Origin of the sequence: Pseudomonas sp. SR18, from assembly GCF_023701505.1 — a bacterium.
In the GTDB taxonomy this organism is placed as follows: Bacteria; Pseudomonadota; Gammaproteobacteria; order Pseudomonadales; family Pseudomonadaceae; genus Aquipseudomonas; species Aquipseudomonas cyclaminis.
Window position 1 is genome coordinate 114,464 of sequence record NZ_JAMQAU010000017.1, and the last position, 41,582, is coordinate 156,045.

Sequence of the window (41,582 nt, forward strand, 5' to 3'; positions counted from 1 at the left end):
GGCATGGATGCGATCAATCAATTCGTACTCGGCATTGCTTTGCAGGTAGAGCAGATGGTGGCCGGCAACACGAGCCCGCTGCTCCAGATCGAGGTTGATCTGATCCAGGGTCACAGCCCCGTAGACGCCCGGTTCGCGGGTGCCAAGCAGGTTCAGGTTGGGTCCGTGAAGAACCAGTAAGGTCGCCATCGGCTGTTCCTTGTTATTGATGGGAGTACGGCAGAACCCGGCGACTATGCCGCAAAGCCTTTGTGACTGTCCAGTTCTATGCAGTAGGCAGCACGATTAGCGAGGATTGCGCAAAATTTGTGACTGGGGCCTTAGATCTGGTCATCGAGATCAAGTGTGGGAGGGGGCCTGCCCCCCGATAGCGGTGCATCAGCCAACACATGCAGTGGCTGACACTCTGCAATCGGGGGCAAGCCCCCTCCCACATTTGATCTTCATAGGGCGCGGGATTGGGTCATACGCGAAAGGCTTGGACTGCGGTGTTGAGCTGCCCACCCAGCACCAGCAGATGCTCTCCCTGGCTACGCCCTTGCCCGATGCGCAGCAAATTATCCTCACCCAATTGATGAATCCGCTCGCTGTTATCGCGAATCTCACTCACCGCGCCACTCTGCTGCGCGGTCACGTCGGCAATCCGCACAGCCGTGTCGGAAATGGTCTGGATCGCCCCGACGATTTCATCCAGCGCTCCATCCGCCGCCTGGGCTTGCTGGGCGGTGGCTTCGGCGTGTTCGACCTGGGCGCGCATGCCTTCCACTGACTGGTGGGCTGCGTTTTGCAGGCCGCTGATCAAGCCCTGGATCTCTGCGGTGGCGCCAGCGGTGCGTTGGGCCAGGGTGCGTACTTCGTCGGCGACCACCGCAAATCCACGTCCGGCCTCGCCGGCGCGGGCGGCTTCGATGGCGGCGTTGAGGGCCAGCAGGTTGGTCTGGTCGGCAATCGAGCGAATCACCGTGAGCACGCCGCCGATGGTGGCGGACTCTTCAGCAAGTTTCTCGATCATCTGTGCGTTTTGCTGCACTTCGCCGACCAATGCATGCAAACCGGTCAGGCTCAGGCCGATCACCCGCTGGCCTTGTTCCACCGCCTGGCCCGCGCTGCGGCTGGCGCTGGCGGCCTGGCTGGCATCGCCGGCCACTTGCTGGATGGTGGCTTCGAGTTCGCCCAGGGAATCGCGGATTTGCGCGGTGTCCCCGGCCTGGCGTTCGGCGCCGTCGTGCAGGCCGCTGCTCAGTTCGGCGAGGGCGCGGCTGCTGCCGGCCACTTCTTCGGCATTGCCGCGAATGGTGCCCACCAAGTCCACCAGGTAGGCGCGCAAACGGTTGAGGGAGGCTTCGATGTCGTGCAGTTCGCGGTTGGTCTTGCCCAGTGCGATCGGTTGGCTGAAGTTGCCTTCGGCCCAGATCGACAAGGCCGGGGCCAGATTGGTCAGCACCCTTGCCAGGCGGCGTTGCAGGGTGTCGATCAGCAGCGCAATCAGCAGGATCAGGCCGATCATCACCCCTTGCATCAGGCGGACTTCGCTTTGGATAAGGCCATGTTGCGCACGCACCACAGGCTCAAGACCGGCGATGGCCTGTTGTACGGCGTTGATCTTCAGGTGGGTGCTGGCGGCCAGGTCGCTGCGTTGCTGGATCTGTTCACGGGTGCGCTTGAGTTCGGCGGGGTAACGGGTCAGCAGGCTGTTGAGTTCGCGCTTGAGGTCGACACCGGTGTCCTGGGCTTCGGTTTTTTCGCTGTTTTCCAGGCCCATCAGGGCGGAAAAGTCATCGGTACTGGATTCGGTGCTGGCTTTGACGCCGAGCAACGGCAGTTGTCCCAGCGCGTCGGCCTGGGCGCGGATATTGGCGACTTCGCGCTCCACATCATTGGCCAGTTCCGCACGCCCGCTGCTCACCAGCTTGTCGCGGGCCAGGGACAACTTGCCCAGGTGTTGGGACGCGGTCAGTAGCGGTTGAAGGTAGCGCGCACCGTCAGGGGAATTGACGCCCATGGCGTACTGGCTCAACTGGTCCAGGTTGGCGCCCAATTCGCGCTCGGCTTGCAGCAGCAAGGCCTGTGGGTCGCCGGCCAGTTTGCCGGCGGCCAGCAGGTCGGTCTTGCTGAAGGTGTCCAGGGCAGCCAGGCTGGGGCGCAGGTTCTGCGCCAGGTCAGCGGGCAGCTCATCCAGCTGTTGCAGCAGGTTTTCCAGGCTTTGACTGGCGCTGCTCAGGCGCAGGGCATCGCCGCTGGCCAGGTAATCGTCGATATTGCGCGCCGCCTGGTTCTGGAAGGTCTGGGACAGCCCCAGGTAGCGCTCCATCAGCAGATAGGGCCGTTCCAGCGCCCGTTGCGACCACCACAGCGTCGCCCCAAGTGCCAGGCACACGGCCACCAGAAGAAGGGTGTTGAGATTGGTCAGCAGCTTCAGGCGCATGCGTGGTTTCAACCGACAGCAAAAGGTAAGTGCCTGAAGTTATTGCGTTTTCATTACAGCGTTATGACGGAATCAGTGGATTCTGGTGAAAAGGTGGCACTTTGCTTTGACGTCCGGGCAGCTTGCACGCGATTGCGCCCGGCATGCTTGGCACGATACAGCGCCTCGTCGGCCTGGGCCGCCATCATCAGGCTGTCGGAGCCGTCGCACAGTTCCACCAGCCCGGCGCTGAACGTGCACCACAAATCCTGAGGCTGTGCCGGGTAATGGATTTCGGCAAAGCGTCCGCGGATTTCATCCAGCACCTTGCAGGCCGACTCCAGGTCGGTGTCGGGCATCACGATGGCGAACTCTTCACCGCCGTAGCGTCCGATAAAGTCGGTCTTGCGCAAGCGCTGCTTGAGGAACAGCGCCAGGCTCTTGATCACGCGGTCGCCCATGGGGTGGCCATGGCTGTCATTGACCCGCTTGAAGTGGTCGATATCAAGCATGGCAAAGCTCAACGGCTTGTTCTCGCGGCGTGCGCGGAAGCTGCAGTCTTCTAGCAATTGCAGGATATGGGTGTGGTTGTACAACCCGGTCAGGCTGTCGCGCACCATCCGTGCCTTGAGGTGGCGGGCGCGGGCGGCGCGGTTGCGCACGGTGGTGATCAGGTGCCGCGGCTTGATCGGCTTGGTGAGGAAGTCGTCGCCGCCTTCGCTCATCGCATCCAATTGCTTGTCCAGGTCGTCCTCGGCCGACAGGTAAATGATCGGCACGCTCACATAACGGTCGTTATGGCGGATCACCTTGGCCAGTTCGGTGCCGGTACAGGCGGGCATGTACATGTCGAGGATGATCAGGTCCGGCTGGAAGTCAGCCAGCTCGGCCATGGCCTGGATCGGCTCAATCAAGGTGCGGGTGACGATCCCGGCGCTGTTGAGCAGCCGCTCGGTGTGCAGCGCCTGGGCCCGCGAGTCGTCGATGATCAGCACTTTATAAGGCTCGTACTGGGCGACGCAGGTCAGCACTTCGATTTTTTCCAGCAGGCTGGAGGCTTCCAGTGTGCCGGTCAGAAACTCCTGGCCACCGGCGCGCACGGCAGCCAGTCGGGTCGGTGTGTCGGTTTCGTGCAGGCTGAAAAACAACAGCGGCAGCTTTTGCTCCAGGCCTTCCTGTGCTTCGGCGGCGAGCTTGAGGCCCAGGCCTGCGCCGCAGAAATCCACGTCCATCACGATTGCAGACGGCAGGCGCTCGCTCATTGAGGCGCGAAACGCCGCCACGCTGTCCAGTGACTGGGCGCTCAGGCCAAAGAATTCCAGCTGCTTGGCCAGGCGCTCGGCGCGGTCGTGATCGGCGAGCATCACGTAGATCGGCTTGCGCATCGGTGGCAGGAAGGTCTGTTCCAGCTGGTCGCCCTGACGCAGGCCGGTGCGCGACAGGCGCTGCATCAAGCGGTTGAGTTCGGTGATCAACTGGCTGCTGAGGCGGCCACGGTTTTCATCCACCGCTTGGAGTGATTCACCGATGTTGCGCGCCAACTGGCCGTGTTCGGGTTGTTCAAAACGCTCGGCAAAGCGCAGCAGGCGCAGGTTGGCCTCGCTGAGCTCGGAGAGGTCGGCGCCAGACCATTCGCTGCGTTGCAGGCGCTGCCAGATCTCAAGAATTTGACGTGCCTGATGAATTACCCGCTGGGCAAAGTGCTGCTTGAGACGCTCACGGCTGGGGTCTTCTGGCTCGGTCATATCCTGACTACTAGTAAGGGTGCATGCTGAGGTCGAACTGATGGCTCTATGCTAGCACCTCTTTTCAGTGGGATGAGTGTCATATGTCAATTAACTGCATGTCGGTGCGATTCAGTTAATGACCTGACGGTCGCGCAGCGTAAAAAGCGTCCATCCTTTATAGTCCAGCGCCACTCCTGCGCCAGTTTGGTGAAAACCCCCGCACCGGCGGGCACGATGGGGTAGGGTTGTGGTCGGAGTGTTTGAACGCACGCCGTCAATTGAAGTGCATGAACTCAAGTGATTGAAAGGATATCGCCATGCTGGACTGGAAAAACCGTGCAGGCAGTGCCAAAGGCCCCGCCCCTGAGCCCAAGTCGGCCAACCGCAGCTATTTTCGTACCCTGCTGATGAGCCGGGCGCTGCTTAGCGTGCTGGGTCTGTACCTGTTGGTCACCGGTGCCCTGGGTTGGTACTGGAGCGAAGAGCCGGCGCTGTTCCCGGTCCAGCAGAACGCGCAAATTGCTGCCGAGAAAGAAGGCAAGCAGATGGTGGTGGGCTACACCACCGTCGAAACCCTCAAGACCGTGGTCGGCACCTTGCTGAACAAACCCGGCGGCTACATCTCCAACGACCGTTTCCCGCCCGGCTTGTGGATGGACAACATGCCGAGCTGGGAGTACGGCGTGCTGGTGCAGGTGCGCGACCTGACCCGTGCCCTGCGTAAAGACTTCGCCCGGTCCCAGTCGCAATCGGCCGAAGACGCTGACTTGGCCAAGGCCGAGCCGCGTTTCAACTTCGATAACAAGAGCTGGGTGCTGCCATCGAGCGAGTCGGAGTACCAGGAAGGCATCAACTCCCTGAGCCGCTATGAAGCGCGCCTGTCCGACCCTAACCAGCGCGGCGCGCTGTTTTATGCGCGTGCCGACAACCTGAACAACTGGCTGGGTGATGTGGCTACCCGCCTGGGTTCGTTGTCGCAACGCCTGTCGGCCAGTGTTGGCCGGGTCAAATTGAACACCGCACTCAAAACCGAAGCCCTGGCGCCAGGTGAGGTGCCGCAGGTCGACGAAGAGGTGGTGGAAACCCCATGGATGCAGATCGACAACGTGTTCTACGAAGCCCGTGGCCAGGCGTGGGCACTGTCCCATCTGCTGCGCGCCATCGAAGTCGACTTCGCCGACGTACTGGCCAAGAAGAACGCCACGGTCAGCGTGCGTCAGATCATCCGTGAGTTGGAAGCCTCGCAGGAGCCCGTGTGGAGCCCGATGATCCTCAACGGCAGCGGCTTTGGCGTACTGGCGAACCACTCGCTGGTGATGGCCAACTACATCTCGCGGGCCAACGCAGCGGTGATCGATTTGCGTCAGCTGCTTAACCAGGGTTGATGATGGACGCCACTCAACAGGAGGCCGCGCACCGTGCGGCTTCCGATGCTGAACTGATCTGCTGGGTCGACGCGCAGGACAATCTGCTCGGCACCCTCGTCAGGTCCGACCTTCGCCAGCGTGGCTTGATCGGCCGCTGCACATTTATCTTTCTGTTCAACTCCGCCGGTGAGCTGTGTGTGCACCGGCGTACCCTGAGCAAAGCCATGTACCCTGGGTTCTGGGACACGGCGGCGGGCGGCATGGTGGCGGCCGGGGAGAGTTATGCAGACTCCGCAGCGCGTGAGCTGGAGGAAGAACTTGGCGTGGGCGGGGTGGAATTGGTCGAGCATGACCATTTCTACTTCGAGGACGGTGACAGCCGTTTGTGGTGCAGATCCTATTCCGCTGTCTGGGATGGGCCCCTGCGTTTACAGCCTGAAGAAGTCATGGAAGCGCGCTTTTTGCCCATCGAGATTGTCCTGCAGGAGGCCGAACAAAAGCCCTACTGCCCGGACGCCCAAGAGGGCCTGCGCCGCTATCTGGCCTCGCGTCGCTAAAGTTGCATAAATTGGCGCTATTTGGCCCTTAGCAAGTTGGCTTTTTGCCGTTACACTGCGCGACTTTTCACCCGAGCCGCCTTGGCTGTTCGGTAGCGCTGCCCCTGCCTGAGTGGGGCTTCGCGGTCGGTCGTGCATGAGCGCGCCGATCAGTCTTCATCCTCCCAAGAGGATTGCCGGTGGCCAAAAAAGCCGCATCCTTCGCCGCCCTTGGTGGCCTGGTATTTTCCACCGATGCAGGTCGACACTGCCCGGACTGTCGTCAGCCCGTGGATTCGTGTACCTGCAAACAGACCCTGATCCCTGAAGGCGACGGTATTGCCCGCGTGCGACGCGAGAGCAAGGGCCGTGGCGGCAAGACGGTGACGACTATCACCGGCGTGCCCCTGGCTGAAGATGCGCTCAAGGAACTGGCCACCGCGCTGAAAAAGCGTTGTGGCACCGGTGGCGCGTTGAAAGACGGCGTCATCGAGATCCAGGGCGATCACGTCGAACTGCTGTTGGCCGAGCTGATCAAGCTCGGTTACAAGGCCAAGAAGTCCGGCGGCTGACAGCCTCTTCCCAACCTGTGTCTAAACTCTGTCCTGCGAGTGAGGTCTACCTTTCTTACAGGCAAATCGTCATTTTCATTCTTTAGACTGCGCCAGCCTCCCTGAGAGGTGGCGCCTTCGCCTTCATTTATAGGGGACTTCGATGTCCGTACGACGCACACGCAAAGACGATGGCAGCCAATGGACAGTTGCGGACAGCCGCAGTGTTTACGGGATCCGCCATTGGGGGGCCGGGTATTTCGCGATCAATGACGCCGGTCGCGTTGAAGTCCGTCCGAACGGCCCGAACAGCACGCCTGTCGACCTTTACGAGCAAGTCGACCAGTTGCGCAAAAGCGGCCTGTCGTTGCCGTTGCTGGTGCGCTTCCCTGACATTCTGCAAGACCGTGTACGCCAACTGACCGGTGCCTTCGACGCCAACATCGAGCGCCTGGAATATCAGAGCAAGTACACCGCGCTGTACCCGATCAAGGTGAACCAGCAGGAAGCGGTGATCGAGAACATCATCGCCACCCAGAACGTCTCCATTGGCCTCGAAGCGGGCTCCAAGCCTGAGCTGCTGGCCGTGCTGGCCCTGGCGCCGAAGGGCGGCACCATCGTCTGCAACGGTTACAAGGACCGTGAGTTCATCCGCCTCGCGCTGATGGGCCAGAAGCTCGGCCACAACGTGTTTATCGTGATCGAGAAAGAATCCGAAGTCGGCCTGGTGATCGAAGAGGCTGCCAGCCTCAAGGTCAAGCCACAGGTCGGCCTGCGTGTGCGGTTGTCGTCCCTGGCGTCGAGCAAGTGGGCGGACACCGGTGGCGAGAAGTCCAAGTTCGGTTTGTCGGCGGCGCAACTGTTGTCCGTGGTCGAGCGCTTCCGCGCCGCAGGCCTGGACCAGGGCATCCGGTTGCTGCACTTCCACATGGGTTCGCAGATCGCCAACCTGGCCGATTACCAGCACGGGTTCAAGGAAGCCATTCGTTACTACGGCGAACTGCGCAACCTCGGCCTGCCGGTGGATCACATCGACGTCGGCGGTGGCCTGGGCGTGGACTACGACGGTACGCACTCGCGTAACGCCAGCTCCATCAACTACGACATGGACGACTACGCCGGTGTGGTCGTGGGCATGCTCAAGGAATTCTGCGACGCGCAAAGCCTGCCGCACCCGAATATCTTCTCCGAAAGCGGCCGTTCCCTGACCGCCCACCACGCCATGCTGGTGGTGCAAGTCACTGACGTCGAGAAACACAACGACGAAATCCCGACCATCGAAAACAAGGAAAGCCTGCCGGAAACCGTGCAGTGGCTGGTGGACCTGCTGGGCCCGACCGACATCGAGATGGTCACCGAAACCTACTGGCGCGCCACTCACTACATGAGCGACGTGGCCACCCAGTACGCCGATGGCAAGCTGACCCTGGCCGAAAAAGCCCTGGCTGAACAGTGCTACTTCGCCGTGTGCCGCCGCCTGCACAACTCGTTGAAAGCCCGCCAGCGCTCGCACCGCCAGGTGCTGGACGAACTCAACGACAAGCTGGCCGACAAGTACATCTGCAACTTCTCGGTGTTCCAGAGCCTGCCGGACACCTGGGCCATCGGCCAAGTATTGCCGATCCTGCCGTTGCACCGCCTCGACGAAGAGCCGCTGCGCCGCGCCGTGCTGCAAGACCTGACCTGCGACTCCGACGGCAAGATCAAGCAGTACGTCGACGAGCAGAGCATCGAGACCAGCCTGCCGGTGCACGGTTTGAACGAAGGTGAAGACTACCTGTTGGGTATCTTCCTGGTCGGCGCCTACCAGGAAATCCTCGGCGACATGCACAACCTGTTCGGTGACACCGACTCGGTGAACATCTACCAGCGCGAAGACGGCTCGGTGTACAGCGCCGGCATCGAGACCCACGACACCATCGAAGACATGCTGCGCTACGTGCACTTGTCGCCGGAGGAGTTGATGACGCATTACCGTGACAAGTGCGCGAGCGCGAAGATCTCTGCGTCGGAACGCACCCAGTTCCTGGACGCCTTGCGCCTGGGCCTGACGCGGTCTTCGTACCTGTCCTCGTAAGCTGAGCTGACACAAGTCCAACTGTGGGAGGGGCGGTGCGATGGCCCCTCCCACAGTGGGAACGCTGCCATTCCTGAGGTTGTGTGGGGGCTGAACGATGTCGAGCAAATGGCTGCAAGTGTTCACCCTGGCAATGGCTGCTTTCATGGCAGCCTGCTCGCCGATCAAAGTGCTCAATGCACTGACACCCTGCGACACCTTCACCAAAACTTCCGCCATCGCCTACGGCGACAATCCCCGCCAGAAGCTTGATATCTACCGCCCGCTTCCTGCCATTTCAAACGCCCCCGTGGTGGTGTTTTTCTACGGCGGCAGCTGGAACAACGGCAGCAAGGACGACTACGCTTTCGTCGGCGAAGCCCTGGCTTCACGTGGCGTGGTGGTGGTGATCGCAGACTACCGGCTCTACCCGCAAGTGCGTTACCCCGCCTTTCTCCAGGACGGCGCAAAAGCGGTGGCCTGGACTTATCACCATGGCGCTGAATACGGCGCCGATCCCAAGCAGCTTTACGTGATGGGCCATAGCTCCGGCGCTTATAACGCCTCGATGCTGGCGCTGGATGGGCGTTGGCTCAATGCAGTGGGCTTGGCACCATCGATCTTCAAAGGCTGGATCGGCCTGGCCGGGCCTTATGACTTCTTGCCGATTGAAAACCCAGACGTGAAGCCGGTGTTCTTCTTTCCGGACTCGCCGCCGGAATCGCAGCCGATCAACCACGTCAGTCGTGACGCGCCGCCAAGCCTGTTGATTGCCTCGACCGATGACACGCTCGTCAACCCCACCCGCAACACGGGAGGGTTAGCGAAAAAACTGCGGGAAGCGGGTGCGCCGGTCGAGGTGTTGTATTTCACCCGAACCGGCCATGCGACATTGGTGGCGTCTATCGCCAAGCCTTTGCGCTGGTTGGCGCCGGTGCTGGATAGGGTGACTGGGTTTATCGAGTCCACCTCCGGCCAATAAACCTAGCTGCTTTTGGCTTGGTCAATGGAATTCAGTGCATTGAGCGTACGGACAGTTGCCAGGGTTATATCTGGATGACCTGGTTAATTTTACCCGTGCCGTTAATGGGTATTGTTGTGATGTTCTGGCAGTGGTCAGTCAGCACCGGTACCGAACCAGTGGCCACGCTGCTTGAGCCGCCAAGCGATGACCCCCAGGGTCAGGCTGCGCAGTGCCATGAACAGCAGGAAAGTGATCCAAAGGCCGTGATTGCCCAAGCCCTGCAGCGCCCATGCGAAGGGCAGTGCCAGCAACACCGTCAGCACCATCCCATTGCGCATCTCCCGCGCTCGCGTTGCGCCGATAAACAGCCCATCCAACAGATAGCTCCACACCGCAATCAACGGCAGTACCGCCAGGTAAGGCAAGTAGATGTCGGCGGTGTCGCGCACGCTGGGGATGTCGGTTTGCATGGCGATAAACAGGTGTCCGGCCAGGCTGAACAGCAGCGCAAAGCCGACGCTGGCAATCAGTGACCAACCACCTGCGACCACCAATGAACGGCGCAGGGACTGGCGATCACGGGCGCCGATGGCGTGGCCGCACAGGGCTTCCACCGCGTGGGCTAAACCGTCCAGGGCGTGGGCGGTCAACAGTAGCCCGTTGAGCAATAGCGCGTTGGCCGCCACGGTGGCATCGCCCAGGCGCGCGCCTTGTACCGTGATCATGAAAAACACCGATTGCAGCGCCAGGCTGCGGATAAAAATGTCGCGGTTCACCGCCAGCAATGGGCGCCAGCTTTGCCACACTTTCAGCGCGGCCCAGGCGATATGGCCGGGGTAGGCGCGCAGGGCTTTTTGCGTGAGCGCCAGACCTAGCAGGGCGCCGGTCCATTCGGCGATCACGGAGGCGCGGGCGGAGCCGACCACACCCCACTCCAAACCGAGCACGAACCACAGGTTGAGCGCGATGTTCACCAGGTTGGTGGTCAACAGAATTGCCAGCGGCGCGCGGGCGTTTTGCGTGCCGAGGAACCAGCCAACCAGCGCATAAGTGGCCAGGGCGGCAGGCAGGCCGAACAGGCGGGCGTGGAAAAAGTCACGAGTCAGTTGATTGAGCTCGGGTGACGGCTGCATCCACTCCAGCGCCAGGTGGCTCAAGGGAATGCCTACCGTGCCCAGCAACATCGCCAGCCCCAGCGCCAGCAACAGACCTTGCAGCAGGATTTGTCGCAGCGCCGCACCATCGTTGCGGCCAGCGGCCTGGGCGGCGAAACCGGTGGACCCCATGCGCAGGAAACCCATGGCCCAGGCAAGAAAGGTATACAGGCTGGCCCCGACGGCCACGGCACCCAACTGATGAGCATGGGGCAGATGGCCGATGACCATGCTGTCGACCAAGGCCACCAGCGGCACGGAGATATTGGACAGGATCATCGGCGCGGCCAGGGCCCAGACGCGGCGATGTGTGGGCCGGTGGCGCCAGTCGGTGAGTAAGGTGGGCATGGAGGCTCCTCTGGGGAGCAGCAGTGTAACTGGCCCTCCGTCGCACCGCAGGACCAATGTGGGAGGGGGCTTGCCCCCGATAGCTGTGTGTCTGTCAACTCATGCATCAACTGACCCACCGTCATCGGGGGCAAGCCCCCTCCCACATTTTATTCTTTATAGGCTGTGGGAATTGGCTTGGCTTGAAGCAGATCCAGAACCAACCCACCCTCCGTCGGTCAATGTGACCAGCGCCACATCGGCTTTGCCGGCGCTGATATATAGTTCACCCCTCGGTTCCCTCTCACTACGAGTGCCCCATGCTTAACAAAGGATTGTTCCTGGCTTGCGCGCTGGCCCTGCTGAGCGCCTGCGATTCTTCCGATAAACCTGCTGCGCCGTCCGCGCCCCCAGTGGCGGCTGCGCCGAAACCGGCCAAGGCGGCGGTGGATGTGCCAGCGCTGAAGCAGCGTTATGCCGGGCGTGAGTTGAGCGTGGTGGACGTGTCCGAGGTGCAGTTGGACGGGGCCAGTACCTTGTCGGTGAGTTTCTCCATTCCCCTGGACCCCGACCAGAAGTTCGCCGATAGGCTCCACCTGGTGGACAGCAAATCGGGCAAGGTCGACGGCGCCTGGGAACTGTCCGATAACCTGATGGAGCTGCGCCTGCGCCACCTTGAGCCCCAGCGCAAACTGGTGCTGACAGTCGACGCCGGGGTGAAGGCGGTCAACGACAACACGCTCGCCGCCGAGTACATCGCCCGCCTGGAAACCCGTGACCTGCAAGCCACCGTCGGCTTCGCCAGCCGTGGCACCTTGCTGCCGACGCGCCTCGCCGAGGGCCTGCCGGTGATCGCGCTGAACGTTGACAAGATCGACGTCGAATTCTTCCGCATCAAGCCCGAATCCCTGCCGTCGTTCCTGGCGCAGTGGGGGCGCAATACCAGCCTGCAAAGCTATGAATCCCGTGAACTGCTGCCGCTGGCCGATCTGGTCTACGGCGGCCGTTTTGATCTCAATCCGGCGCGCAATACCCGTGAAACCCTGCTGCTGCCCATTGCCGGCCTCAAGCAATTGCAGCAGCCGGGCGTATACCTGGCAGTGATGCGCGCTTCGGGCACCTACAACTATTCGCAACCGGCCACGCTGTTTACCCTGAGTGATATCGGCCTGTCGGTGCATCGCTACGCCAATCGCCTGGATGTGTTTACCCAGGCACTGGAAGGCGGCAAAGCGCTGGATGGCGTCGACCTGGAAGTGCTGGATGCCGATGGTCGCGTGCTGGGCCAGGGCAAGACCGAGAAGGGTGGCCACGCCGAGTTGCCGTTGCCGAAAAAGGCCCAGGTTTTGCTTGCCAAGCAAGGCGAACAGACCAGCCTGCTGCGCCTCGACAGCGCTGCGCTGGACCTGGCGGAGTTCGACATCGGCGGCCAACCCTCGCACCCGTTGCAGTTCTTTGTATTCGGCCCGCGCGACCTGTATCGCCCCGGCGAAACCGTGCTGCTCAACGCCCTGCTGCGCGACAAGGACGGCAACGCCGTCAAGCCGCAGCCGGTGAGTGTCGAGGTGCGCCGTCCGGATGAACAAGTCAGCCGCAAATTTGTCTGGGATGCCGACGCATCCGGCCTCTATCAATACCAACTGCAACTGGCCGCAGAGGCGCCGACCGGGCGTTGGCAGCTGGTGTTCGACCTCGGCGACGGCAAACCGCAGTTGTATGAGTTCCTCGTCGAAGACTTCCTGCCCGAGCGCCTGGCGCTGGAACTCAAGGGCAGCGACACAGCATTGAGCCCGGCGGATAACCCCGTCATCCAGGTCAACGGCCGTTACCTGTACGGCGCGCCAGCTTCCGGCAATCGGGTCAGTGGGCAAGTCTATGTGCGGCCGCTGCGCGAAGCGGTCAAGGCGCTGCCGGGCTATCAGTTCGGTTCCGTCACCGAAGAAGAACTGAGCCAGGATTTTGAACTGGACGAAAGTGTCCTTGATGCCAAGGGCCAGGAAAAACTGACCCTGGAAAGCAAATGGGCCGAGGCCAAATCACCGCTGCAACTGATCGTGCAGGCCAGCCTGCAAGAGTCGGGCGGCCGGCCGATCACCCGTCGCCTGGTGCAACCCATCTGGCCGGCCGAGCAATTGCCGGGCCTGCGCGGGCTGTTTGACGGCACCGAAACCAACGGCGATGGCCCGGCGGAATTCGAAGTGCTGCTGGCCAACCAGGACGGGCAGAAACTCGCCGCGCAAAACCTCAAGGTGCGCCTGGTGCGCGAGCGCCGCGACTATTACTGGAACTACTCCGATAACGACGGCTGGAGTTACCACTACAACGAGAAATTCCTCAACCTTGATGAGCAGACGCTGAACATCAAGGCCGGCGACACCGCCAAGGTCAGTTTCCAAGTGGAGTGGGGCCCGTACCGTGTCGAGGTTGAAGACCCGCAGACCGGTCTGGTCAGCAGCCTGCGTTTCTGGGCCGGTTACCAGGCCCAGGACAACACCGAAGGCGGCGCCGTGCGGCCCGATCAGGTCAAGCTGGCGCTGGATAAACCGGCGTATGGCGACGGTGACACCGCCAATATCACCGTGACGCCGCCCGCTGCCGGTAAAGGCTACCTGCTGGTGGAATCCGCCGAAGGGCCGCTGTGGTGGCAGGAAATCGAGGTGCCGGCCGAGGGCAAAAGCTTCGCCGTGAAACTCGACCCTAAATGGTCGCGCCATGACCTGTATGTGAGTGCCCTGGTGATTCGCCCTGGCGAACGCAAGGCCAATATCACCCCCAAACGCGCCGTGGGCCTGCTGCACCTGCCGTTGGATCGCACCCAGCGCAAGCTCGGCGTGACCCTCACCGCCCCGGAAAAAATGCGCCCCAAACAACCACTGACGGTGAAAGTCACCGCCAAAAACGCCGACGGCAGCGTGCCCAAACAGGTGCATGTGCTGGTGGCGGCGGTGGACGTGGGCATCCTCAACATCACCGAGTACCCGACGCCCGACCCGTACGCCAGCCTGTTCGGCCGCAAGGCGTATGGCGTGGACCAGTTCGACATCTACGGCCAGTTGATCGAAGCCGGGCAGGGCCGTCTGGCCAGCCTGGCCTTCGGTGGCGACGCGGCATTGGCCAAGGGTGGCAAGCGCCCGGACACCAGCGTGACCATCGTCGCCCTGCAAAGCGCGCCTGTGACCTTGAACGACAAGGGCGAGGGCGAAGTCAGCGTCAACATCCCCGACTTCAATGGCGAACTGCGCCTGATGGCCCAGGCCTGGAGCGATGACCGCTATGGCATGGCCGAAGCCAAGACGGTGATTGCCGCGCCGCTGATCGCCGAGCTGTCGGCGCCGCGCTTCCTCGCCGGCGGTGACCAGACGACACTGGCCCTGGACCTGTCCAATCTGTCGGGCAAGGCGCAGAAACTCGATGTGCAACTGAGCGCCGAGGGGCAGTTGGAATTGGTCAACACTGCCGCGCAAACCGTTGAGCTCAAACAAGGCCAGCGCACCACCCTGCGTATCCCGGTGAAAGCCTGGGGCGGGTTGGGCCAGGGCAAGGTGAAGGTGACAGTCAACGGGCTGGATCTGCCGGGTGAAAACCTGCCGCCGTTCAGCCGCGAGTGGACCTTGGGCGTGCGTCCGGCTTATCCGGCGCTGCTCAAGCATTACCGCGCAGTGCTTAAGAATGAACCCTGGAGCTTGCCCGCCGGCAGCCTGGAGCAATTCGATGCCTCCGGGCGTGAGGCGCTGTTGAGCCTGTCGAGCCGGCCGCCGCTGAACCTCGGCGCGCAGATCTCGGCGCTCAAGGCGTACCCGTATGGGTGCCTGGAGCAAACCGCCAGCGGCCTGTACCCGTCGCTGTACGCTGACGATGCGTTGCTCAAGCGTCTGAGCATCAAGGGCGAGCCGGATGCCGAGCGCAAGCGCAAGATCGAGTTGGGCATCGAACGCCTGCTGGGCATGCAGCGCTACAACGGCAGCTTTGGTTTGTGGGGCGCCGACGGCGAAGAAGAATATTGGCTGACGGCCTACGTCACCGACTTCCTGCTGCGCGCCCGCGACCAGGGTTTTGCCGTGCCGCCTGAAGCCTTGAAAAAGGCCAGCGAGCGCCTGCTGCGGTATGTGCAGGAGCGCAACCTGATCGAAGTCGACTACAGCGACAACGCCGAACACACGCGCTTTGCCGTGCAAGCCTACGCCGGCATGGTGCTGGCGCGCAGTCAGCAGGCGCCACTGGGCGCGCTGCGCAGCATTTTCGAGCGACGCAGCGATGCGCGTTCCGGGTTGCCGCTGGTGCAGTTGGCCATCGCCTTGCACAAGATGGGCGACCAGCCGCGTGCGGACCAGGCGTTGCAGGCAGGCTTGGCAGCGCAACGCAGCGCCAAGGAATGGCTGGCCGACTACGGCAGCCCGCTGCGGGACCAGGCGATGATCCTGGCGTTGCTGGAAGAGAATGACTTGGCCAAGGGCAAGCGCGAAGAGCGTTTGTTTACCCTGTCGGACCAATTGGCGGCCAGCCCGTACCTGTCGACCCAGGAGCGCAATTCGCTGTTCCTGGCCGGGCGCCTGGGGTTCGCCCAGCCCGAGTCGGCCTGGAAGGTCCTGCTCAACGGCAGCGGCGGTGAGCATGAGCTGAACAATCAACAGTCGACGCTGGACCTGGAAGGCAAGCTGCTTTCAGGCGATCTGAGCCTGAGCAATCAGGGCGACACGCCGGTGTACCAGCAACTGACGATCTCGGGTTACCCGCAAGTGCCGCCGGCACCGGGTGGCGACAACCTGAGCATCCGCCGTGAATACCTGGGTATGAACGGCCAGCCGCTGAACCTGCGCAGCCTCAATAGCGGCGACCTGGTGCTGGTGCACCTGGCGGTCAGCGCCAAGCAGCGCGTGCCGGATGCGTTGGTGGTCGACCTCCTGCCCGCTGGCCTGGAGCTGGAAAACCAGAACCTGGCGCAAAGTGCTGCCAGCCTGGAAAACGCCAGCAGCCAAGTGAAGGAGTGGCGCGAGTCGATGCAGAACGCGGCGCTCAAGCATCAGGAGTTCCGCGATGACCGCTATGTGGCGGCGATCAACCTGGACGGCGATGGCACCACGCACCTGCTGTACCTGGCGCGTGCGGTGACGCCGGGCACCTACCGTGTGCCGCCGCCGCAGGTGGAGTCGATGTATCGGCCGAACTGGCAGGCCGTGGGGGAGACCCCGGCGGACCTGGTCATCAAGGGCCGCTGAAGAACCCTTGTGGGAGCGGGCTTGCTCGCTCCCGCAGGGGATTAGTGCACGACCCAGCTGAGCAGCCACAGCCCCAGCAGCAACCAGATAATCCCCATGATGATCGACGTCCGCATAAATGCGCGGACTGCCGAGTAGAGCAACATAAGGCCGACGATCAGGGTGATGATGCTGATAATCGACGTGTCCATGCCCAACGTACGGGACAACCCTTCGACAAAGTTTGCGCCGGCATGGGTCAGCACACCGAACAAGCCGCTGAGGCCGTCGACGATAAACCGGATGATGGAGCCGAGCGCCTGGCCCAACCACTCGAAAAAGCTTTCTACCTGCATGTGCGTGTCCTGATAAGAGGTGGGCGTGTCTGTGCCTTTGGTTGTTAATGCGACAGGCTAGTTCCCTACCAGCATAGAGGTTTGCCCGTTTGAAATTGCGTTTAGTTGCCCGCTGGACCCTGGCGACCCTCCTGTTGGTGATTGCCCTGCTGTGGCTGGCCGACCGTATCTGGCCGCTGCCCCTGCCCAAGGATGACCTGGCGCGGGTGGTGCTGGCCGAGGATGGCACGCCGTTGTGGCGGTTTGCCGATGCTAATGGGGTATGGCGCTACCCGGTGCAAACCAGCGAGGTCTCGCCGTATTACCTGGACGCCGTGCTCACCTACGAAGACCGCTGGTTCTACCAGCATCCAGGCGTAAACCCGCTGGCGTTGGCGCGCGCGACCTGGCAGAACCTGACCGGCGCTCGGGTGGTGTCGGGTGGCAGCACCTTGTCGATGCAGGTCGCCCGTTTGCTCGACCCGCATTCACGCACCTTTCACGGTAAATTGCGCCAGCTGTGGCGCACTGCGCAGTTGGAATGGCACCTGTCCAAGGAACAAATCCTCAACCTCTACCTGAACCGCGCCCCGTTTGGCGGCACGTTGCAGGGCGTGGCCGCGGCCAGTTGGGCCTATCTGGGCAAATCCCCGGCGCAATTGACCCATGCCGAAGCGGCCTTGCTTGCCGTATTGCCCCAGGCGCCCAGCCGCTTGCGTCCGGACCGCCATCCGCAGCGCGCCCAGCAGGCTCGGGACAAGGTCTTGCGGCGCCTCGCCGAGTTTAAGGTATGGCCGCAATCGGCGGTCGACGAAGCCCTTGAAGAACCGCTGCTACTTGCCCCACGCCTGGAACCGAGCCTGGCCCCCTTGCTCGCCCGCCGCCTGAACCGCCCCGACAGCCCGCCGCTGATCCGCACCACCGTTGACGCCACCCTGCAACGCCGTCTCGAAGACCTGTTGCTGGGCTGGCGCGCACGGTTGCCGGAGCACACCTCGGCCGCGATCCTGGTGGTGGAAGAGGAAACCATGGCCGTGCGGGCGTATCTGGGCTCGGTGGACATCAACGACGCCAGGCGCTTTGGCCATGTGGACATGATCAGCGCGTTGCGCTCGCCAGGCTCGACCTTGAAACCCTTCCTGTATGGCCTGGCCCTGGATGAGGGGCTGATTCACTCCGAGTCGCTGCTGCAGGACGTGCCCCGGCGGTATGGTGATTACCGGCCGGGCAATTTCTCCATGGGGTTTACCGGCGCGGTGCCGGCGAGTACTGCGTTGTCCAGCTCCCTGAACCTGCCGGCGGTGCAGTTGCTGGAAGCTTACGGGCCCAAGCGATTTGCCGCCGAGATGCGCATCGGCGGCGTGCCGCTGGCATTGCCTGCGTTGGCCGAGCCGAACCTGGCGCTGATCCTCGGCGGCGCGGGCAGCCGTCTGGAAGATTTGGTGGGTGGTTACAGTGCCTTCGCCCGGGCCGGTAAAAGCGCTTCCATCCGATTACAGCCTGACGATACGTTGAGAGAACGGCCAATGCTGTCGCCGGGTTCTGCCTGGATTGTGCGGCGCATCCTCAGTGGGCAAGCGCGGCCGGATCGCGACCCGCGTGCCGAGCTGGTGCAGCGCCCGGTGCTTGCCTGGAAAACCGGCACCAGCTACGGCTTTCGCGATGCCTGGGCGATTGGCGTGGGGCCGCGCTACCTGATCGGCGTGTGGATCGGCCGACCGGACGGCACGCCCGTGCCGGGCCAGTTCGGCTTGGCGTCGGCGGCGCCTCTGATGTTGCAGGTGCATGACGTGTTGACCAACCGCGACAGCCAGCGCGGCATCAGTGCGCCGGTTTTACCGGTGCCAGCCACTGTCGGCGTGGCGGCGATCTGTTGGCCCCTGGGCCAGCCGATGAGCCGCAGCGATCCGAATTGTCGGCGCCAACGCTTCGCCTGGACCCTGGACAACACCACGCCGCCGACCTTGCAGGCGTTGGACCAACCACTGAGTGTGGGCTTGATGGAAAGTATCTGGGTCAACGCCAAGGGCCTGCGGGTTGACGCCCATTGCCCCGGTGCCGTCGCCCGCCATATCGCCCTCTGGCCCGCGCCTTTGGAACCGTGGCTGCCAAGGGCCGAACGCCGCGAAGCACGCATCCCGGCCGCCGATCCGGATTGCCCGCCACCGGCGCTGGCCGCGTCTTCGCCGCTGTCCATTGTCGGCGTGCGTGAAGGCGACCAACTGCGCCTGCCCGCCGCCAGCCAACAAACCCTGCGCCTGAAAATCTCGGCCCTGGGCGGCAGTGGTCGGCGCTGGTGGTTCCTCAATGGCGCGCCGTTGGGGGACAGTGCCAATCAGGACTTTATCAATGCCAGTTTCGAGCGGTTGGGGCGCTATCAGCTCAGTGTCCTCGATGAGGCCGGTCAAACTGCACGGCTTGAATTCAGCGTGGTGGATTAGGGCCTCATCGGGGCATAGGTATCGACACAACTTCCAGTGGATGCTGAATCTATGGCAAATGGGCTGTTGTGGTGAGCGGGCTTGTCCCGCGCTGGGCTGCGAAGCAGCCCCAATAACAAACACCGCGTAGCATCAGCAAGAACCCGATCACCACAGTGTTATGTGTAAGCCTTTGAGAGTTGTGTAGATACCCATGCTCATCGGGGGCAAGCCCCTCCCACACAAGTGATTCACTTGCCTTGAAGGCTCATCCCCCGGAAGCTATACCCTTCAGGAGCCCCCTATGAACCTCGAACATCTCACCGAACGCCTGCATCGCATCCGCGATACCAACGACTGGAAGCAGTTCCACAGCCCGAAAAACCTGGCCATGGCCGCCAGCGTGGAAATGGCCGAGCTGGTGGAAATCTTTCAATGGCTGACCGAACACCAATCCCGCCAGTTGCCCGCCGACAAACTCGCCCACGCCGGGCAGGAAGTCGGCGATATCGTGCTGTACCTGTTGCTGCTGTGCAGTGAGCTGGGCCTGGACATGAACGAAGTGGTGCGCGCCAAACTGGCTGACAGCGAACGGCGGTTTGCCCATGAGTGACCGTCATTTCGACCAGTTGGCCACGCGCTTTGCCGAGAAAATCTACGGTGGTGCCAAAGGCGCGATTCGCCTGGCTGTGCTTCAGGCCGACTTGATTGAAGCCCTGCCGGCACGCCCCTTGCGCGTGCTGGATATCGGCGCGGGGCTGGGGCATATGTCGCTGTGGCTGGCCGAGCGCGGCCACCAGGTGACCCTGGCCGAACCCGCCGAGCCGATGCTTGAAGGTGCGCGCCAGCGCTTCGCCGAGGCCGGGCAGACGGCGACCTTTATCCATGCGCCCTGGCAAGACCTGCTCGGCCAGCTCACCGAACCTTACGACCTGGTGCTGTGCCACGCGGTGCTGGAATGGCTGGCCGAACCCCATGCAATCCTGCCGGTGCTGCACCGACTGACGGTGCCGGGTGGCTGGCTGTCCCTGGCGTTCTACAACCGTGATGCGCTGATTTATCGCAACCTGCTCAAAGGCCACTTCCGCAAAATGCGCAAGAACGACATGGCCGGCGAAAAGCAGAGCCTGACCCCGCAACAGCCCCTCGACCCGCGCGAATTGGCGGCGCAACTCGACGGGCTATGGCAGGTCGAAAGCCAAAGTGGCGTGCGCGTTTTCCACGACTATATGCCGGTGGAATTCCAGGCCCGCGTGAACTTACAGGACCTTGTTGAGATGGAACTCGCTCACCGTCGTCACCCAAGCTTTGCCGGACTTGGGCGTTATTTGCACTGGATCTGCCGTCCGGTTTAAGCGGCCCAGTCTGCGGAGGTCGAAATGCGTCGTCTCTGTTTGATCCTGTTATCCCTCGGGCTGGGCGCGTGTTCCAGCCCCAACCCTTATGTGGCGGCGTCTGCGCCTCTGCCACCGGCGCCGGCCCAGGCGGCCACCACCTTTGATGCCAGTGCGTATCCTGCGCCGGTGCGCGACTACGGCGCCTACCGTAATTGGGCGTGGCGCAACGGCCAACTGCCGGCGGGCTCGGCCTGGGCGGATTCGGCGCAAATTGCCGAAGCCGTCAGCGGCGCGCTCGACCAACGCGGCCTGCGGCCCTTGCACGACAACCGCGCGCCCGACGTGCTGGTCAGTGCGGACGTGCGCCTGGAGAAGCGTCTCAAGCAAGTCCAGGATGACTACGGTTACGGCTACGGCGGCTACAACCGCTACGGCAATGGCTACGGGATGTACAACTCGGCGCCGATCGTGCGCACTTACGAGGTGACGGTAGCCGTGGTGCGGGTCAATCTGTTTGACGCCCGCAGCGGTCAGCCCGTGTGGAGCACCAGCGCCGAAACTGCCAGCCAGGGCAGCCTCGGCGAACGCGCCGATGCCTTGCGCCAGGCCGTGCAAAAGGCCATGAGCGCCTACCCGCCCCGTTAACCGCTATTCTCATTTCAAGCGCTGTTCGCTTTTTGGAGAAAAACCATGTTTCGTCGCATCGCTACGCTCGCTTTTGTCGTGCTGCTGGGCGGTTGCCAGACCAGCCAGGTCAACCACGACTATGACGCCAGCCGAGACTTCGGCGCCTACCGCAACTGGGCCTGGAAAGACCCGGCCCTGCAATACCGCCCTGATGATCCACGGATCAAGAGCGACCTCACCGAACAACGCATCCGCCAAGCCGTGGGCGAGCAACTCGACCAACGCGGCCTGCGCCCCGCCGCAGCCGGTACCAAGGCCGACCTCACCGTACAGGCCTACCTCATCGTCGAAGACCGCCAGCAGCAAGTCACCACCAACTACGGCGGCGCCTGGGGCGGCCCGTGGAACGGCTACTGGGGCGCGCCGATGTACAACGAAACGCGCAACATCACCTACAAAGTCGCGACCCTCCAGATCGACTTGCTCGATGGCAAGGACGGCAAACTGGTGTGGCGCGGCAGTGATGAACAGCTGATGAGCAGCACGCCCAACCCACAGGACCGTGATAACGCGATCCGCACGACGGTGACGCACATCCTTTCCAGCTACCCGCCGCACTGACCTGGCCCGCCACTGGATCAACCCGAACAGCAATTTATGGCCACTGGCCAACGCACTTCCCAAGCCTTGTCTACACTCCACAGCACCTACGGAGAGTAAGCGCTAAGGAGTGCCTTGATGTCTCCCCGACCTGGTTTCAGACAGCGTGGTGCGATTGGCTTGATGGCAGCGGGGACCCTGGCCGTGGCTATGGTCTTCATGCTGCTGGCAGTGGACAGCGGTCGCCTGTACCTGGAAAAGCGCAAATTGCAGTCCATCGCCGACAGCGCCGCCCTGGAAGCGGCGGGGCGTAGCGGCGTGTGCACGCCAACCTCCACCGCCAATGACTTCGCCATACAGAACGCCACCCGCAATGGCTTCACCGTGGTCGCCGGCGACACCACCCGTGGCTTGGCCGTGACCTGCGGCTCACTGGCAACCAACGCGAGCAATATCCGCGTCTACACCGCCGATGCCAGCAAGAACGACGCAATCCGCGTGGTGGCGACTAACAGCGTGATGACCAGCATCGCCGGCGGTATCTGGAACATGTTCAGCGGCACGCCGATATCCACGCAAACGGTGCTGACCGCCACCGCCGTGGCTGCGTTTGCACCGCCGGTCGCACAACTGACGATTCGCAGCAGCCTGGCAACGGTCGATTCCACCAAATCCCCGCTGCTCAACCTGGCGCTCGGCAATCTGCTCGGCGGCAGCCTGTCGATCACGGCAGCCGGCTGGAACGGATTGTTGCAGACCAACGTCAATCTGCTCGGTTTCCTTGACCAACTGGCGGTGCAATTGAACGTGACCGCTGGCGACTACGATGCATTGCTCAACACCGCCGTGTCCGCCAGCCAACTGATCGATGCCACCGTGAAGGTACTGCAAAAAAATGGCGCGGTGGCCACGGCGGTGATCAACGATGTGATCTCAGTGAAGGCCATCGCCCCCACTACCCAACTGTTGAAAGTCGGCGACTTGTTGAAAGTCGCCACCGGGACGCCCGCCGCCGCGCTGAACACCAATGTGCAGCTGTTTCAACTGTTGGAAGCGGTGGCGCAGTTGTCCAGCAGCAAAAGTGCGGTGAGCGCGGCGACCCAGGTGAGTATTCCGCTGGTGGGCAATGTGTCGATCCAGACCAAGGTGATTGAGGCGCCGCAGCTGTCGGCCATAGGCAACCCCGCGCTGGCCAAGGCCGGGCTGTTGAAAAGCCCGCCAACTGATCAGATTTTCGTGCGCACCGCGCAAGTGCGGACCCTGGTGGTGGTGCAGGCGCCGATCCTCAAAGTGGTCTCAGGTGTCTCGTCCATCTTGGCGGGCTTGACGACCCCGGTATCGAAAGTGGTCGGCGGCCTGCTCAACCTGAACCTGCCCGATGTGGTGGGCGGTATCTTGTGTGTCGTCGGCTGCAATGTGGCGGATGTGGACATCACGCAAACGTTGTCGATTTACATCGAAGCGGCCAGCGCCGAGAGCCACGTCACCGACTACAGTTGCGCCACGCCGGCGACCAAGTCGCTGACTGTGCAGGCCACCACGTCCCTTGCCACCTTGGGTGTCGGTTATGTGGACCCGGTGTCGGCGTTTTCGTCGTCGGCGGCGGTGACTGTGCAACCGATCCGGCTGATCGATTTTGGCCAGAAATACTGCCTGCTGACCTTGATCTGCGGGCCGCGTACTGCTGGTGTCGGCGGCGGCTTGAACCTGCGCGCCCTGACCACGGTGGCGGCGCAGACCAACCCCATGGTGTTTCTGCCGGTGGCGGAGATGAACGCGACACCCACCTATAAAAACGCGCCCGGCACCGCCAACATCGTCGACAGCCTCGGCACCACCTTGAGCGGCTTGCAGGTCACTTACGTGCCGCCCACCGGCAGTTCGCCGAACAACCCCACCGCCACAGTGACGACGGCACTGGCGTCAATCGTCAGCAGCGTGGTTGGACTGATCCAAACCGTGCTTGCGCCGATCCTCGATCCCATCGTCAACACGCTGCTGGCGGCGCTGGGCATTAATCTGGGCAACGCCGAAGTCGGCGCCAACCTCACTTGCCACATGGGCCGCGCCTATCTGGTGATCTGAAGAATGGGCAACTCCACGCAAAACCGCGCACCGTCGGCGCCATTGCTGACGCTCAGGCGTCCGCCCATGTTCTCGACGATCCCGTAGCTCACCGAGAGCCCCAGCCCGGTGCCCACGCCAATCGGCTTGGTGGTGAAGAACGGCTCGAAAATCCGCTCCATCAGGCGCGGGTCAATACCACCGGCGTTGTCTTCTACCCAGATGCGCACATGACGACTGTCATGCTCGCTATGCAGCGCAATCCATGGCTGCAGCTGCGGATTTTTCTCACGCTGGCCGAGCAGCGCATCGCGGGCGTTGACCACCAGGTTGATCAGCACTTGTTCGAGCTGATCGACGTAGCCGTTGACCTGCACGACAAAGTCCGCCGGTATCACCCGTAGATCGAGGCCTTTGCCCTTCACCCCTTCGCTGAGCAACGACAACGCGCCTTCGACCGCCTGTGCAGGATCAAACGGTTGCTGCTCGATTTCCGAGCGGCGGCCGAACACGCGCATATGGTCAACCACCCGCGCCGCACGCTGCACCTGGGCGTCGATGCGCTGGAGTTTTTCGGTGAGGTAGTCGACCGGCGCGTCGCCGCTGCTCAGGCGTTTGAGCACGTTGACGATGGCCATGCGCATGACGTTCAACGGTTGATTGATCTCGTGGGCCAGCCCGGTGGCCATTTCGCCGAGGGTGGCCATTTTCGCGCTTTGGGTCAGTTGTTGCTGGGAGCGGCGTACTTCGGTGTTATCGCGGCCCACGGCCTGGACTTCCACCAGTGTGCCGTTCGCGTCGAAGACTCCACGGTCAGACCACACCCACCAGGCGTGCTCGCGGCCGGGCAGTTCCAGGCTGATTTCGGCGGTGCTCACCGGGAACTCCGGCGTCAGTTGGCGGATGCGTTGCACAAAGGCCTGGCGCTGTTCGTCCGACAGCCAATGGCCCAGGTTCACCCCCGGCAGTTGCGCCGGCGGGCATTCCAGGTAGTTGGCCAGCGGCGTGTTGCCGAAGGTCAGGGTCAGGTCCGGAAGGTAGCGGCAGATCATCGCCGGTGAGTCTTCCACCAGGATGCGGTAGCGCTCTTCGCTTTGCTTGACGTGCTCGGCGGCGAGGGTCGCTTCGGTCACGTCCAGCCACAGGCCGACGGCTTCTACCGGCAGACCGAGGTCATCGCGCAGCAACTTGGCTTCATCGAGCAGCCAGTGGTAGTGGTCCCGTTTGTCGCGTACGCGGTAGCGGCTGCGCACGGTGCCTTCGCGCAGCAACTGGCGGGTGCGTTCGAAATAGACATCGCGGTCGTCGGGGTGGATCAACGACAGCAGGTTGTCGTGATTGCAGTCGTCGAGGGTCCAGCCCAGCAGCGGCAGCAGGCTGTCGCTGAAGAACGCCGGGTGCAGCGCGCCGCTGACATAACGCTGTACATAGATGACGGCAGGAGCGCTGGCGATCAGGTTGTCCAGGCGTGCGTGGGCGGCGGCGGCTTGCAGTTGCTGGTTCTTGATATCGCTGATGTCGAGCATCACGCCGATCCAGCGCTGGCTGTCGCCCAGCCCCAGCACCTGGCCCTGCACGCGGTACCACAGCGGGTGGCCTTCGGCGTCGCTGCGTTGCAGGCGCACGCTGGCGAGCAGCGGTTTGCCCAGGACTTGCAGATCGTGCAGGCGGCTGTCGAACTCCTGGCGGTCGGCGGGGTGGATCAATTCGAGCCAGGCTGCCTGTGGCTGGCGCCTGGCGCCGTCTTCCTGGCCGAGGCTGCGTAACAACTGCGGGGCGAGCTGGATTTCGCGGGTGGTCGGCAGCAACTCCCACCAGCCGGTGCCGAGCAGGCCTTGCAAGGCTTCTACGCGCTCCAGCTGTTGATGGTAACGCTGCTCGCGCAAACGGCTCAGCAGCGGCGCGGCGAGGGCGGCGCACAGGTGCAGCCATTCGGTGTTGCTGATCTGCGCCTGCCCCTCATAAAAGCCGCACAGCAGCCACGCGGCAACGCCCTGACCATCGCGGTAGGGCACCAGAAAACCGTCGGCATCACCGAACACGCTGTGCAGCCGGGGGTTGTCGCTGCGGCCATTGGGCAGGCTCAAGGGGACGTTGCCATTGACGCTGTCGAGGCTGGTGCCCAGGGGCTGGTCGGCCTGCCACAAGGTCGGTGCGTCGTGGCCGGCGTATTGGCTGTAGATCCGCCAACCCTGGGTTTCATCATCCAGCAGCGCCAACGCGACACAGGGAATGTGCCAGTGCTGCGACAGGCTGCGCAGTTGTTCGTTGAGCACTTCCGGCAAGCGGCTCAGGCTGCACACGCGCAGCTGCTCGCTCATGCGGCTGGCGAGCTGATGGTTCTCCTCGCGATCGCCGGCCTGTTGGTGCTCGGCGAGCAAGTCGCTGACGTCCATCAGGTGCAGGTTCCAGCCGTCGCCGTCGGGCTCGATCCAGCCGCGCAGATGCAGGATTTTGCCGGCGCTTGCCTGGAAATCCAGGTCCAGGCTCTGGTATTGCCAGTCTGCTGGGTTGCCCTCGACGCTGAGGACACTGGCCGCGCACAGCAGCTCACGCAGCAGTGGCTTGTGCTCGCTGGCGGCGGGTGCGGCGAGTTGCGAGCGCAGGGTGCCGCCGATGTGCAGGACATGGCCCAGCTGATCCAGGTGCACGTGCAGCCCGGTTGCGGGCATGGCCGTTATTTCGCGGGCCAGGGCGTCGGTGCGGCCCAACAGGCGCCCGAAGAGGTTGTCCCCCGCCGTCAAAGTTGCAGACTCGAACGCGCGTAGAGGCTGGCCGGCAGACTGGGGACGGTGCCCACGCCGGGTATCACCAGCGCCGGGAACACGGAGTACAGATTAGTGGTGGGGTAGCTGATCGCCACGGTCAGGGTGGTGCCGACGTAGGTTGAACTGATGTAGCTGCTCTGAAAGTTGAAACTGGCGGGGATCCAGCTCAATTGGCTGACGACCGTGTCTTTGGCGCGTTGGGTGACCTGTGTGCCATACGCGGTGCCGGCAGCCACTGGATCGACCGCCATAGCCTGGCGCACCGCTTCGGCTGCCGCCTGATTGAAAGATTGCATCAACAGCAGCGGCAGGCTGTAGCTGATCAATCCATAGAACACCGCAAAAAAGATCCCGAAAACCAAGGCGAACTCAATCGCCGCGGCACCTTTTTGCGTTCTGGGGAGGCTGGTTCTCATGACTGCGTCTACCCTGACGGCTACTACTTGATATCAGCATAGAATCATTCAGCAAAAAGGGATGTTTTTTACGTGATCCATGGCGCGGTGTTGCTACTTTGGCTGAGTGTCTGTGCCGTGCAGGATTTTCGTCAGCGGCATATCGCCAACGGGCTGACCCTCGGCGCGGCGCTGCTGGCCCTGCTGTATGTGGTGTGGACGGGCTGCACCTGGCTGGGTGCGCCAGCAGGCGAGGGCGCGTGGGCGCTGGTGTTGGCCTTGCTGCTGACCTTGCCGGGGTACGCGCTGGGCCGCTTCGGCGCGGGGGACGTAAAGCTGCTCGCGGCGCTGGGATTGGCCACCACGGTGAATCATTTGCTGTGGTCGCTGATTCTTGCGGCGGCGCTGCTCGCGGCCTCGTCGCTTGTGCATCAAGGGCTTGGCGCGCGCCATGAAACAGCGACGAGGCGCACGTCAAGAAAGCAGCCTTTCGCACCGTTTGTATTGACAGGTTTTGCCCTGTATTGGTTTTGGATCCACTAGTCGCACAAGGCCTCTATCGCTATGTACATAGTCGGAAAGTAGGGCTAGGTTTATTGAGCAGATGATTCACATTCTGCGTCGAAAGGGATAGGTCAATCATTTGGCTTGCCAGGCATGGAGTAACGTGTGAACAAGCTCACTTCGGCTGTAAAAGTGCTCGTGGTCGACGATCAACCACTGATCGTCGAGGAGCTTTGTGAATTTATCGAAAATAGCGGCTATCGCTGCGTCCCTTGCGAATCCAGCCGCCATGCCTTGCAGCGCTTCACCGAAGACACGGAGATTGGCCTGGTGTTGTGCGACTTGCACATGCCGGACATGGATGGGATCGAACTGGTCCAGGCCATGCAGAACATCGCGGGCAAGCATCGTGCGTTCGAGGCGATCATGCTCACCGGGCGTGCCGATAAACAGGACGTGATCAAGGCCCTGCGCGCCGGCATCTCGGACTACTACCAGAAGCCGATCGACCTCGAAGAACTGCTCGAAGGCCTGCAGCGCCAGGAAGCCGCATTGGAGGAGCGTCAGAAGGAATTGCACCTGGGGCAACTGAACCTGAAGCTGCAATACCTTTCCGAATCCATCAACGATCTGTATCAGGATCTCGACAAGGTGCGTCGCAGCCCGAGCGTGGCGGACGCGGCCGAGTCGGTCGGCGAGGAGCCTGCGCCGGTGGAAATCCCGGCCATGTTCGATCAGCTCTCACCGCGTCAGCTCGACGTTGCCCGTCTGGTGGGCAAGGGGCAGACCAACTACCAGATCGCCTGCGAACTCGGCATCACCGAAAACACCGTCAAGCTGTATGTGTCGCAGGTGTTGCGCCTGACCCATATGCACAACCGCACCCAACTGGCGCTGGCGCTGTCGCCGAGTAACTCGGTCATGCGTCAGCGGGTCACGGCGCACTGACGCTCATCACTTCATTTACTGTCGCCACCGCCGGACGAGCTGGATTTCGACTCGAAGTATTCCGGGATCGGATGCTTGTTGCTGTCCAGCCAGCGTTGCAGGGCCTGTTCGCGTTCCGCCGGCGTGGTGGTTTGCGGGGTGGGCGACGCGGCGAGACCATTGACCTGCAGCGCCAGCCAATTTTCCGTTTCAGCCTGCTGTGGGGACGAAGGCCCCGGCTCGATGGCCGCCGCGGCCAGCGGCAGCAGGCTCAGGCACATCAGTAAATGGGCTTTCATACTCGACTCCTTACTTGATCGTCACGGGCAGGGCATCGGCGACGGCCGCGACTTTGCGTGCAGGGCTGCGCTTGAGTTTGGCCGCGCGCGCCTGGGCTTCGGTGACTTGCGCGGGGCTCAGGCCCAGTTGGCTGACCACTTTGGCCGCTTGTCCCCAGTCGTCCTGATAAATCAGCAACGTCACCAGGTTGACGGCGGCCAACGGGTCGCTCTGCTTGAGCTCGATGGCCGTCAAGAATTCAAAGCGCGCTTCTTCCAGGCGCGATTGGTTGAGGTAGACCACACCCAGGTCATTGCGGATCTTCTCGTCGGTGGGCGCCAGCCGCGCAGCATTTTGCAGATGGACCAGCGCCTGGGCGTTGTCGCCCCGCGCCACCGCCAATTGCCCCAGCCCGTGTTCACCCTCGGCGGCCATGCAGGTGCCGATCAGGCTGCGGTACAACGGCTCGGCCTCGCTGCGTCCCAGCAAGCGATAGGCGCGGGCCTTGCGCTGGCGCACCTGGGGCAGCGTATCGGGCAGGCTTTGCAGGTTGGCCAGGCTGGCGTGGAGCTTGTCTTCGTTGGCCATGTCGTCGGCCAGGTTCAGCGCCAGGTCCTGTTCCGAACTGGGCTTGGCGCAACTGCCGGGCGACGTGAATGAGGCCCAGGGCGTCTGCCCGTTGCTGGCGCAACCGCCGAGCAGCAGCAGGGCCATGGCGGCAATCAGTGGTTTCATCGGGTGCTCCTTAAAAATGGACCAGGGCTCGGGCGATGCCGATAAAGGCCGGGCCGCCGAGGACAATCAACAATGCCGGAAACAGAAACACCATCATCACCACCGACATCTTCGCCGACATCTTCGAGATGAATTCCTGCAGATTGGTCAGGCGCCGGTCGTCGAGCAATTGCTTGAGCGCCAGCAGGGACTTCATTGCGCCGCCGCCCTGGGTGATCAACTGCTGGAGGATGACGCAGGTGTCGGTGAACTCGTCGACTTCCAGCAAGTGCGCGGTCTTGCCCAGCTCCTCGCCCAGTTCCAGGCCGGAATCGACCCGCGCCAGGATCAGGCGCAATTCGTGGGTAAGGTCGGGCAGCAAGCGTTGCGCCTCGCTGCCCAGTACGCGCAACGATTGTTCAATCGCCATGCCCGACTCGAACAGGATGCGCAGCAGCGGGATAAACGTGGAGATTTCCCTGGCGATGCGCTGCTGGCGGTATCTGGCGGCGGTGGCCAGCACGCGCTTGGGCAGCAGGTAGCCGACGCCCAGGGCCAGCAGCGGGGCGATCCACACGGGTTCCACCTCGGGGAACAGCAGTTCCTGGCCAAGCAGGGTCAAGGCCATCAGTACAAACGGCACGCCGATCTGCAGTGCGGCAAACAGCGAGCGTTGGCTGGATTTGCGCCAGCCTACGCGGTTGAGCAGGGTCTGCGTTTCGCTGTCCAGGCTCACCGAGCCCTGGGCCAGCGAGCTTGCGCCCAGTAGCCGGATGAGCGAGCCGAGCCTGGCTTCGCTGGTGATGCGCCCCTGCAGGCGTTCCGTCACCCGGCGCTCGCGGCGCCGATGCTCCAGCACCTGACCGCCCACCAGGACCAGCGCCGCGAGAAACAACAGGGCACCCACCAGAAGCACCATCTCAGACACTCCTCAACATGCGCCACATGGCGAACGTGCCCGTCAGGTCCATCGCGGTGGCAGCCAGCAACATGTGGCGCCCGGTGTCGTCATTCCACATGGTCATCAGGTAGCCGGGGTTGACCAGGATGAAGTAAGCCACCATCAAGATCGGCAGCCCACCCAGCACATAGGCGGTCATGCGGGTTTCGCCGGTCATGGCCTTGAGTTGACGCGAGGCCTGTTCGCGCTCGCGGATCATCCTGATCAGGTTTTCCAGCAGTTCGCTGGCATTGCCGCCGTAGCGGTGGTTGACCTTGAGGCCCAGGGCGAACAGGCGAAACTCGTCCTGTTCGTAGAACTCGGCGAAGTCGCTGACCGAGTCGGGCAGGCTGACGCCCATGCGCACGTTACGCTGTACGCGGCCCATGGCCTCCTTGAGTGGGTTTTCGACACCTTCGATGCCGCCCAACACCGCGTCGGCCAGGGTTCTGCCGGATTTGAGGCTGCGCACGCTGTGGTCGAGCAACTGCGGGAGTTGCTCGACCATGCGCTGGACGCGGCGCTGGTAACGCCAACCGATGTAAAGGCGCAGCACCAACGGCGGGCCGACGATCATCGTGAACAGGCCCCAGCCGTCGCCCAGCAGGTAGCCGAAGAGGGCGCCGATCACCCACGCACTCAACCACAGGCCCAGGCGGTCGGTGGGCTTACCCAGCCCTGCACGCAGGAACATGCGCTCAAGACCGCTCCAGGACGTGCTCGCTTCGGCGGTCTCGGGCTGCCCGTCGCCCAGGCGTTCCAGCACGCGGTCGGTCTGGGCCTTGCGCAGGCTGTTGTCGAACAGCCACAGCGACAGGCCGATCAGCAGCAGGCAAATAAGCAGCAGCAAGGGTCCGGTCATTCAGCGCCCCCTATAGCGGCAAGGCCGATTCGCGGCGCAGTTTGTCGCCTGCGGGGTGGATGGCTTCGCGCAGGAAACCGAAGCCGGTGCGCCGGTCCAGGCGGAACAGGGTATTGGTGACATACACGTCATCGCGCACGCCGACCACTTCCACCACTTCGCTCACACAGCGGCGGCCATCGGGCATGCGCGTGAGTTGGATGATGACGTCCAGTGCGGCGCAGATCATCTGGCGCAGGGTTTTTTCCGCGACCACGCGACCGGTCAACCCCACCAGGGTTTCCAGGCGCAGCAACGCATCCTGCGCATTGTTGGCGTGCACGGTGCTCATGGAACCGTCGTGACCGGTGTTCATCGCGGTCATCACATCGAGCACTTCGACGCCGCGGATTTCGCCGAGGATGATGCGGTCCGGGCGCATCCGCAGGGCGTTGCGGATCAGGTCGCTGGACCGCACTTCGCCATGGCCTTCGGCATTCGGCGGGCGGGTTTCGAGGCGCACGACGTGGGGGTGCCCCAGTTGCAGTTCGGCAACGTCTTCGATGGTCACCAGCCGTTCACGGGGGTTGATCAACTGGCTGAGGATATTGAGCAGGGTGGTCTTGCCGGTGCCTGTGCCGCCGCTGATCAGAATATTGCAGCGCTTGCCGACGGCCTCCTGGAAGAACTCGAAGATGCTCTGGTCGATGGTCTGCATGGCTACCAGGTCGCTGCTCTTGAGCATGTCCTTGCGAAATTTGCGGATCGACAGACACGGCCCGTCCAGGGCTATCGGCGGGATGATCGCATTGACCCGGCTGCCATCGGGCAGACGCGCATCCACCATCGGCGACGACTCGTCGAGGCGTCGGCCCAGTGGCGCAAGGATGCGCTGCATCACGCGCTCGACGTGATGGTCGTCGATAAAACGCAGGTCACTCTGGTGCAGCAGGCCTTCGCGTTCGATAAATACCCGATGCGGCCCGTTGACCAGAATCTCGGTCACTGACGGGTCGCGCAGCAGCACTTCCAGCGGGCCGAAACCTGTGAGTTCGTCGACGATCTCTTCGGCCAGCCGCTCCATTTCATAGCGCGAGATTGCCAGGCGCATGCGCGTGATGTATTCGGAGACTTTGTCGATGACAAATTGCGCGAGGGATTGGCGCGTGCCTTCGAGCAGGTTCCTGCCCGACTCTTCAATGGCGTCGATGATGTAGCGATGCAGCACCAGCTTCAAGCCGTCGTTATCGCTTTTGCCATTGGCGTTGCGGGCGGGCCCGCCGAAGAGTTTTTCGCCGCTCATCGTCCAGCCCCCAGGATGCGTTCAAACCAGCGCATTGACGGTTTTTCCAGGCCTTCGGAGCGTTTCGCCAGACGCTCGCCCAAGGTGCGCACGGCTTGGGTCAAGGGTTCGCGGGGCGCCAGGACAAACAGGGTCTGGCCCTGGTTTTTCACGTTCAGGCGCAGTTCGGCGCTCAAGGGCAGGACGGCGATGCACTGCAGGCCGAAGCTTTTTTCCAGCGCTTCGGTGTCGGGCGCGCATGACTTGATGTAGCGATCGATCACCAGCTTGGCGTGATCGAGCTTCATGCCTTTGTCGCGCCAGCGGTTGAGGACTGCCAGGTTGCGGCGACAGTCCAGGACGTTCTGGTCGGTGCACCACAGCAGCTTGTCGCAGTGGCTGACAAAGGTGCGCAGCGCTTCGCTGTCCGGTTGCCCGGTGATGTTGACGACGATGTGCTGGAAATGCTGGCGCAGTGCACTGAGCAACATGAACAGTTCGGCCGCGCTGGTGAGCTTGAGCGGTTCGTCGCCGGTGGCGTACGCGAGGATACGCAGGCCGTCCTTGGCCGTGGTGAATGCGCTGTTGATCAACGTGGTATCAAGGCGGCGCAAATGGCGCAGCGCATCGCCGAAATTGAAGGTGCTTTCCAGGCCCAGCAGCGCCAGGCTGTCGCTGCGCGGCAGGCCGAGGTCCAGCACCAGCGTCTGTTGCCCGCTTTTCTGCACCACCATGGCCAGGTGCGTCGCCAGCATCGCGCCGTCGGCATTGCTCTGGGTGCCATACAGCACGGTCAGCCCGCCCAGTTGCGCATTCGACGTGACGGGCGGCAGGCGCTTGCTCAGGCGCCGCACCAGGCCGGCGACTTCGCTGGAGCGTGAGCCGTAGGCAACAAAATCCCGCGCGCCAGCGCGCATGGCGTTCAGCACTAACTGGTTGTCCATGCCGTCGCCAAGGGCGACCACCGCGAGCATCGGCTTGGCCTCCAGCGCACCTTCGATCAATGCGCTCTGGGCCACCACGTTTTCCCGGTCGAGGCCCACGAACACCAGGTTGGCGAAGGTCACGTCCACCAGGGCGAGCAATTCATCCAGCGAGCCACTGCCGGCACTGACCACCTGGCCCAGTGGCGCAAGGGCGCCCTGCAGCCATTCAAGGTCGGTGTCGTTGCGGGTGATTGCCAGAAACGTCTGGCTCAGGCTATCGCTCATTGGGACAGTCCGCTGCGACGGTCGAAGTTGCCGTTTTCGAGGAAAAACATGCGGTACCAGTTCGGGTCGTAGCTGCGCAGTTTTTCGCCGGGCAAAGAGGGCAAGCGAGCGTTGGCCGCCAGCGGTTGGACAAGGTGCGGCGTGACGATCATCAGCAGTTCTTTTTCTTCACGGTTGATGTTGGAGTCGCGAAAAAACGCACCGAGGATCGGGATGTCACCCAGGCCTGGAAACTTGCTGATGGTCGAACGGTTATTGCTGCTGATCAGGCCGCTGATCACGAAGCTTTCACCATCGGCCAGGGACACGCTGGTGTCGGTGCGGCGCACGGTCAGGGCCGGCACCTGGATGCCCTGGATCACCACCGCGTTGCTGTAGTCCAGTTCGCTGACTTCCGGCGCCACCTTGAGGGTGATGCGGTTGCGGTCGATCACGGTGGGAGTCAGGGTGAGGCGGATGCCGAACTCCTTGTACTCGATGGAAATGGTGTCACTGCCTGCGCTGGGCACCGGCACCGGGACTTCGCCGCCCGCGAGGAAGGTCGCGCTCTGGCCGCTCATGGCCACCAGGCTCGGGCGCGCGAGGGTGTAGGCAAAACCGCTGCGTTCCAGGGCGTTGATCATGGCTTTGACGCGGCCGCCGCCAAAGCCGACGTTGAAACTGTCGGTGCTCACCGGCAGTTTGAACACGCCTTCGGAGGGCGACAGCAAGTTCGGGCTGCCGAGGAAAAAGTTGGTGCCCATGCCGAGAAACTTGGTGCTGGCTTCCTTGAGCTTGGTGCGGCTGACTTCGACAAAGCGGATATCGGTCTGTACCTGGCTGGGCAGTGACGGGTCCTCCGACGGCGACAGCGACAGGCTGGTCAGCGCCGACGTAGCCTTGCCCTTGACGAACACCATGCTCTGGCGCGGCGCGCTGGCGCAGGCGGTCCACACCAGCAGGCTGGTGGCGCCCGCGCCGACACCGGTGAGCAGAAAATTGCGGTCACCGTGGACCCGCACATCGGCGATCTTCGGGTCGCCAATCGCCAGGCGCGTAATCGCCACCGGCGACTGCAGTTCCTGTTGCAGCCCTTCGCCCACCTCGACCACGGCAGGCAACTGGCCCAGGGCGCTGCAGTTGCCCGGCGCCGCCACTGCGAGGCCGACCGACAGGCTCGACAGCATCAGGGCGCAGGCGATGTGCGTGAACAGCGGGGCATAGCGATGGCTCATTCAAGGCATCCTTGCTCAATCACGGGTTTTGCGGCGCCGCTTGGGCGCCGCGAATCACTTCAATGCCACGTCGTACGCTTGGCCCTCCGCTGGTGACGGCGACGGCGACGCGTTTGGGCGGCGCGCTCATGGCCAGTTGGGTGAATTGGTAGAGGTCGCGGTTGGCGCTTTGCAGTTTTTGCGCCGCATCGCTGTCGCCGGCCCAATAGCGGCTGAGCAGTTGCTCGTCGGCGCTGCGTACGGCCAGGCGCAACGTACCGGCTTGCGTGGCGAGCATCAGGCGGCTCAATAGAGGCTCCGGCACGGCGAGCACGACGCTGCGTGCAGCGGCCCGGCGTTGCGCGGCCTGGATACGTTCTTCGGCCGTGACCGGCGGCGGCATGGCGGGTTGGCCATCGTTGGTCAGACCCAATTGGTCGCCGACGCTGAGCAAGCGCATCGCCGGGACCACGATCTGCGCCGACGGCTCGGCGTTGCCCGGCTCCTGGCGCAGAAACAGCAGCACGTCCACGTAATCGCCGGGGCTCAGTTGGCCACCGGCACCCACCACTTCATCGACCGCAACCGCCAGTGCGCGCTCGTCGGGGCGAATCATGCGGGCCAGCGGGCCGCCCGTACTGAAGCTTTCCTGATTAAGCCAAGTGCCCGCGCTCAGGGGGCGCTGCGGGGTGCGGCCGATCGCCTGGTCAAGTTGGGTCAGGCTGCCGGCAGGCACCGTGCGCAGCTTTTCCACGGCCAGGTCGGTTTCGGTCAGCGCTACGAAAGGCGGCACATCGCGCGCCAGCACCACGACCGGGAGGCGGGTCTGGTCTTCGGCGGCAGCGGCGGGTTTTTCAGCAGAAATGACAGGTTCGGCGACGGGGGCGGGTTGGCGGCTCAGCACCAGCCCCCAATACCCCGCGATCAACGCCCCGACCAACAGCACGCCAGCCAGGATCATGCTGATACGACTGTTCATGACGGCTCTCCCTTTCCGGTTGCACTACAGTCCCGCCAATCCAAACGAGTTAATTCGCAACCTGGCTGTGATGAACATCTAACGATTTGGCTATTTGAAGGTAGCTCAGCTAGGACGAAATGCCATTACCTGACAAAAAATTTACCGGAACTAAAGATCCGCCTCCTTGAACGCTTGGTTTTATGACGCCAACTTTGCGACTAATACTTTGTGATTAACTCGTTATTACAGTTGTGAGCCCAGGGTTTGTTGACAATGCTCTAGTGGCACGCCGCATAGATCGTGCTAGAGCCGTACCGGCAATCAGTGGCGCTTTAGGGAGAAGTCATATGTTCCTTGACCTGATAGTGAAGCTTTACGTGCAGACGCAACTGTTCTTCAAACGCAGCGAGGGTGCCTCAGGTATTGAATACGCCATTATTGTGGCGCTGGTTGCCCTTGTCATTGTCGGTGCAGGGACCGGATTGGGCACCAAGATAAGTACCATCTTCACCAACATGTCGACCAAAATGCCGACAGGGACTTGATGCCAGGTTGTGCCAGTCATTCGATCTTTTCCCTCGCAGGTACGGCCATGAGCGCATCTTCTTCACGCCAGCAAATCTTATTGGTGGACGATGAAGAGGACGCCCTGATCGAGCTCGCCGAATCTCTCGAAAACGAGGGATTCGTCTGCTTTACCGCCACCTCCGTCACCTTCGCCTTGCAAGAATTGACACTTCATCCGGATATTGCCCTGGTCATCACCGACCTGCGCATGCCCGAAGAAAGCGGGATCTCCTTGATCAAGCGCCTGCGCGAACACACCTCACGCTCGCACCTGCCGGTGATTGTGATGTCGGGTCATGCCGAGATGGATGATATGAGTGACATGTTGCGCCTGCAGGTGCTCGACCTGTTTCGCAAGCCGATCTACCTGGTGCGGTTGATCGATACGTTGGATAACCTGTTTCCGCTCAAAAAGCATTCATCCTCGTGAGCACTGTGCACCTCGTCAGAGTTGATAACTGAAGCTCAAGGAATACCGCGGCTTGCGGTTGAGGCTGTCGAGAGCCTCGTCCGAGATCGGCGGTTTTTATGCGATTGGCCGCCATTTACCCAGCATATGTTCAATGTCTGCGGCGCCTTTCAGCAGTAATTCGCCGCTGGAACCGGAGGCGCTGCTGTGCAATATCACTTCGCTGGGCAGGCGCACCGGCTTCTTGAACACTACGTCGATTTCCACATTGGCAGCGGGCAGGTGCTCACCGAGGGCCGCAAGTGTGCGCGCCTTGTTCCAGAGTCCATGGGCGATGGCCTGGGGGAAGCCAAACAATTTGGCAGTCGGCGCACTCAGGTGGATCGGGTTGTAGTCGCCGGAGACCCTCGCGTAACGACGGCCGATATTGGTGGGGGCTTTCCAGCGGGTCAGTTCGCTGATCTGCGCAGGAGTGGGCTGGGTGTCATCGGCTGCTTCGCCTTCGAGTTTTACGCCTCGGCAGAGCATCCGGCTCTCGGCTTCCCACAGCACGCCTAGAGCATCTTCGACAGTGGTCACCACCTCAAAGGTTGCGCCCTTGGCGTGAGGTTGCAGGTTTTGCGTGTGCACAGCGATGGACAGCTCGTTTACGCCGCCCAGCGGTCGATGGATGCGAATGCGATTGCTCAGGTGGATCAACCCCAGCAACGGGAAGGGAAATGCCTTGTCCGTGAGCAGCTGCATCTGCAATCCAAACGCCAGGATGTGCGGATAGGTCGCCGGCAGGATCGGGCTGTCGGCAAAGCCGCAGACCTTGCGATACGCCGCCACTTCCCCGGGGCTGACGCTGACCCGACAGCGCAGGCCCTGCTCAGGCAGCGTGCTGCCGGTAATCTTGCGCTTGAGCGCCGCCCGCCAATACAACGGCGGCAGAAACGGAGTATTGCCTAAGGTCTGCCATTCCATATTTACGCTCCCAATAGACTTTGCCCGCACACCCGCAATGCTTGCCCGCTGACCGCGCCGGAGCCCGGCTGGCCGAGCCAGGCCACGGCTTCGGCGACGTCCTGGGGCAAACCGCCTTGGCCCAGGGAACTCATGCGGCGCCCGGCTTCACGCAGGGCAAACGGGATATGCGCGGTCATCTGGGTTTCGATAAACCCTGGCGCCACGGCGTTGATGCTGATCCCGCGCTCCTTGAGCAACGGCGCCCATGCCTGCACCAGTCCGATCAAACCCGCCTTGCTCGCGGCGTAGTTGGTTTGCCCACGGTTGCCGGCGATGCCACTGATAGAGGCCAGCACCACCACGCGGGCGTTGTCGTGTAGGCGACCGCTGTCGAGCAGCGCCTGGGTCAGCACTTGTGGCGCATTGAGGTTGACCGCCAGCACCGCGTCCCAATATTCCGGGGTCATGTTGGCCAGGGTTTTGTCACGGGTGATGCCCGCGTTGTGCACCAGGATGTCGAGGCCATCGGGCAAGTGTTCGATCAACTGGCCGGCGGCGTCTTCGGCGCAGATATCCAGCACCACGGTGCGCGCACCCAGGCGCGCGGCGAGGGCTTCGAGGTCGGATTTTGCTTGCGGCACATCCAGCAGGATGACTTCGGCACCGTCGCGGGCCAGGGTTTCGGCGATGGACGCGCCGATGCCGCGCGCCGCGCCAGTGACCAGCGCTTTGCGTCCGGCCAGTGGGCGGGTCCAATCCTCGACGGGGGTGGCGCAAGCCTGCAGGCGGATCACCTGGCCAGAGATGTAGGCGCTTTTCGGCGAGAGGAAGAAACGCAGCGCGCCTTCCAACTGGTCCTCGGCACCCTCGCCGACGTACAGCAGTTGCAACACGCCGCCGTTGCGCAGTTCCTTGGCCAGTGAACGGCTGAAGCCTTCCAGGGCGCGTTGGGCGCTGGCGGCAAACGGTTCGCTGAGATTTTCCGGAGCGCGGCCGAGGATCACCAGGTGAGCGCTGTTGGCGAGGTTTTTCATCAGCGGCTGGAAGAACTCGCGCAGTTGCTTGAGCTGGTCGGTGTGTTGCAACTCGCTGGCATCGAACACCACGGCCTTGAGCTTGGGGCCGTGTCCGGGAATCCAGGTGGATGACTCGGCGCCGTAGGTGTAAGTCGCGTCAGTGAGTTTGTGGGCAAATGCCTGCACCTTGCTCGCCAGGGCACCACCGCCCAGCAGCAGTGCACCGTCTACCGGGCGCAGGCGTCCGGCTTGCCAGCGTTCCAGGCGTACCGGTGACGGCAGGCCAAGGGCGGCGACCAGACGATGGCCGAGGCTTGAGTTGGCGAAGTCGATATAACGGTCAGACATGGAACGCTCTCCGAAGGCTGGGGTTCAAAGGGTTGACCATCCCAGGGTAGCAGTCGTTCGACTAGGCTCAGTGATCAAGCCCATAACAGACAGAGGGAGCTTTCCATGACTCAATTGCGCCGTGTAGCGATCATTGGTGGTAACCGCATTCCGTTCGCCCGTTCCAATGGCCCGTACGCTACCGCGAGCAACCAGGCGATGCTGACCGCCGCGCTGGAAGGCTTGATCGAACGCTACAACCTGCACGGCCTGCGCATGGGCGAAGTGGCCGCGGGTGCGGTGCTCAAGCATTCGCGGGACTTCAACCTGACCCGCGAATGCGTGCTGGGCTCGCGCCTGTCGCCGCAAACCCCGGCCTATGACATCCAACAGGCCTGCGGCACCGGGCTGGAGGCGGCATTGCTGGTGGCCAACAAGATTGCCCTGGGCCAGATCGAATGCGGCATCGCCGGCGGGGTCGACACGACGTCCGACGCGCCGATTGGGGTGAATGAAGGGCTGCGCAAGCTCCTGCTGCAAGCCAACCGCAGCAAATCCATGGCGGATAAATTAAAAGTCCTGTTACAACTTCGTCCCCATCACCTTAAGCCCGAACTGCCGCGCAATGGCGAGCCGCGCACCGGTTTGTCCATGGGCCAGCACTGTGAGTTGATGGCGCAGACCTGGCAGATCCCCCGCGCCGAGCAGGACCAGCTTGCACTGCAGAGCCATCAGAAAATGGCGGCCGCCTATGCCGAAGGCTGGCACAACGATCTGCTCACCCCGTTTCTGGGCCTGACCCGCGACAACAACCTTCGCCCCGACCTGACGCCGGAAAAACTCGCCGCCCTCAAGCCGGCCTTCGAACGCAGCGAAAAGGGCACGCTCACCGCCGGCAACTCCACGCCGCTCACCGATGGTGCATCCCTGGTGCTGCTGGGCAGTGAGGCGTGGGCGAAAGAGCGGGGCTTGCCGATCCTGGCGTACCTGCGCGACGGCGAAGCGGCGGCGGTGGATTTCGTCAACGGCGCCGAAGGCCTGTTGATGGCGCCGGTGTACGCGGTGCCGCGTCTGCTGGCGAGGAATGGTCTGACGTTGCAGGACTTCGATTACTACGAGATTCATGAAGCTTTCGCAGCTCAGGTGTTGTGTACGCTCAAGGCCTGGGAAGATGCGGACTACTGCAAGACCCGCCTCGGGCTGGACGCACCGCTGGGTGCCATCGACCGCAGCCGGCTCAATGTGAAGGGCAGTTCCCTGGCCGCCGGCCACCCGTTTGCCGCCACCGGTGGGCGCATCGTTGCCAACCTGGCTAAATTGTTGGATGCAGCAGGCAAGGGCCGTGGGCTGATTTCGATCTGCGCCGCGGGCGGTCAAGGCGTGACGGCGATCATTGAGCGTTGAAACTGGCATATTGGATGCATTCTTAAGCAATCAACGGTCGGTAGCCCCTCCCACCGGCGAGCCGATTGCCGTATAACGAGTGCCATACGCGTATTTGGTAATAAAGGACCCACAATAAAAGCTGATGAAGACTCCTAAACGCATTGAACCCCTGATCGAAGACGGTCTGGTCGACGAAGTGCTGCGCCCTCTCATGAGTGGTAAAGAAGCAGCTGTTTATGTGGTGCGCTGCGGCAACGAATTGCGTTGCGCCAAGGTTTACAAGGAGGCGAATAAACGAAGCTTTCGTCAGGCCTCCGAATACCAGGAAGGCCGTAAGGTCCGTAACAGCCGTCAGGCCCGGGCCATGGCCAAGGGCTCCAAGTTCGGTAAGAAAGAAACCGAGGATGCCTGGCAGAACGCCGAAGTGGCGGCGTTGTTCCGCCTGGCCGGCGCGGGCGTTCGCGTGCCCAAGCCCTACGACTTCCTTGAAGGCGTGCTGTTGATGGAACTGGTGGCCGACGAATACGGCGATGCGGCGCCGCGTCTGAACGACGTGACACTGGAGCCGGATCAGGCGCGCGAATACCACGCCTTCCTGATTTCCCAGATCGTGCTGATGCTGTGTACCGGCCTGGTGCACGGTGACCTTTCCGAGTTCAACGTACTGCTGACGCCTACCGGCCCGGTGATCATCGACCTGCCCCAGGCGGTCGATGCGGCGGGCAACAACCATGCGTTCAACATGCTGGAGCGCGACGTGGGCAACATGGCTTCCTACTTCGGACGCTTTGCCCCGGAGTTGAAGAAGACCAAGTACGCCAAGGAAATGTGGGCGCTGTACGAAGCCGGCACCTTGCACCCGGCCAGCGTCTTGACCGGTGAGTTCGACGAGCCGGAAGAGTTGGCGGATGTGGGCGGCGTGATCCGCGAGATTGAAGCGGCGCGGCTGGATGAAGAGCGCAAGCAGGCGATTCGAGCGGCAGACGATGCGCCATCTAGCAAAGTGCCGGACGAGCCACCGCCGCCGCCCTGGATGCAGTGATCTCAGGGTAGATGAGGTTAAAAATGTGGGAGGAGGCTTGCCTCCGATAGCCATAGGTATCTACACAACTTCCCGTGGATACTGAATCTATGGCAACTGGGCTGTTGTGGTGAGCGGGCTTGTCCCGCGCTGGGCTGCGAAGCAGCCCCATCAAAGCCACCGCGTTTTTTCAGAAAAACCAAGTTGCCTGGTTTTGGGGCTGCTGCGC

The 41,582-nt window shown here is 62.6% G+C and carries 34 protein-coding genes and 1 pseudogene (1 of these 35 cut by a window edge); 18 read left to right on the top strand and 17 right to left on the bottom strand.

The annotated features are described in order from the left end of the window. The 3 genes and pseudogenes from aroQ to NDJ82_RS22475 form a co-directional block, all read right to left on the bottom strand. Positions 1 to 189: the beginning of a type II 3-dehydroquinate dehydratase gene (gene aroQ, locus NDJ82_RS22465; RefSeq protein ID WP_099583600.1), read on the bottom strand. 267 nt of this gene lie to the left of the window's left edge; the window shows 189 of its 456 coding nt (coding positions 1–189); it begins with the start codon at positions 187 to 189; its stop codon lies beyond the left edge, outside the window. 274 nt (positions 190 to 463) lie between these two features. Continuing rightward, positions 464 to 979 (bottom strand): annotated as a pseudogene (locus NDJ82_RS27750) (methyl-accepting chemotaxis protein); the annotation flags it as partial. 1,499 nt (positions 980 to 2,478) lie between these two features. Further along, positions 2,479 to 4,149 (bottom strand): response regulator, encoded by a 1,671-nt coding sequence (locus NDJ82_RS22475; protein ID WP_099583598.1) that lies wholly within the window; start codon positions 4,147 to 4,149, stop codon positions 2,479 to 2,481. 299 nt (positions 4,150 to 4,448) lie between these two features. Between NDJ82_RS22475 and NDJ82_RS22480 the strand changes: the two genes are divergently transcribed. From NDJ82_RS22480 to NDJ82_RS22500, 5 genes are all read left to right on the top strand, one after another. Then, positions 4,449 to 5,516: a DUF2333 family protein gene (locus NDJ82_RS22480; protein ID WP_099583597.1), complete on the top strand. Its 1,068-nt coding sequence runs from the start codon at positions 4,449 to 4,451 to the stop codon at positions 5,514 to 5,516. A 2-nt stretch (positions 5,517 to 5,518) separates the two neighbouring features. Beyond that, entirely contained in the window at positions 5,519 to 6,055 is a 537-nt protein-coding gene (locus NDJ82_RS22485; RefSeq protein ID WP_250926311.1) for an NUDIX hydrolase, read from the top strand. A 179-nt stretch (positions 6,056 to 6,234) separates the two neighbouring features. Then, positions 6,235 to 6,606, top strand: coding sequence for a translation initiation factor Sui1 (locus NDJ82_RS22490; RefSeq protein WP_025857628.1), 372 nt, complete (start codon positions 6,235 to 6,237; stop codon positions 6,604 to 6,606). A 142-nt stretch (positions 6,607 to 6,748) separates the two neighbouring features. Beyond that, positions 6,749 to 8,662, top strand: a complete 1,914-nt coding sequence (gene speA / locus NDJ82_RS22495; protein WP_099583594.1) for an arginine decarboxylase — start codon at positions 6,749 to 6,751, stop codon at positions 8,660 to 8,662. A 97-nt stretch (positions 8,663 to 8,759) separates the two neighbouring features. After that, complete coding sequence (locus tag NDJ82_RS22500; RefSeq protein ID WP_099583593.1) at positions 8,760 to 9,623, top strand: alpha/beta hydrolase; 864 nt, start codon at positions 8,760 to 8,762, stop codon at positions 9,621 to 9,623. 134 nt (positions 9,624 to 9,757) lie between these two features. Here the strand turns inward: NDJ82_RS22500 and NDJ82_RS22505 are convergent, their stop codons facing one another. Continuing rightward, on the bottom strand, positions 9,758 to 11,107 hold the full coding sequence (locus tag NDJ82_RS22505; protein ID WP_250926312.1) for an MATE family efflux transporter: 1,350 nt from the start codon (positions 11,105 to 11,107) through the stop codon (positions 9,758 to 9,760). Positions 11,108 to 11,406: 299 nt separating this feature from the next. On the opposite strand from NDJ82_RS22505, the gene NDJ82_RS22510 reads away from it, so the two are divergent. Then, complete coding sequence (locus NDJ82_RS22510; RefSeq protein WP_250926313.1) at positions 11,407 to 16,302, top strand: alpha-2-macroglobulin family protein; 4,896 nt, start codon at positions 11,407 to 11,409, stop codon at positions 16,300 to 16,302. A 41-nt stretch (positions 16,303 to 16,343) separates the two neighbouring features. Here the strand turns inward: NDJ82_RS22510 and NDJ82_RS22515 are convergent, their stop codons facing one another. Continuing rightward, positions 16,344 to 16,637 (bottom strand): hypothetical protein, encoded by a 294-nt coding sequence (locus NDJ82_RS22515; protein ID WP_250926314.1) that lies wholly within the window; start codon positions 16,635 to 16,637, stop codon positions 16,344 to 16,346. An 89-nt stretch (positions 16,638 to 16,726) separates the two neighbouring features. On the opposite strand from NDJ82_RS22515, the gene pbpC reads away from it, so the two are divergent. The 6 genes from pbpC (at position 16,727) to NDJ82_RS22545 (ending at position 23,685) form a co-directional block, all read left to right on the top strand. Then, positions 16,727 to 19,057 carry a peptidoglycan glycosyltransferase PbpC gene (gene pbpC, locus NDJ82_RS22520; protein WP_158878529.1) on the top strand — a complete coding sequence of 777 codons (2,331 nt, stop codon included), beginning with the start codon at positions 16,727 to 16,729 and terminating at the stop codon, positions 19,055 to 19,057. Positions 19,058 to 19,340: 283 nt separating this feature from the next. Beyond that, on the top strand, positions 19,341 to 19,649 hold the full coding sequence (locus NDJ82_RS22525; RefSeq protein ID WP_250926315.1) for a MazG-like family protein: 309 nt from the start codon (positions 19,341 to 19,343) through the stop codon (positions 19,647 to 19,649). After that, positions 19,642 to 20,391 (top strand): methyltransferase domain-containing protein, encoded by a 750-nt coding sequence (locus NDJ82_RS22530; protein WP_250926316.1) that lies wholly within the window; start codon positions 19,642 to 19,644, stop codon positions 20,389 to 20,391. The genes NDJ82_RS22525 and NDJ82_RS22530 overlap by 8 nt, the downstream gene beginning before the upstream one ends. A gap of 24 nt (positions 20,392 to 20,415) precedes the next feature. Next, on the top strand, positions 20,416 to 21,018 hold the full coding sequence (locus NDJ82_RS22535) for a DUF4136 domain-containing protein (RefSeq protein WP_099583587.1): 603 nt from the start codon (positions 20,416 to 20,418) through the stop codon (positions 21,016 to 21,018). 45 nt (positions 21,019 to 21,063) lie between these two features. Continuing rightward, on the top strand, positions 21,064 to 21,621 hold the full coding sequence (locus tag NDJ82_RS22540; protein ID WP_250926317.1) for a DUF4136 domain-containing protein: 558 nt from the start codon (positions 21,064 to 21,066) through the stop codon (positions 21,619 to 21,621). 117 nt (positions 21,622 to 21,738) lie between these two features. After that, positions 21,739 to 23,685, top strand: coding sequence for a pilus assembly protein TadG-related protein (locus NDJ82_RS22545; RefSeq protein ID WP_250926318.1), 1,947 nt, complete (start codon positions 21,739 to 21,741; stop codon positions 23,683 to 23,685). Here NDJ82_RS22545 and NDJ82_RS22550 read toward each other — a convergent pair. Then, positions 23,670 to 26,408 carry a PAS domain-containing sensor histidine kinase gene (locus NDJ82_RS22550; protein ID WP_250926319.1) on the bottom strand — a complete coding sequence of 913 codons (2,739 nt, stop codon included), beginning with the start codon at positions 26,406 to 26,408 and terminating at the stop codon, positions 23,670 to 23,672. The two genes, NDJ82_RS22545 and NDJ82_RS22550, sit on opposite strands and share 16 nt — an antisense overlap. After that, the gene (locus tag NDJ82_RS22555) at positions 26,405 to 26,848 is read right to left on the bottom strand and encodes a TadE/TadG family type IV pilus assembly protein (RefSeq protein ID WP_099583583.1); all 444 of its coding nucleotides are present in this window, start codon (positions 26,846 to 26,848) and stop codon (positions 26,405 to 26,407) included. Before NDJ82_RS22555 ends, NDJ82_RS22550 begins: the two co-directional genes overlap by 4 nt. Positions 26,849 to 26,920: 72 nt before the next feature. On the opposite strand from NDJ82_RS22555, the gene NDJ82_RS22560 reads away from it, so the two are divergent. After that, positions 26,921 to 27,370: a prepilin peptidase gene (locus NDJ82_RS22560; RefSeq protein ID WP_250926320.1), complete on the top strand. Its 450-nt coding sequence runs from the start codon at positions 26,921 to 26,923 to the stop codon at positions 27,368 to 27,370. Between the two features lie 126 nt (positions 27,371 to 27,496). Further along, positions 27,497 to 28,279 carry a response regulator transcription factor gene (locus NDJ82_RS22565; RefSeq protein ID WP_250926321.1) on the top strand — a complete coding sequence of 261 codons (783 nt, stop codon included), beginning with the start codon at positions 27,497 to 27,499 and terminating at the stop codon, positions 28,277 to 28,279. 11 nt (positions 28,280 to 28,290) lie between these two features. On the opposite strand, the gene NDJ82_RS22570 is transcribed toward NDJ82_RS22565, so the two are convergent. The 8 genes from NDJ82_RS22570 to cpaB are packed head-to-tail and all read right to left on the bottom strand — an operon-like array spanning position 28,291 to position 35,697. After that, positions 28,291 to 28,557 (bottom strand): DUF3613 domain-containing protein, encoded by a 267-nt coding sequence (locus NDJ82_RS22570; RefSeq protein ID WP_112193246.1) that lies wholly within the window; start codon positions 28,555 to 28,557, stop codon positions 28,291 to 28,293. Between the two features lie 10 nt (positions 28,558 to 28,567). Beyond that, positions 28,568 to 29,272: a tetratricopeptide repeat protein gene (locus NDJ82_RS22575; protein WP_099583579.1), complete on the bottom strand. Its 705-nt coding sequence runs from the start codon at positions 29,270 to 29,272 to the stop codon at positions 28,568 to 28,570. Positions 29,273 to 29,282: 10 nt separating this feature from the next. Next, positions 29,283 to 30,170 (bottom strand): type II secretion system F family protein, encoded by an 888-nt coding sequence (locus NDJ82_RS22580; RefSeq protein WP_158878337.1) that lies wholly within the window; start codon positions 30,168 to 30,170, stop codon positions 29,283 to 29,285. A 1-nt stretch (position 30,171) separates the two neighbouring features. Further along, entirely contained in the window at positions 30,172 to 31,053 is an 882-nt protein-coding gene (locus tag NDJ82_RS22585; RefSeq protein WP_099583577.1) for a type II secretion system F family protein, read from the bottom strand. A 10-nt stretch (positions 31,054 to 31,063) separates the two neighbouring features. Then, complete coding sequence (locus NDJ82_RS22590; protein WP_099583576.1) at positions 31,064 to 32,335, bottom strand: TadA family conjugal transfer-associated ATPase; 1,272 nt, start codon at positions 32,333 to 32,335, stop codon at positions 31,064 to 31,066. Further along, complete coding sequence (locus NDJ82_RS22595) at positions 32,332 to 33,525, bottom strand: CpaE/TadZ family protein (protein ID WP_191959598.1); 1,194 nt, start codon at positions 33,523 to 33,525, stop codon at positions 32,332 to 32,334. The genes NDJ82_RS22590 and NDJ82_RS22595 overlap by 4 nt, the downstream gene beginning before the upstream one ends. Then, positions 33,522 to 34,739 (bottom strand): type II and III secretion system protein family protein, encoded by a 1,218-nt coding sequence (locus NDJ82_RS22600; RefSeq protein ID WP_099583574.1) that lies wholly within the window; start codon positions 34,737 to 34,739, stop codon positions 33,522 to 33,524. Before NDJ82_RS22600 ends, NDJ82_RS22595 begins: the two co-directional genes overlap by 4 nt. Positions 34,740 to 34,758: 19 nt before the next feature. After that, a complete protein-coding gene (gene cpaB / locus NDJ82_RS22605) occupies positions 34,759 to 35,697 on the bottom strand; it encodes a Flp pilus assembly protein CpaB (RefSeq protein WP_250926322.1) in 939 nt (312 codons plus the stop codon). A 329-nt stretch (positions 35,698 to 36,026) separates the two neighbouring features. Here cpaB and NDJ82_RS22610 point away from each other — a divergent pair, with 329 nt between their 5' ends. Continuing rightward, a complete protein-coding gene (locus NDJ82_RS22610; protein WP_112193254.1) occupies positions 36,027 to 36,224 on the top strand; it encodes a Flp family type IVb pilin in 198 nt (65 codons plus the stop codon). Between the two features lie 47 nt (positions 36,225 to 36,271). After that, the gene (locus tag NDJ82_RS22615) at positions 36,272 to 36,676 is read left to right on the top strand and encodes a response regulator (RefSeq protein ID WP_112193256.1); all 405 of its coding nucleotides are present in this window, start codon (positions 36,272 to 36,274) and stop codon (positions 36,674 to 36,676) included. Positions 36,677 to 36,772: 96 nt separating this feature from the next. Here NDJ82_RS22615 and NDJ82_RS22620 read toward each other — a convergent pair whose 3' ends face one another. Continuing rightward, a complete protein-coding gene (locus NDJ82_RS22620) occupies positions 36,773 to 37,621 on the bottom strand; it encodes a MaoC family dehydratase (protein ID WP_250926323.1) in 849 nt (282 codons plus the stop codon). A gap of 2 nt (positions 37,622 to 37,623) precedes the next feature. Beyond that, positions 37,624 to 38,967, bottom strand: coding sequence for a 3-oxoacyl-ACP reductase (locus NDJ82_RS22625; RefSeq protein WP_250926324.1), 1,344 nt, complete (start codon positions 38,965 to 38,967; stop codon positions 37,624 to 37,626). A gap of 105 nt (positions 38,968 to 39,072) precedes the next feature. Here NDJ82_RS22625 and NDJ82_RS22630 point away from each other — a divergent pair, with 105 nt between their 5' ends. Together NDJ82_RS22630 and NDJ82_RS22635 are read left to right on the top strand one after the other, a co-directional pair. Next, a complete protein-coding gene (locus NDJ82_RS22630) occupies positions 39,073 to 40,350 on the top strand; it encodes an acetyl-CoA C-acetyltransferase (RefSeq protein ID WP_112193262.1) in 1,278 nt (425 codons plus the stop codon). 124 nt (positions 40,351 to 40,474) lie between these two features. Beyond that, positions 40,475 to 41,374 carry a PA4780 family RIO1-like protein kinase gene (locus NDJ82_RS22635; RefSeq protein ID WP_112193264.1) on the top strand — a complete coding sequence of 300 codons (900 nt, stop codon included), beginning with the start codon at positions 40,475 to 40,477 and terminating at the stop codon, positions 41,372 to 41,374. Positions 41,375 to 41,582 lie beyond the last annotated feature (208 nt).

Coding starts and splice junctions, on each gene's coding strand:
- NDJ82_RS22525 (WP_250926315.1), top strand. CDS start 19,341: ATGAACCTCGAACATCTCACCGAACGCCTGCATCGCATCCGCGATACC.
- NDJ82_RS22575 (WP_099583579.1), bottom strand. CDS start 29,272: ATGAAACCACTGATTGCCGCCATGGCCCTGCTGCTGCTCGGCGGTTGC.
- NDJ82_RS22555 (WP_099583583.1), bottom strand. CDS start 26,848: ATGAGAACCAGCCTCCCCAGAACGCAAAAAGGTGCCGCGGCGATTGAG.
- NDJ82_RS22540 (WP_250926317.1), top strand. CDS start 21,064: ATGTTTCGTCGCATCGCTACGCTCGCTTTTGTCGTGCTGCTGGGCGGT.
- NDJ82_RS22510 (WP_250926313.1), top strand. CDS start 11,407: ATGCTTAACAAAGGATTGTTCCTGGCTTGCGCGCTGGCCCTGCTGAGC.
- NDJ82_RS22615 (WP_112193256.1), top strand. CDS start 36,272: ATGAGCGCATCTTCTTCACGCCAGCAAATCTTATTGGTGGACGATGAA.
- NDJ82_RS22570 (WP_112193246.1), bottom strand. CDS start 28,557: ATGAAAGCCCATTTACTGATGTGCCTGAGCCTGCTGCCGCTGGCCGCG.
- NDJ82_RS22610 (WP_112193254.1), top strand. CDS start 36,027: ATGTTCCTTGACCTGATAGTGAAGCTTTACGTGCAGACGCAACTGTTC.
- NDJ82_RS22635 (WP_112193264.1), top strand. CDS start 40,475: ATGAAGACTCCTAAACGCATTGAACCCCTGATCGAAGACGGTCTGGTC.
- NDJ82_RS22480 (WP_099583597.1), top strand. CDS start 4,449: ATGCTGGACTGGAAAAACCGTGCAGGCAGTGCCAAAGGCCCCGCCCCT.
- NDJ82_RS22475 (WP_099583598.1), bottom strand. CDS start 4,149: ATGACCGAGCCAGAAGACCCCAGCCGTGAGCGTCTCAAGCAGCACTTT.
- NDJ82_RS22580 (WP_158878337.1), bottom strand. CDS start 30,170: ATGGTGCTTCTGGTGGGTGCCCTGTTGTTTCTCGCGGCGCTGGTCCTG.
- cpaB (WP_250926322.1), bottom strand. CDS start 35,697: ATGAACAGTCGTATCAGCATGATCCTGGCTGGCGTGCTGTTGGTCGGG.
- NDJ82_RS22505 (WP_250926312.1), bottom strand. CDS start 11,107: ATGCCCACCTTACTCACCGACTGGCGCCACCGGCCCACACATCGCCGC.
- NDJ82_RS22620 (WP_250926323.1), bottom strand. CDS start 37,621: ATGGAATGGCAGACCTTAGGCAATACTCCGTTTCTGCCGCCGTTGTAT.
- NDJ82_RS22590 (WP_099583576.1), bottom strand. CDS start 32,335: ATGAGCGGCGAAAAACTCTTCGGCGGGCCCGCCCGCAACGCCAATGGC.
- NDJ82_RS22545 (WP_250926318.1), top strand. CDS start 21,739: ATGTCTCCCCGACCTGGTTTCAGACAGCGTGGTGCGATTGGCTTGATG.
- NDJ82_RS22630 (WP_112193262.1), top strand. CDS start 39,073: ATGACTCAATTGCGCCGTGTAGCGATCATTGGTGGTAACCGCATTCCG.
- NDJ82_RS22485 (WP_250926311.1), top strand. CDS start 5,519: ATGGACGCCACTCAACAGGAGGCCGCGCACCGTGCGGCTTCCGATGCT.
- NDJ82_RS22625 (WP_250926324.1), bottom strand. CDS start 38,967: ATGTCTGACCGTTATATCGACTTCGCCAACTCAAGCCTCGGCCATCGT.
- NDJ82_RS22530 (WP_250926316.1), top strand. CDS start 19,642: ATGAGTGACCGTCATTTCGACCAGTTGGCCACGCGCTTTGCCGAGAAA.
- NDJ82_RS22595 (WP_191959598.1), bottom strand. CDS start 33,525: ATGAGCGATAGCCTGAGCCAGACGTTTCTGGCAATCACCCGCAACGAC.
- NDJ82_RS22585 (WP_099583577.1), bottom strand. CDS start 31,053: ATGACCGGACCCTTGCTGCTGCTTATTTGCCTGCTGCTGATCGGCCTG.
- speA (WP_099583594.1), top strand. CDS start 6,749: ATGTCCGTACGACGCACACGCAAAGACGATGGCAGCCAATGGACAGTT.
- NDJ82_RS22500 (WP_099583593.1), top strand. CDS start 8,760: ATGTCGAGCAAATGGCTGCAAGTGTTCACCCTGGCAATGGCTGCTTTC.
- NDJ82_RS22600 (WP_099583574.1), bottom strand. CDS start 34,739: ATGAGCCATCGCTATGCCCCGCTGTTCACGCACATCGCCTGCGCCCTG.
- NDJ82_RS22535 (WP_099583587.1), top strand. CDS start 20,416: ATGCGTCGTCTCTGTTTGATCCTGTTATCCCTCGGGCTGGGCGCGTGT.
- NDJ82_RS22515 (WP_250926314.1), bottom strand. CDS start 16,637: ATGCAGGTAGAAAGCTTTTTCGAGTGGTTGGGCCAGGCGCTCGGCTCC.